Source organism: Methanomicrobium sp. (genome assembly GCF_055145805.1).
In genome coordinates this window covers 1-53549 of record NZ_JBSREC010000037.1, presented here as the reverse complement: position 1 = coordinate 53549, position 53549 = coordinate 1, and the positions used below count along the sequence as shown (strand labels likewise).

Sequence of the window (53549 nt, the reverse complement as noted above, 5' to 3'; positions counted from 1 at the left end):
ATAGTCCTGCACAGATATTCTGTGGCAGAGACGGTTTGCTTGTAATTGCTCACAGGTCAGGTCACTTTGATGGCATGGAATCCGGAGTTCGCAAAGAAGATGATGAACTTGTCGGATGGGCAAGAGTATTCCGCAAGGACATGAGCAAACCCTTTTACAGGGAAGTCTATGGATCGGAATATAATACAGGAAAGGCATTGTGGAAATCAAAACCCAGGACAATGATTCAGAAGGTTGCAGAGGCACAGGCCCTGAGACTTGCATTCAGCGTCACCGGGATGTATTCTCAGGAAGAGATTGACGATGTTAAGATGCCGGAATCTCAGACCATCAACGACCCGAACGCATGTTCTGTCTGCGGGAGGCTTGTTGAGGCTAACCTTCAGGAAAAGATTCAGGCTGAAACTGGCGGCAAACCTATGTGTCGGAACTGTTTCGGCAAGTGGTGGGAAGACAAGAAGAAGGCAGAGACCCCAGAGGGATTCACTGCCGAGGTCAAACCTGCTAAGCCTGAAAAACCCAAACCAAAGCAGACCGTTCCTGCTACGCCAACAAAGACCGCAGAGAAAACTAAGGCCCCAGAAGCAGCACCTGTAGCAGAACCGGCCCCTGCTAAATCTCCTAAGGAAGAAAAGACCTCCCCTAAATCAGAGAACCGCCCAGAGATGTCAAATCGCAAATGTGAAGGTTGCGGGGAATTGATCTCAAAAACCGCTCTTGAAACATCAAAGTACATCCTGGGGCCGGGCAGGTATATGTGTAAGGATTGTATGGACAAACGCACTGCAGAGCAAAAAGCAGAAGTGGAACGGGAGAAAGCGAAAAGACGCGGGGATATCGTCCCTGATAAGAAACCTCAGGCCGCTGCTCCCCCTGTAGATACAACTCCTGCTGCTCCTGAAAAACCAGCCGAGCCAGTCACTGCAAACGTAGGCAGCGGCCTGTTCTGTGCAGACTGTGGGGCGGAGGTTCCTGCCAACGTCGCAAGCATGGCAAAGATGTTTGCCGGCAAAGTGCTCTGTCAAAAGTGTCTTGCAGCATTCCATAAAGGGGGATCAACATGAGTTATACTGTTGTTTTTCAGGTACTGGAAGATACTTCCTCCACACCACTCCTTTCAAAAGAGGCAGCTGTCAATGGCGACACTGCTCTGAAACTTTACAGCCAGGTGCTTCATGAGACTGTAGGAGCAGGAATCATCCCAAAGACTCTTTCTGAAATTATATCTGCCCCTTCTGTATATTCAGATCCGGAACATCCTGAAGAACTGCAGCAACAGAGTTCCGGAGTTGAAAATCTCTGCAAACTATTTGGTGAGGAATGTGAAACCGAACAGGAAGATGATGACGATCCAGAAGGCTATGCAGAGCTTGCAGAAGCTGTTCAGCAGGTCAGACAGGAAGAGTGTCAGGCTGCAACTCCTAAGGAGTCAGCCCTCGTGGCAGGTTTTGTCTGTGATTCCTGTGGGTCTGCAATCACTGAAAAGCAGGCAGAGGAGTCGTATGTAATCTCAGGTAAAGAGTTGTGCTCGTCATGCTTTCACCAGCACTGTGTGGCAGCAGGGTTGCGGGAACCAGAACTAAAACCTGCTCCTGATACTGAGCCGCCCGCCCCTGTAGTTGAGCAAAAAGAATGGACGGACTCTACAGGTAAGACGCTGCGTAAGTGGACTGATACTGAGAAAGCACTGCTGACTAAGTATCCGGACGTTAAATCTGCCCTTGCAGGATATCGGGAAGCATACCTTGATTCTGACCGTTCAGACCAGTCTGTCAACGGGGCCTGGTATGGCCTGAAAAAAGAAGGCCGGATTCACTGCTTTAAACACAATCAGTATGTCCAGATAATTGATTCCAATTCCCCGCTCTATAAAGAGGCCGGGAAAATTCTGGAAATCAAAGCAACCGAAGCCCTTGTGAGTTTTAAAACAAGCACCTGTTGGTGTGCGTTTAATCATCTGAAATTGCAGGAGTCGCCCTCAAAAAACTGAGTGTGGCGCTGCTTGAAGAAATAGTTCCAGCTTGTAAAGAGTTGCCAGATGCAACAAAATCCAAGCTGGATGAACTAATACAACAGCGCCGGACTGCGATTGATATTGGTCAGCATGTCGAAGCCTCGGCTCTGACAGCAAGGATTCGTATGATTTTATATTTAGACCTGAGTGACAGCGATATCGTTTTGCTCAAGTCCCAAGGGGTGATTTAAATGGCAATAGAAATCCCGGAACAATTACGGGACTGTATTTTTATTAAGGTAAAAGCAGGAGACAAAGCCGCTATTGAGCCAGGCTGGCAGAAGGATCATAACTATCCTGCCAACGCTCTTGAACTGATTGAACACCTGAAAGCCGGTGGTAATTATGGTGTAATGCCAACCGGAGGGGTATGTATCCTGGACGCTGACAAGGCCATGGTATTGTCAGAAATCGGGGCACTGGATATCCTGATGGATACTTTATTTGTCAGAACCGGTGGAGAAGGATTCAGAGGGCACTTTTATTTCCGCTGCAGCGGGTTTCCGGATTCAAAAAAGATAATCCTGTACCACCCAGAGACTGGAGAAGAGCTGGGAGATATCCGGCCCAGTGGCTGCAAGGCTTACTGTGTAGGTCCGTCATCCATTCACCCGTCCGGGAAACCTTACATGATTGCGAATGAGTTCGGACTAAAAACCCTCACATATGCTGAAGTCCGTGAAGGTATTTTTTCAAAGGTCAAGACCTCAACTGACAAAAAAGAAGAGGCCCGGGAACAGCTCTCTCAAAGGATCCCTGATCATATCAGAGGAACTGGCGGCAGCCTTGTTGACAGGCTCGGTCTTACAGTAACTCATTTCCTGATGCCTATTAATCCGAAACCCAGAGATAACCAGATTGAAGGAGAGCATCCGATACACGGCAGCGAGACCGGGTCCAATTACATTGTTGACCCAATGGGCAACAAATGGTATTGCCGTCGTCATCAGACGGGAGGAGGTCCTCTTGAGGCTCTTGCTGTTGCTGAAGGCATCATTGATTGCAGCGAGGCCGGAAAAGGCTGTCTGCATGGGCACTGGCCTGCCATCTTTGACGCCCTAAAAAAGTATGGTTACGGCCCGCAGCTGGCCGACATTGAAGCTGAGAAACAACAGGCTCTGCAGAACAAGACTGCTCAGAAAACACAGGTTCAGCCAGACATTCCAGTTGACGAAATGTCTAATCAGAAGCCCTCTGCTGATGATAATGACGAGTCTGATCCAACAAAAGGCACATGTACTATATGCACTTCTGATGCTCCTGACCTTGTCTCCTCTGTCTCAGTAGAAGATATAGAGTCATGGCAGACATCTACAGAAACGCTGCCTCTTAAATCCTGTGTGGGGGAGGGCTTTGCCTTAACGGACGCCGGAAACTCCGACAGACTTGTTCACCAGTATGGGGATGTGCTTCGTTTTTGTGTCACTTTTAAGTCCTGGTATATCTGGGACGGTCTCAGGTGGAGGCGGGACGAGCTCAATGAGATTTTGAGCATTGCGACCATGACAGCCCGGTCGATTATGGTCGAGGCATCGGCTGTAAGTGATGAGCAATTCCGCAGGACAACGGCATGGGGGCTGACAACTCAGTCTCTGTCAAAGCGTGAAGCAATGATTAAAGGTGCAACGCCATATGTCGCTTTAGTGCCGAGCGAATTCGACAGTCACCCGTTTTTAATTAACCTGAAAAACTGCACTCTGGACTTATCTACGCTACAGGCAAGAGCTCCTGATAAGACTGATCTCATGACAAAGTGCATGGATGTTGACTACGTTCCGGGTGCAAAATGCCCTCTGTGGGAGAAGCATCTGGAGACTATTTTCGACGGCGACCGGGAACTCATAGATGGGTTTCAGGAGATCTGCGGGTACTCTCTCTTAGGTGACAATCCCGAGCAACAGATCTTCTTTTTGTATGGAACCGGCAAGAACGGAAAAAGTGAGACAATGAAGGTTTTGTCCCGCATTTTTGGAGAGTATGCAATCAACATTGCAGCGGAGTCCCTCATGGTGAAGAGAGGCGAGGCTCCCCGTTCTGATATCGCCAGAATGGTCGGAGCAAGACTGGTCACAGCCTCGGAACCTTATGAGGGTGCCCGGCTGGCAGAGTCTGTGATTAAGCAGCTGACAGGCGACGATGAGGTCACAGTCAGAAGGCTCTACGAGAATGAGTTTTCCTTCAAACCTGAAGCTAAAATCTTCATGGCAACGAACCACAAACCCCGCATTACAGGTGTGGATGACGGTATCTGGAGAAGAATACAGCTCTGGCCGTTTACTATCATAATCCCTGCAGAGCACAGGGTTGCCAATTATGGGGACGTGCTGCTGCAGGAGGATTCAGGCATCCTGAACTGGTGTCTGGAAGGGTTCTGCCGGTATCGTGCCCGGGGCTCTTTGGATATCCCTGATGCAGTGCAGGTTGCAACGGCGAGCTACAGGACTGAAAGCGACACAGTCCGGTCTTTTCTGGACGATGAAACTAAGGAGTGTCCGGAGCTTTCTCTCTCAAGAAAGGAGCTCTATGAGGCATATGAAAAATGGTGTGAGGGGCTGGGGGAAACTCCGGCAACGACCCGCAAATTTGCACAGATTATCAGGACCGCACAATACATCCAGGAGACCAAATACGGAGGTATCAGAATGTGGCGTGGGGTGAGGTGGAAGACCTCTGATGAGAAGGAGCAGGAGCTTCAGGAACAGCTAAAAAATGTAAGTGAAAGGATGGGGATTCCAGATGAAGCATGAAACAAAAAATGTTGAAACTGACAACCTCAAAAATAATCTTGAGGCACATAGGGCACAGGAAATTAAAAACCATATCAAAAAGATAGAAGTTAGTAAACATACGGTTTTATATGTCCCTATGTGCCCCAACCTATGTTTTGGGGCAGTTAATGGGTCATGGGTCGCACGTTTGCATAACTTTCTATTGTACTTCTTTCATGTACATACTTTTACAATAAGATGCCCCAAGTGTCCCAAAGGGACACTTAGTAAAAACAGCTCTATTTTCTCAGGAAAATCATCCCTTAAATTTCACTTTACAGGGGGTCTGTAAATGAAGATGATGAAGTTTGAAGATCCTAATTTTACAGGGCCAGTAGTAACAACTTTTCGTCTTGGAACTAAGCTGACTGAGACCCTTCAACCAGGCGATAAAATCCAGCTGATGAAACCTGACGGATCCTCCTGGGAAGATTATCCAGTTTATGTCGTAACCGGTGTTATTGCAAGGCCGTTCAACGAGTTCCCCCGTTCTGTTTTTGCAACTCATCATCAATACGGGAAGATGAGATCTGCCCCGGCTCTGGTAGCTGTGTTGATGCAGCGATTCTATCCGGGAGAGTTCAATCTCAAGTCTATTGTGACTTGTGTCTGGCTCAAAAAGGATCTTCACACCCCCACGCTGACAGGGACGGAGATGGACGAGTGGGATGTTTTGGACAAATCTTCATTTTTTGCAGAGGGGGCCGGTGCCTGATGATGTCAGTCGTAACTAACATCGAAACCATCCAGCGCCGCCGTAGAGCAAAAGGGCTGCGTGAACTGACCTCTGAAGAAATCACAGAGATTTTTGAGACAGGGGTTTACATCCCTCCGGAATATCACAGCGATAAAAGTAAACAGACTCAACTCTGGGGGTTCGCTGCATGATCAACAGCAAGCGAAAGGGCAAGACTGGCGAGCTCGAATGGGCAAAGTTCTGCCGGGAGCATGGTTTTGACGGGTGCAGAAGAGGGCAGCAGTATAACGGCCTCGAAGGTGAAGACGTCGTTGGTTTACCCGGAGTGCACTGCGAAGTCAAGAGGGTCGAAGCTCTCAATGTCATCGCTGCCATGCAGCAGAGTATTCGCGACGCCGAGATGGATCGGATTCCAATAGTAGCACACCGCCGAAACAGAACCCCCTGGCTGGTGACTCTGCCGGCAGAACAGTTTTTAGGAATGCTGAAGGTCTGGGAAAATGTCAATGCAGCGCCAGAGGGGGAAACTGAATGAAAGACGGCGTCCTCGTTGCCGGTAGCAATCCGAATGAGCTTATCTTTCATATCAACGGAGACGAGCACTTCAGCGACTTGATGCACACTCACCAGCTGCTGGGGGGGCAGGGGTGCATCCACCTTTACCCTCATCACCGTTACTCGCCTGAAGACGAGAAGAAAGCCCTTGCAGCGGGGTTTCTCGTCAATGATGAGGACTGTTCTGTCCCGACTGCAAACGCTGCAGTATCAGCATCCCAGCTATCTGTTTACGTTTTTGACTACCTGACTCAGTCCAACTGGATGACACCTTATGCCTGGGCCTGTCAGGTCGCTGCAGGGCAGAGAAGCAAAGCGCCTCTCAAGCCCTGCAAAAAGGAGGAAATTCCATGAAACTACTACACAAACCCGCCGAATTTGATTTTATTAATAAATTCTACAAATACAATCAGCGCTGGCATACCACTTGTCTGGTGTGTCAGAAAGCTCTTGACAGAGACTCAGAGTATGTCTTCTGTGATAAGTGCCGCCCGCTGCTGGAAGAGGTTGCACCGGCACTGAACGCAATTAATCCTGACGATTATCCCGGCCTGAATATTCATCTAGATACCGGCTTGTTGCTTATAGCTGTTGAAAAAGTCTTACCGGAACTTGAAACCACGTTCTGGATATCTTACACTGGCTTGATTGATAAATTAAAAGATATCCCTGAATATCAGACTGTCTGTAAGGTCAGAACTCCCTGGAAGAACGGGGTTGCACTCGGCAGAGTTATGGCTGCCAAAGGCTGGCACCGGCCGAGAGGAGGGCATACATACTACAATCAGCCTAATGAGCAGCGGCAGGAACTTGCCAGAATGGAAGAGGGGGCTGAGGCATGAAACACCTACTTATAAACGCTGATGTCCTCGAAGGTCTTCGAAAGCTGCCGGACAATTCAGTTCATACCGTTGTAACATCTCCTCCTTATTGGGCAGTCAGAGATTATGGAATAGACGGACAGTTAGGACTTGAATCAAATGTAAATGAATACCTTCAGAAAATGGTAGAAGTATTCCAAGAAGTTAAAAGAGTTCTCAGAGATGATGGCACGCTCTGGCTTAATTTAGGGGATAAATACTCTACTTCAAACCCTGTAGGAAGGGGAGATACTGATTTAATGTATTCTCAAAATGGCGGCGCCGCAGTAAATTTGCCAAGACTTAGAAAGGGATCTTTCAGAAGAGATAAAGAGGACGTTATACCAAACAGATTTTTTAGATATGGCCTTCCTGGAAAAAATCTTATGCTTATTCCTGCCAGAGTCGCTATTGCTCTGCAGCAGGATGGATGGATTTTAAGATCAGAAATCATCTGGCACAAACCAAATGCAATGCCTGAATCTGTCACAGACCGGCCAACAAAAGCACATGAACAGGTATTTTTGTTTTCAAAAAATCCTCAATATTTTTATGACGCAGAGGTAGTCAGGCAAGAACAGACTGGAAATGCACATTCAAAAGGATCAGGAACACCCCCAAAAACAGCAGATCCTAAATCTAAGATTCGTGCAAATTCATCTTTTTGTAAAGCAATTTCAAAGACAGTTGATTTACCAACGGGAAAAAATTTACGGACTGTCTGGACTATTGCAACACAATCCCGATCAGATGCTCATTTTGCAACATTCTCAGATGAACTTGCAAGACGGTGTATCCTTGCAGGCACTTCTGAATATGGATGCTGCCCGCACTGCGGCGCCGCTTGGGAAAGAATTGTGAAAGCTGAAGGCGGCACAATCGGTCATGGATGGCATGATCACTCTGCAGACCTGCAGAAAGGACAGAAAGCTCCTCCAGGATCATCATTCAAAGATTACAAAAGGACAACATTAGGATGGAAACCCAGCTGTAGTCATGAAGGAAATATACCAATTCCATGCACAGTGCTTGACCCGTTCGGAGGTTCCGGCACTGTTGCGGATATCGCCCGGGAGCAAAACCGATCCAGTATTTTGATTGAAATAAATCCGGATTACATAGACCTTCAAAAGCATAGACTAAGGACAAATGAGCAGTTAGATACAGGTGTTTGCTCAATTGAGGTGATCAAAGCATGAAACCTCAGATTGCCAAAAAAATTATCGAATATCTGCAATCGGCTGAATCTACAGTTTCAGCCAGAGATATTGCCAAAGCAACAAACCAAACCTCTCGACAGGTCGGGCAGTACATTCAGCATCTGGAAGACAACGGCCAGATAATCACGCTGCATCGAGCAAACAAAGAGTTTCACTGTGATTTGTATAAATGGGCTGATCCAGTCGTCCTGGAGGCAACTTCATGACCTCCTCACTCAGGGGGTTCTATCCCACCCCTTCAGCTCTTATCGACAAGATGCTGGCCGGAATCGACTTCATGTATGTCGATTCTATTCTGGAGCCGTCTGCCGGAAAGGGAGATCTGACTGACGAACTCAGCAGGCGGATGAAAATCTCTCACACCCGGAGCCTCTATGCTCAGGAATCGTATCTGGCCGACATCGACTGCATCGAGATTAATCCGGACTTACAGCATGTGTTGAAAGGCAAAGGGTATAGAGTAGTTCACGATGATTTCCTGACGTTCTCGACTTTCAAACGATATTCACTGATTGTCATGAACCCACCGTTTGCCGACGGCGACAAGCATCTCCTGAAAGCTCTGGACCTTATGCAGCGAGGCGGGGCAATCGTGTGCCTTCTCAACGCTGTTACACTTAAAAAGGGATCAAGAACATACGGCCAGAGTTATTTGAAAACATTGCTGTCTGATTACAATGCTGAAATCACCTACCTGCCAGATGAGTTTCGAACCGCTGAAAGAAAGACTAATGTTGAAATCGCCTTAGTCAAAGTGATAATACCTCAGGCTGATGAGGAAAGCGTAATCCTTGACGCCCTCGACAAGGCAATGCCTGAGAAGGAATACAATCCTGAGGCAACGGCCCTATCAGAGAACGATTACATCAGCTCTGCTGTGGATCAGTTCAACTATGAAACCTCAGCCGGCATCCAGCTCATCCGGGATTACAAGGCAATGAAACCTTACATCTCAAGAGAGCCCGGCAGCGATGCTATTCTAAAACTGTCTTTCAACGATTACCGCTGCACCGATGATGCAAACGAGAACGAGTTCCTCAGGAGAATGAGAAAAAAATACTGGCACCGGCTTTTCCTGAACCCTCATTTCACAGAGAAGTTCACCTCCAATCTGTTAGACAAATGCAGGGCTGACGTTGACCGGCTGGCGGACTACGACTTTTCAGATTTCAATATCAACGCTATACGGTTGGAACTATCCAACGGCCTGATTGCAGCGACAGAGGCAACCATAATCAGTCTTTTCGATGAACTCACGGACAAACATTCCTGGTATGACGAGACCTCGAGGAACCGGCACTATTTCGATGGCTGGTATAGCAACAAGTGCTGGATAATCAACAAGAAGGTAATCTTGCCGATGCAGCTGTATGGATACCTTGTGAAGGACATGACGTTCTATGACTACAAAGCCCGTGAGAAGATTGCCGACATTGACAAGACTCTGCGATATCTCGCATGGGAGAAAGTTGAACACAGAGACGTTATGCAGGTCCTTGACGAGGCACGAGAACAGGGACGGACCAAAGATATCCGGTTTGAATACTTCACGCTGACGGCTTACAAAAAAGGCACTGTGCACATCACGTTCACCGATGCCGAACTGCTGAAGAAGTTTAACCTGTTTGGATGCCAGCGCAAGAAATGGCTGCCGCCAACATACGGCCGGAAGAGGTATGCAGAAATGAATGAGGAGGAGAAGAAGGTGATTGACAGTTACGAAGGTGAAGAGTCCTATGCAGCGACTCTTCAGAATGGTGAATACATGTTAGGTGGCGTCCAGCTGCAGCTGACAGGAGGTATGGAAGCATGAAAGAAAAAACTTACAAAGACCCGATAAATGACCTGATATCAGAAGAATATCCAGAGATAAGGACTATAGTGAAGAATGCTGCTGATTCATATTCTGAAGAAGTCTGTAAAACTCTTCCTGACAAAGAAGAGCAAGAACGTGCAAAAATAGCATTCACTTCTGGCCTGTGTGCCGGGCTGATTCTGGCTCAGAAAGCAGTAAAAGAGGGGAAACTATGAACACTGAGATAGAGCATTGCAGACATTATGATGCTGAGAAACACAAACGAAAACTCACCTGCCCTTGTCCCCAAGGGTTTTTCAACAAGGGTAAACCTCGGAACCGCTGCACAGATCGCTATGCTATGGAAGAAAACTACAAAGACACTTGTGACTATTACGAGGACTGAAGCATGACAGAACAAAAATTCAAACTCGCCTTTTTCAGAGGCACCGAGGAAGAGATGAGCAACATTGTGATTATGGGGGACGGGCCTGAACCGGATCTGGTTGTGGATCTGCCGGAAAAATACTATGATCATATATACAATTCGCTGCTTGAGATGGCAGCGAAGGAGAAACGGGAGGCTGCTGCGAAATGAAGAAATACAAGTATATCGGACCGCCGGAGCTCATCACCCCGTGTGAGTTCTATGAAAGGAGCCCTCTCCCTGAAACCCCCTGCCATAATGGGTGTAAGGGGTGCATTGAAGGAGAATGCCCCTTTGCCAGGATCTACCCAGTAGGCCCTAAGAGCATATATGCAAAATACTTTGAGGTGTCTGAAGAATGAGCTATGATTCTGGCGAGTTCACATGGGAGTGCACAACTTGTAAAGACAAAGGGGTGACGTGTCAGGTTAAAATGAAGATGCCTTCTGGTTGTGTTCAATCCCCTAATTGTCCTTTTGGTGAGAACAACGCTAATTTTCAGAGAGTAGGATTCAGATGTATTGATGATTCACAACAGGGATTATCAGAAAAATCTGAGGTGGCTTCAGATGAGTTAATAAAAGAGCTGGAGAAGCTCCAGAACCCTCAGACAAAAGGCAAAAACAAAGACCATGCTGAGAGATACGTCCCGAGAATGTGCCGCTGCCACAGTCAGAAATGGAAATAACATCTGGAGATTGAAGAATGACAAAAGGAAAACAATGGATAACAACCGCCGGCCGTCGTATCGGAGTGCAGGAGGGTTTCAATGGAGTCTGGATCACTGCCTATCAGGACCGCGAAGAATACAAAAACTCCGGAGGCTGTACTGGCAGGCCACGTGCCAGGTTCCTGACAGTCGAACCCGCTGCAACCCAGGAAGAAGAGCAGCGGCTGCTTGACGAACACGCGATCAGGTTAGGATATACCGAGGTTGTTGAATGAGAAAACAGATTCGAATTAAGGATGATGTGATTTTAGTTACGTCCTGCGAGTCGTGCCCCTGTCATAATTGTAGATATGGCACATGCCAGATTTTGCAAGATGGGAAAGTATTTTGGAGCAAACTAAATCCTGATTGCCTTCTGGAGGACGCAGAAGAATGACCTCTCATGAAGAGCTGGCCGCTGCCACACGCGGGGACAGATACCCAAAAGACATCGACACTGCGTTCATTCCGTATCTCGACCGTATCAATGCAGTCCCCGGCCTGCAAACCATATATTGCTGCACAGGTCACGGCTTTGACATGGCATATGTCTCAATTAAAATCAATCGGGATTTTGAAGAGGTATTCGCAGCGGTCGCCCCCGTCTGTCTGGAATATGAAGGCAGGGCATTCTATTCAACAATATCTGGCTGGGAAAATATCACAACGCCGGTCTGGACCTTCCATTATTCGTGTTCATTTTTTGATGAGTTCACAGAGAAACTGACAGCAGCACTTGAAACATTGAACCACAAATGAAAAACATACCCGTATCAGAAGAAGAACACAGCCGCGTATGGCTTGCAAAGTTTAGACTGAAGACCAAGGATCTCAACGCCGTTATCAACAGGGCTCTGACTGCTCTTGCTGAGAAAGAAGGGTGGGAAGATCTGCAGAACAAAGAAGAAGATGAGGTGCATCGCTGATGGGTAATGAAAACAAGTGCATTGTGTGCTCTCACCCGGACAGGCTTGAGATAGACAAAGCCCTGCTTGCCGGCAGTAAAACATACCGGGAACTTGAAGCTGAATATAAAATTTCCAGATCCGCGATATCCCGGCACGTTCAGAAAGGGCACATCTCAGCACAGGTCGCAAAAGCTCATGAAGCGAAACAGGTCTCAGAAGCCTGCTCGCTGCTGGAACAGGTGCAGGAACTGCAGGGGACTGCGAACCGTATTCTGAAAGACGCTGAGTCAAAGAAAGATCTCAGAGGGGCATGTGTTGCTATCCGTGAAGTTCGGAGCATTCTGGAACTGCTGGCGAAGATGACAGGGGAACTGCAGGGTGAAGGTGTGACTGTTAACATTGTAGAGAACCCGCAATTTATTGAGTTTAAATCAGTGGTTATGGGGGTGATGTGTCCTGAATGCAGAGAACAGCTCAAGCAGCGACTCGCTGAAATTACAAGCGAGTAGTTTCTTGTGTGATCTTGATCAGGATTTTGCCCAGCAAAACCTCTGGGACAACCTTGATCTCAGACCTCAATCTGGGCCACAGGAAGCGTTCCTGAACTCTGATGCAGACATAACCATTTACGGGGGGGCAGCCGGAGGAGGGAAGACCTTTGGTGAGCTTCTCGACCCGCTGCAGTGGATTCATGTATCTGGTTTTGGAGCAGTAATCTTCCGAAGAACCACAACTCAAATCCGAGCAGAAGGGGGCCTGTGGGATGAAAGTGAGACCATTTATTCCCGAATTGGTGCAACACACCGAGAGCAGCGGTTAGACTGGAAGTTCCCGTCAGGAGCAAAGATCTCTTTTGCTCATATGGAATATGAAAAGAATCGCCTCGACTGGCAGGGGTCTCAGATATGTTTGATAGCATTTGATGAACTGACCCATTTCACCAAGAAGCAGTTCTTCTACATGCTCAGCCGTAACCGTTCGACCTGCGGTGTTAAACCACGTATCAGGGCAACCTGCAACCCCGATGCTGATTCATGGGTGGCGGAGTTCATCGGCTGGTGGATTGATCAGGATACAGGATTTGCAATCCCGGCTCGTGCAGGCGCTCAGAGATGGTTTGTGCAACTGGGTGACGATCTCATCTGGGGGGACTCTGCAGAGGAACTCCTGCAATTGTATCCGGAACTCATTCCTAAGTCTGTGACGTTCATCCCTGCAAAACTTGATGATAATCCTGCACTGACCTCGAAAGATCCCGGATACAAGGGCCGTCTGATGGCTCTTGACAGAGTGGAACGTGAAAGGCTGCTGCAGGGAAACTGGAAAATCAAACCGGAACCGGGCAATTACTTCCGCCGCGAATGGTTCAATATCGTTGAGGAAGCTCCTGCTTGTGATCTAATTGTGAGATATTGGGATTTTGCCGGCACAAAAAAACGCCCTGGAAAAGATCCTGACTGGACTGTCGGGTTTTTATTAGGATTCCACGGTAGCAGGGTGTGTATCCTCGACATCGTCAGAATGCAGGAAAGCCCCGGAACTGTGAAGGCCGCTGTCAAAGCCACTGCTGGAATGGATGGAGTATATGTGCCGATCTTGATTGAACAGGAACCGGGCAGCGCCTCGCTCTACATGATCGATGAGTATCGGGACGAGTTGCAGGGATATATTGTTGAAGGCATTCCATCAACAGGAAATAAAATCCTAAGAGCAAAGCCTGCCTCCTCTGCAACTGAGCATGGCCGTGTTGACATGGTGCGGGCAGCGTGGAATAAAGCCTTCATTACAGAAGCAGAATATTTTCCGGATGGAGCACACGACGATCAGGTTGACGGATTTTCCGGAGCCTTCAACAATGGATATGAACTTTTGAAAGCCCTGATGGCAGATAGTGGTTACGTCACTTATGACGACTCGGTGAGCATAAGTCCGGTCTAAATTCTCAAATCTTCGAAAAAGCGTTCATCTTATTTAAACCCCTACTTTTTTATAAATTTGCAAAATCTCTATTATTAATCATCTATGCGCGCGCCACCCTCTGCAACAGGAGCCTGATGATAAATGGGACTTGAATCTATTCTAACCTCAATTGACGTGTCTGCCATCGCTGCAGCCCTTGGTATCGGAGGAACGAGCATCGCCGCATTGCTGGGATATGCGATTATCGGAATTAAGAAATTCCTCAATGTTGATGACGAATCAACTAAAATCGCTCCAAAAATCCTGCAGAAACTCGGCGGCTGCACGTATCAGATGAAAGAGGAAGACATTGCATGGATCTGCAATCAGCTTCCGAGCTTTAACGAGCAGAAGATTATCAGAAACGAAATCGCTGCCAACATGGAAAAGAATCTTGCTTTCTTCTTACTCGACACTTCTATCGCACAGATTCCAATCTCGCAGGGTTACATCGACGTTGCAAACATCGTTTACAAAACCGCTGCAACAACAGTGGAAGCTGACACAAGAAGCAGAGACAGCGACGGGAAGCAGATAGGTCTTCTTTCTCTGAAATCTCTTTCAATCGGTAGCGTTGCAGTAGTTGACAAAATGAAATCTACTGTCAGTCAGCTTGTTGGGAAGGAATGTGTGGCAATTCTTACAGGCAAGGATTACGGCAGCGTTATTGTCGGAATGTTCTTTGACGGCAAGCAGTTCGGAGAGCAGGTGTGCTATACCACCCTTGTTTCCTCAGAGATCTTCTCGGCAAAGATGCCGGACCACAACACAGATTATCCTGAAGGCGAGCACGTCCTTGAAATCAAGCAGGGATATAGGGATGGCTGGAGTTCATATAATGGCACATCTGGCAGCAGCGGAGACCAGACAACCTGGAAAGAAGAACTCACAGTCAAATTCGTGATTGACGTAATATGAGTCTGACAGAGCAGGAACTTATCCAGGCCACAGAGGCAATACAGGTCTCGGTTGAACAGACAGAGATGCTCATTGAGCGCCTCGCTGTTCTTGAAGACTCGATGTCAGATAAGGGGTGGAATCGCATTGGCGGTCTGACTGAGAGAGACTTCTCCCGACAGGGCCTGCGTGACATCTCAAAGATGGTCCGGATTTACTGGCTTAAAAATCCGCTCATTAAACGGGCAGTCTCAGTCCAGAATCTCTATGTCTGGGGGCAGGGTTGCACACTCAGAGCAGTTCACCCGGACGTTGACGCCGCTGTTCAGCAGGTCTTGAAAGATCCCTCAAATCGCAGAGTGTTTGGCGATACTGAAGCGTGGATGAGACTTGAGGCTGAACTTCAGCTCTTTGCGAATCTCTTTTTTGTTTTTTTTATCAACCCGAGCACCGGCCGTGTAAAAGTCCGCACAATTGCGTTTGATGAAATCCAGTCAGTGATCTCCGACCCTGATGATTCACAAACACCCAGGTATTATCTTCGGGCATGGACGAGCACATCCACTAATCCGACGACAGGATACGGCACAGCAACCCAGCACAAAGCCTACTATCCTGACTGGAGATACAGTCCATCAGAAGGACATCCAGAACACATAATGGGCATCCCTGTGCAACAGAGCCCGATATATCACGTTGCAGTCAACCGGCTCAATGACATGCAGTTTGGGGTCTCTGAACTGTATGCAGCGTGTGACTGGGCTCAGGCATACAAATCCTACCTTGAGAAGTGGGTCACTATCATGGATATGCTGTCTAAGTTTGCCATGCAGCTGACCGGCGCCAACAAAAAGGCAGTCTCCGGTGCAGTCAGCAAACTTCAGGGGATGCTGCCTGCGTTGCAGCAGAGCCTTACAGAGTCCAGAGAGTCCACTGGCCCTCAGACTGGCGGCATTTTTGCAACAACTCAGGGTAACAAACTTGAACCTATCAAAACCTCCGGTATCACAGCCAGTATGGACGATGCAAGGCGCCTCATGCTGATGGTCTGCAGCTCAGTAGGAATCAATGAACCCTATCTTACAGGCGACCCAAGCACCGGGAACCTTGCCACTGCAAAGAGCATGGAAAGACCAATGGAGCTGCAGTTCACCGCCCGTCAGGCTTTATGGCAGTCGGTATTCAGCAACATCCTGAGTTTTGTCATTGATATGGCGGCGGCGGCTCCAAATGGCAGACTCAACACAGGTGCAACAGTTGAGATCGATGATGACGGCGACCGCATCGTGACGCTCGGAAATGATTCTGAGACTAAAGAGCCGATGAACCGCAATGTCGAGATCATCTTCCCGCCGATTCTGCAGCACGATCTGCTTGAACAGGTGGACGCAATAGTCCATGCAGCGACCCTGAATGGGGCAATGTCTGCCGGAACAATGCCGGTAAAATACATCTCAACACTGCTGCTTGATGCTCTTGGAGAAAAGGACTCGGCTGCACTTGTAGAAGAGTGGTTCCCTGAAGGAGAGAAGCCGACAGACTCGGAAGCAGAGCTTGCAAGAGTCCTTGGCAAACTGGAATCTTATCTTCAGGAGGCTGCGGCATGATCAATAAAGAAATTGTGATTGAGGCTGTCAGAAAAATCATAAATCTGGCTAAGATTGCGCAGCGTGACAGGGCTCTGAAACCTATTGAAAAGACCTTGTCAAAAGAGATGTCAGCTGCATTCCTGGCACATGAGAAAGTATTCATGGCCGAGTTTGAGAAATCAGGCCCTGCTCTTTTTGAGTCTTATCCGAAAGGCCCTGTTCCGGTTGAAGGTGCTCTTGAGGGAGCATATCAGGCAACTCTGGAACTGTTTATCGGCCCGATTGAGGAAGCAGCTGGTGCTGCAATTGAAGCCGCTGCAAAACACCGGACGGCTGAGTTCAATATCAATTTTGCATTTGGCCGCAAAAACCCGCGAGCTATTGAAGTTATTCAGAAAAGAGCAGCATCGGCCGTCAGCCAGATTGACGAGACCACCCGTTCAGAGATCTCAAAGATTGTCACCCGCGGGATGGAAGACGGTTATGATTACCAGAAAGTCGCCCGACAGATTACGGCCAAGTATGAAGAGTTTGGCGTCAAGGTCCCGGCTGCCAGTCATATTCGCAACAGAGCGCAGCTGATAGCTATCAACGAGGCAGGAGATGCCTACGAGACCGGGAACCGGCTTGTCATTGAAGAGATGGCCTGTGCCGGCCTTGAGATGGAAATGTTCTGGAGCAATGTTGGAGACGGTAAGGTCAGTGACGGCTGCAAGGAAAACACAGCAGCTGGGTGGATACCAATCACCAGCTCGTTTCCATCCGGGCACCAGCATTCCCCTCGTTTCCCCGGGTGCCGTTGTGCTACATTGTATCGTAGAAAGCCAACCCCCAAGGGGGTGAATTGAGGTGATAGAGAGTGTGACTGAAGGATTGAGTGAGTTCAGCGGAGTAATCGTCCCGCTTATTGAAGTGAAGGCGGATGCAAACGGCACGATTCCTGTAAAGATTATTGACGCAGGATGGGGGTCTTCCGGGTATTATTCCCGTGAGGCACTTCAGCAGGCAGTCAATAACCGTGTGTATTGTGCCGGTCTGCAGATGTACTGGAATCATCCGAGCGTGTCGGAAGTCAAAGAGCGGCCTGAGCGGGATCTTAGGGATCTTGCAGCGGTGCTGACTGAAGACGCACGTTGGGATGAATCTGGATCAAAAGGTCCGGGGGTGTATTCCCGTGCAAGAGTATTCTCTGCATATCATGAAGCTGTGGCTGAGATGGGCCCGTATATAGGGCTCTCTCACTACGTGTGGGGCGAACACAAACAGGGCGAAGCAGAAGGCAAAAAAGGAGATATCATCACCAAGATTGTCGCTGCCCGTTCAGTTGATTTCGTTACCTTAGCGGGCCGCGGCGGAGCGATTGCAGAAGCATTCCGAAACGCCCGGCCATCCGTACCGACAGACGAACAGAAAACAGCAGGTAAAAACATGATAGGAGAAGCAAATCCAAAACCCTCCCTCTCTCTGGAATCGCTCCACAAAGAGCATCCTGAGATTGTAGAGTCACTCCGCAAGGAGTTTGAAAACAGTGCGTCCATGAAGGAAGCACAGGAACAGCAGAAGGCTGCACTTACAGAGGCACAGAAAGCCCTGAAAGAAGCACAGGACGAGAACGCCCGCCTGAAAGAAGCACAGCTGATGGTAGAGGCAAAGACCTTTGTCGAAGGCAAAGTCAAGGAAGCCCAGCTTCCGGAGCTCACAAAGACCCGTATCGCTGAATCTCTCAGCAAAGAGCCTGTGGTCAAAGACGGCAAACTCGACGAAGCTGCATACGCAGCAGCGGTTGACAAGGCCGTCAAAGCCGAGGCAGAATACCTCGCAAAACTCGGTGTCGGGAAAGTGTCCGGCGTCGGGGGCAGTGTCTCCGGCGGCGACATAGCAGAAGCTCAGAAAGAGCTTGTTGAGGCTTACATTGCAGGTGGAATGACAAAAGAACGTGCTGAGGCACTTGTCAAGGAGATGATCTAAAATGGCAAAAAACTTTGTTCATATTCCAGGATACCGGGTCGCAGTTGCATGTGATTATCCGGCAGTTCCTGAAAGTGGAGATCCGGTTCGCTACGGATACCGGACAGGCATTGCACTCACAGATGAAGACTCAGACGGATTAGCCTCAGTCGAGTTTGGTCCCTGTGATGTAAACATCTCTGTCACCGCTGACGGCAGCGGGATTGCAGCAAAAGACATCCTCTGGTTCCACGATGCTGAAGAAACAATCAACAACACCAGTGAAGGTGGATACTTCTTCGGACACGCAAACGAAGCAGTCACAGCCGGGGCAACCGCAACAATCAGCGTTCACCATGAACCCAGCCCCGGAGCAGGCACAATTGCCGCCGGTGCAGTAGGAACCTCTGCTCTTGCAGACGGAGGAGTTAAACCCGCAAAACTCAGCGACGTGGCAAACAGTCGCCCGGTGATTGTCCCAATCGGAGCAGTCGCGGCAACAACCTCACAGGTGGTATTCGTGGCTCCGACAGCAGGAGTTCTCTCCGCTGCAAAGATTGTCAACAAAACTGCAATCACGGCAGACGATACCGACTTCTGGACTTTCACACTTGTTGACAAGGGTGCAGCAGGGGCTGGCACTGACAAGATTGTCGAGAAGACCACCGAAGCAACCGGGGGATCTGCTCTTGAAGCATACATTGCTCTCAGTCTCGGCACACTCAGTGCGACTCACAAAGTCCTCGCAGCCGGCGATGTTGTGCTTCTCACAATCACAAAAGCAGCGTCAGCCACGGCACTCGCAGAGACCGCTCTTGTGCTTGAATTCCTACCAACGGAGGCCTAATAATGTCAGAGAAAATTTCAGACTTTACCTCAAGGCTTGATGCATCTGCATTCAATCCCTCGGATTTCGGCGGACACCGTCTTCCGGAAGCAAGAAATGACACAGAGTTTGTTCATGGTCTTGCAAAAGCACAGCAGCTCGTAAACCGCATCAAAGAGGGCAGAGCAACACTCAGAAACTTCAAAGAAGCCATGAGCACCAGCGACTTCCCTCTGCTCTTTGCAACCAACCTGCAGAGACAGCTTCTCGGAATGTATCAGGAAACCCCTGTATCATGGGATCTGTGGGCAAAGAAATTCACAGTCAATGACTTCAGAGAAGTAGAACTCCTCGGACTCACTGGTGCAGACGACCGCCTGACAAAGAGAAAAGAACTCACAGAAGCCAAACAGAGCGGTCTTGATGAGAAGAAATATTCTCTCGCTGTTGAGATCTATGAAAGAGCTCTTGGTCTTGGAGAAGAGGCAATCCGTAATGATGACCTCAATGCCTTTGCATCTATCCCTGCCCGCCTTGGCAGAGGTGCAAGAAGAACAGAGGAGTATCTTGCAACCTCAATGATTGCAGGGGTCAACGGACCAGATGCAACCTTCTTCTCAAGCGACAACGGCAACCTAATCACAAGGGCGCTCTCCATTCAGGGCCTCAAAGAAGGCTTCACTGCGATGGCAACTCAGACTGATTCAGGCGATGAACCTATCTACAACGAGCCTGCAGTCCTTGCAGTTGTTCCTGCACTAAAAGTGGAAGCACAGCAGCTTCTCGCCACACTGCAGGTAGAAGTGGTTCGCGGCAAAGAAACGATTATCACAAAGAGCACATTCGGAAACCTAAAACTTGCAGTGCTCCCTTACGCTCCGACAATCATGTCATCTTCAAATGACACAACCTCCTGGTTCCTCTTTGCAGATCCAAATCTTGTTGAAGGTGCAGCTGTTGGTATGGCACACCTCAGAGGTATGGAGCAGCCAGGTCTTTATACCAAAGCTCAGAACGCAGTCGGCGTCACAGGTAGCGGTTACGACATTGTTGACTTTGATTCCAATGAGATGGAATGGAAGGTCAAACACGTTGTTGGCGCAACTCAGCTTGACCCAAAGTTTGCAGTCGGCAGCACCGGAGCAGTAGCAGCAGGGGTATAATTCCCCTCTTTTTCTGTGAGGTGATCTGATTATGGCTATACCTAAAACTCCAAGCACCAACACAGAAGATCTGCTGCTCGATATCATCGACGGCCAGAAAGAAATCGTCAACGAACTCAGAGGTATCCGGTCAAAAATGCCTGCCTCTCAAAAGCCAGAGTGCAAGGATAACTCTTCTCTCCGCTGCCTGAAAGAACCAGGAGGTCAGCGGCCATGACATTCACTTACGACCCGACAACTTCACTGGGAAAGGTCAGACTTCTCTCAACTGACAGAGATTCAGAGCATGAAATCTTTTCTGATGAAGAGGTGGGTGTGTTTCTGTCTCTCAATGACGAGGACGTTAAACTCGCAGCGGCACAGGCTCTTGACCAGATTGCATCTTCTCAGGTACTGATTCTCAAGTATATTGAGGTCAACGGCCTCAAGACTAACGGTCAGGCGGTCGCAAATGCACTGCACACTCAGGCCGAAAGTCTCAGAGCACAGGCCGAAGGCGACGGGGATTTTGAGATTATTCCCGGACCATGGACACCTTTTTCTTCAGAACTAAGGAGGGGGATCTGAGTGTCAGCTCTTATTGACGACAGGCTCATGGCAACGCTTGATTCTCATTTCCCTGAGATCTGCAAAATCCAGTCATTAGCTGAGACTGTCGATGACGACGGGCAGGTTGTCGAGGAATGGACTGACAGATACGCATCAGTTCCGTGTCTGTCAACGCCTCTCAAAGGCAAAGAAATCAAAAAATCTAACCAGACTTACGTTGTGGCAACGACTTCAATTGCTCTGCAGGGGCTCTATTCTGATATAGTAGAATCTGACCGGGTGATTGTCGGCGGAACGACTTACAACATTCTGCTGGTTGAGCAGATCCTCGGCACCATGACACGGTTATCCTGTGAGGTGGTGCGGGTATGAATGAAGAGGACGGTGGTATCACAAACAGAGGATTAATTCTTGAAACCCGCCGCGATGTGGCGTGGATTCGTGAAACCCTTACTGAGCTTAAAGAAACTAACAAAAAGCAGGATATACGGATCTCCCGACTTGAAAATTCAAGTTCTAAAATGAAAGGCCGCGACGGAGTACTCATTGCAATCATTGCAGGAGGAATCTCCTTTTTTGTATCCCTGTTGTCTGTCTTTTCCGGGGGTAAACTCTAATGATTGGTGTTAAAGTCAGTGGGGGAGAGGAACTTGCCAAAGCATTCCAGCAGCTATCTGACAACGTAAAAGGCGTTAAGCTTGAAGCAGCCACCCGTGCAGCGGCTTTACCAATCCAGAACAAATTAAAGCTCACTAAAAACACGGGCGGGAGGACTCCTTACAAGTCCGGGACTTACATCAAATCGTTTGGAAACGAACCAACGACCACTGAAAAAAGCCCGACCCGCTGCGTTGTGCAGGTAGGGACTGACAGCCCGTATGGCAGACGCCTTGAATTAGGGTTTGTCGGCCGTGATACTCTCGGAAGATTCTACAATCAGGCAGCACAGCCGCACATCCGGCCTGCGTATGATGAGCATACCGATATCTGTCAGAATGAGTTTGCAGCTGCCATGAGAGATCTTCTCACAGCGGGGGTGACTTATGCTGATTGAATCAGTTCTCAGAGGCATTCTCATTGCTGATGCAGATGTGTCAGCAGTGATTGTAAACAGAGCGTATCTCATGCACCTGCCGAGAGATCCTACGTTTCCGGCAATTGTGTACCAGGGGATCAGCGGAGTTCAGGACAGCCTTACAGGGTTTGCTCATCCGAGGATTCAGTTCACCTGCATTGCGGAAACCCCTGTTGCTGCGAAAGAACTTGCAAACAAAGTCAAAGACGCTCTTCACGGTCACAAGGGCGTCCACAGTAATATCCAAATCGAGTATATCGAGTATCTGGGTATGAATGATGACTATGACGAAGAGGCCGGAACCTACTGGGTTCCTGTTGACTTCTTTGTGACCTATAAGGAGACTTGAAAAAAATGTTTCAGACATCAGTGCAGAACTCCGATGCAATCCGTCTGGGTTCCTGCAAAATGGAAGTCGAAGACTGGCCCGGCTTGTTTACCGATATGACAAATCTCGGTATTCTAAAAGGGGCTAAGCTTGTTGCGAAGAGGGTAATCAACACGATTCAGCCCGATAACGCACCGGAAGTAACAGTAGAATCCAAATTCACAGGCGTGACAATCACTGCCACCCTGTATGAATGGAGCCTTGATTCTCTTGAAAAACTGGGTCTCGGCAGCGTTGTGTCTGTTGCAGGCACCCCAGTATCCGGACAATCCCTGACAGTGCTTTCGGGAGCATGGTCGTTCCAGAACTTCATCCCGGTAACCGCTGAACCAAGCGGAGCTGTCAGTGCAGTATCGGCTGCAACCAACGGAGATCTGGTAGAAGATACCGATTATATCGTTGTCACCGACGATGCAGGCGTTACAGGTATCATTATCCTTGATACCGAAACTGTCACAACTGAAAGCCAGAACCTGACAATCACATACGGATACACTCCTGTTGCATCAAAGAACATCACTATTGATGGTAACGGGGCGTCCCCGAATTACCGCACAGTTAAACTGACAAACACCAACGCTGCTGAAAAAACCTACATGTACAAGGTCTATAAAGCCAAACTGACGGGCGACTTTGAGCATGCGTTTGTGCCAGATGCCGGCACCGATGCCGCAGGTATTGCAATCACCCTGGAAGGGGAGATGGATACCACACAGTCCAACAAGATCTTTGAGATCAACGACCAGCAGGCGGTGTGAGATGGCTGTCCTGAAAGACTTTTCAGTTCTGGCTCCTGAGCCGGTGACTGTCAAAATCGGTTCAGGGGAAGACGTGCAGGAGATTGACCTTACAATCTTCCCTGCTTTTGTGTCCCTGAAAATGTCCGAGTTTGTAACTGGCCGGAAGATTACTGATATCCGAATGGGTGAAACCTCTGCTTTCCTTGCCGATACCTTAGGCCGTTTGAATCCGGCAATCACAAAGGATTTCCTTGAAACCAAATGCACCGAACAGCAGGTCGGAGAACTGTTTATGTATCTGCTGACCCGTCACACCGAGGAAAGAAACAGGGGTTTCAAGAAAGTTACGGGAAAAAAGGCTGATAAAAAAAACCCGTAAAGCCCCTTGATGTTGGCAGGATAGTTGCAGAAGTTTGTCTCTTGTATGGGTGGACTCAGGAATATGTTTTATTCCGTCTTTCTTGGGAGCAGGTCCTGCTATACCATGACAGGGGTATGGAATACGATCTCGGCAGACGAGGGATTGCAGTAAAACGGGATGAAGATCCGGAAGATGATTATGAGGATGTCCCGGACGTTGACAAAATAGAATCACTGCTTGGAGAGTTCAGAGGATAATATGACAGATACAACACTTGGCAAACTGGTAGTTGAGATTGTAGGGGATGCTTCTGACCTCATAAATGCATACAAAGAAGCAGAAAAGCAGACTGCAACTTTTGAAAGTCAGCTGAAGACCCTGGGAGATTCCATGACCAGTGCCGGGAAGAAGATGACTCTCGGCGTTACTGCTCCTCTAATGCTCATGGGAGGTCTGGCAGTTAATACCGCTAAAAACTTTGACGATTCAATGCGTCAGGTTCAGGCAGTTACTGGCGCCACAGGGGATCAGTTTGACAAACTCAGACAGCAGGCGATTGATCTCGGGGCATCAACAGCCTGGTCTGCATCTGAGGTTGCAGAGGCACAGAAGTATCTGGCCAAAGCAGGGCTTGATGTCAATCAGGTCATGGAAGCAACGCCTCAGATGCTGGCTCTTGCTTCTGCGGGATATTTAGATCTTGGTTCTTCAGCAGATATTGCTACTAACATTCTTTCAGGGTTCGATCTTGAAGTCTCAAATCTGGGACATGTTTCAGATCTGCTTGCAAAAGCTGCATCTACAGCAAATACTAATGTGCAGCAGATGGGGGACGCGATGGCCTATGTCGGCCCGGTTGCCTCTGAAGCGAACCAAAGCATCGAGATGACAACCGCTGCAATTCAGATAATGAGTAATTCGGGTATTCAGGGTTCGATGGCAGGAACTGCTCTGCGTAGTTCTTTGTCTGCGTTGTTATCCCCTACTGCAGAAGCACAGAAGATTCTTGCATCCTACGGTCTGACAGCTGAAGACGTTAATCCTGAAGTTCACAGTCTTGCAGAGATTGTTGAGTCTCTTGGAGATGCAGGTATATCTGCAGGTGATTCCCTGCAGCTCTTCGGCGAACGCGGAGGTCCGGGTATGATGAAGGTTGTCTCTGCAGGCCGCGAGGAACTCGAAGATTATACGGACGCTCTTGAGGACTGTGATGGTGCAGCGCTTAAAATGGCTGAGACAATGGAAGGCGGAGCCGGGGGAAGTTTCCGCGAATTTGAAGGCCAGATCGAAACCCTCTCAATCACTTTTGGAGACCTTCTTGCAGATGCACTTATCCCGACAATGGAAACCGTCGGAGAACTGGCAAACTGGTTGTCTGGTCTGGACGAAGAGACTCAAAGAACAATTGTAACTATAGGTCTCTTTGCAGCAGCAGTTGGCCCGGCAACGTGGGCTTTGGGGTCAATGGCAGGAGGAGTCTCATCAATGATTACCCTGTATCGCACATATCAGGCCTCTACAATTGCCTCAACAATTGCAACCAAAGGTTTTACTGCCGCAATTGCAGCAAACCCTGTAGGGCTTGCTATCATCGGCGTGACAACCCTTGCAGCTGTCCTGATACCATTAGCGGCAGCTACAAGTGACGCCAACGACGAGCAGAAAGGATATAATGAGTCTTTATCTGAAATGAATGATCTTTCGGAGGTATCCACTGAAATACTCATTGAGAATCTGGCAGCCCTTCGTGAAAAGATCAAAGCGGAAGAAGAAGAGATCAAAGTCTTAAAAGAAAAACTGAATCCGGAAACTGCTGACCAGAATAAGGAATTATTAGAGCAGGCAAAATTACTGGCAGGAAATTACAAGGCCGAAAAGAATCTCACTTACGCACAACAGCAGCGTGCGAAAGCGATAGCATGGCAGACGAACCAGTGGACTGATCTCTTCAAAGCGACGGATGAGTATTATGAGCTTGTCGAAAAAGAAGGGCAGAAAGTTGCAGATCAATTGATGGCAGATGCAACTGAGTATGAGCTTGAATTAAGAGATATAAAAGAAGGTGCTGAGGCTGCATTTGATATAGCAACTCAAAAAGTAAAAGATCATCAAAAAGAAGTCTCAAACCTTGGTGATGAATATACAACTCTAAAAGAGCTTATCGACAAGGCTCTTGGAATTGATGAAGAGATAGACGATTCCGGACGTGATGTTGAACGTGCAGATATCCGGCTGATTCAGGCAAAATCAGATCTTCAGGATATACAAGACGAGATAAAAGAACTTCAAAAAAATAAAAGTGCAGACTCTTCAGAAGATCTCGCCGACTTGTATCTTGATGAGCGATCTGCAAAACTTGACCTCGCTGATGCAGAAGACAGATATTCAGAGGCATTGGAAGACCAGCAAGAGTTAATAGAAGAGAAGTCCGCAATCGAAGAGGAACTTAATGGGGAATCAGTTGAATCTGCACAGACCCGGCTGGATGAAATTAGCACGCTCCTGGAGGAGGAAACAGTAGCGTTGGAGAGTGCACTAAAAGAGCAGGAAGATGCAAAAATCTCCGCTGAAAATATCCAGAACATGATTGATCTCGAAGCATATAAGACTAAATCTGAAAACTATGCAAAATGGGTTCAATTCGTTGCTGAAAACCCTGTAATCAAAAAGGAATTTACTATTACGTATGATGAGAACGGAACTCCTTCATACACAATTCCTACTGTTGAGAATGGCCAGATAAATATGCCTGAATATTCTACTGCTGATTTCTCAGGTATTGCCGCCAGCGGGGTGGCAGCGAATACAACTGCGACAGATGCACAAAACGTCTCAAACTCTACTGTGATCAACAACACTTTTGAAACCACTATAATTGCAAACGAAACTGATACAACCACAGACCTTGCAAACAAAACCTCTAAAAAGATTATACAGAATGCTCTCGGGGGGCTTGGTATGGGATGACGGTCTTTACCTATGAGCTCATCGGCTCAAATGGAGATCATCTCTATTTTGACAATGCCTCGTTCGCAGTTCAGAAAGACGGCCTTCAGGGTTTTTCAGGATACCCTGGAGAAGCGGATCTCATAACATCCCCCGGGCAGATAGGAGCGCTGCTGAACTCTGTTACTATCAACAAACGGTATGTCAGCATCCCGATCACAATCCTTGGAACCGGCAGGGCAAACCTTGAACTCAAACGTGATCGTCTAATCAGAGCCATAAATCCAATCAACGGCCTATGCACATGGGTCTGGAATAAAGAGGACGGATCGAAAAAATACCTGAGAGTTCTTGCCGATGCCGATAGCCCGGTTTTCTCATCCGGCACAACGGCGGATGCAACACAATGGCCCTGCGTTGTTGATTTTGTTGCACCGGACCCCTGCTGGTATTCCGACACTGAGATCACAAATCTTCTGAGGGGTTTTGTCGGGGGATTTTCCCTGCCGTTTACTCTCCCACTTACTCTTGGAGGTGTCGGCACAACACTGGAGTTCACAAATCCGGGCGACACCCCGTCTCCCTGTCAGATTGAACTCAGAGGGATGCTGCAAAATCCTGTGATTACGAATCTAATCACCGGCGAAGTGATCACTGTCAGGAAAACGATTCAGGACGGAGAAATCCTGACGATTGATACCACTTTCGGCAGCAGGTCTGTGAAGCTGACTGACACTGACGGCAATGAAACTGATGCCCTGCACTACTGCACTATCGGCTCGACGTTTTTCCAGATACCTTCGGGTGAAGTCAGTGTAAATTACACTGCAACTTCTGAAGGCGCCGGTGCTCTTGGGTACCTGACTTATACTCCGAGGTGGCTGTCGCAATGAGCACATTGATTACAGCGACTGAAATCCGCATCTGTGACGATGATTATAACGAGCTGGCTGTCCTCGACACATATGAATCTCTGACATACACAGAACGATTTGCCGGTCGGGATTCATGGTCGCTGACAATCAAACGCGGCGCTAAGAATGCAGAATACCTGACAAAAGGTCGCATTCTGCACATGCTGGAGAACACTCCTCAGAAGAAAACCCGCTGCCTGATTGTCAAACAGATCAGCGTTAAAGAGGGCATGATCACTGTCACAGGAAATGATTATGCAAGTGTCCTCCTCGGAGGCAGATCAATTCTTGACGGGACTGATGCCAGTACCGGATATGATGAACAGACCGGCGATGCCGAGACTGTGATGCGGCATTACATCTCCACGAACCTGACAGAAGCCACAGATACAGTCCGGCAGGATTCGGTATTTCAGTTAGAGTCTGTCAACCAGAATCGTGGCAGCGATGTGACTTACAACGGCCGGTTCCAGACACTTCTTGAAATGCTTGAATCCTGCTGCTCTTCCGGAGGGAATCTGGGATGGGAGGCTGTTGTTATTGAAGAGGATACTGTTGACTGGGGCTGGATGCTGGAATGGAGAATCAGAGAAGGCGTTGATCGCAGCGAGACTCAGGACGTAAACTCTCCCCTTATTCTTTCAGAAGGGCACGGCACTGCAAAGATTACTGATTTCTGCGACACTCTGCCGGAGACAAACCTTGTAATCGTCGGCGGTGCCGGTGAGGCTGCTGCCCGCACACAGCTTACGGTAGGAGATGATACTCTGACAGGAATCTGGCGCCGCGAAAGTTTCATTGACGGCAGCGATTCCGACGACACTGACGCACTCACAGAACGAGGTCAGGAAGCAATCGACGATGCAATCAGCACCTCTTTTGGAATGCAATTTCTTGAATCTGAATCGTGCGTGTATGGTGAGAGTTTTGATATTGGCGATATCGTGTCAGCCGATGCAGGGGTGTACGGAGCGTATGACCTGCAGGTCGTGACGGTTGAAACAGCATATACAGTCGCAAAGAAAAGCATCGGCCTGACGCTTGGTTCTGAGATCAAAGATGTGTACAGAATTGTCCGGGACGTAACTAGAAGCATTCCGGATATCCGGAAGTGAAAAAATGGATGAAAACATGAGCGAATTAAAAAACCAAATCTTAGAGGCTGCGGTGAAATACGCAAGCGACGGTAGAGACTTTAAGGCATCCAATATCGGTATCCAGTTACCGGAGGTGCCGCTTGATGTCATCAAATCTACGTTGCCGACACTGGTCCCGCCTGGATTCATTCGGATCGTATCGCCAAAAGTTCCCGGCAAATACTAGTTGAACCTGAAGAACACAGTCGTTGCGGGACTTATCCGCGAACTGAATTAAGGAGGTATAAATGACAATTGAACATGGATTCTTTGCATCTCCCCCAGGAACTCCTGAAGAAGAGCTCACAAAATATACACAAAATGCATATGCAAAAGACCGGGCTTTAATTCGCCCAGACGGTATCGTGGACGGGAAATACGACAACTTTGAAGTAGGCCCTGCTGATCCTGACGCGATGTCTGTCGTTGTCGGTGGCGGGCACATTGCCATACAGGGATACTGGATGGAATCTGACGCAGATGAAACCCTGACAATCGCCGACGCTGACGCAGACAATCCCAGAATTGACCGGATCGTTGCAAGACTTGATGTCATCACAAATCTGGAAGTCAGTCTTGAAGTTTTAACAGGAACCCCATCATCGTCTCCGGAAGTTCCGGCACTGACACAGACCGCATCTATATATGAGATTGCTCTTGCTCGGGTTGCAGTTGCCGCTGCTGCTACAAGTATTGTTGCCGACAATATCACTGATGAACGGGACGGCCAGTATAGAGATCTCACAAACTTGTTCCATCAGCCCGTTGAATTACGACAGATGTCCTCGGGACTTGAAGGCAGAATACAGTTTGATGTCGATGGCAATATCTGGATGGCGAACAATGCCTCTTATGATTCTGATACCGATACATGGTCTCAACCAGATACTGCAAAGGCGTCAACAGCGGTGAAGTTAGGGACAGATGGAAGTGTCTCTTTGTTGACCTGTGCCGCAGGCACTTCAACAATCACGTGGTCGGGGGCTTTTGCATGGGAGAACATTGTTCTCCCTTTGGGAGGAGTAGATTTTGACGGGAAAGAGCTTTTGAATGTGACCGGCGTATGCGGAGGGGTGCTGCGGACAGCAGCAGATAATGTCGCAGAGACGTTCTCAGGTGTTTCGGCAACTTTGGTATATTCGGCGTTTGACACGTTCCACCCCGTATTTACATATACTGTTGCCTCGAATGTAAAATCAGGATCTTCCTTCAAACTTAAAACCACAATCAAGGGAGAACAAAATAAAACGAAATTTTACTACCAAATAAATGACGACACTCCTGTATTTCTATTCACAAAGACAACTGACAACTCTGTATATGACATAATTAACATCACCATCTCGAATATAAAAGCGGGTGATCTTGTAAAATTCGGATCAATGATGCCGTCTGACCTTGGATGGAATCTCGGGTGGAGCGCTGCATCAGCATATACTTCCGTCACTATCTGCTACACTGAGGGCACACTAGTTTCCTCAATCTGAGAGGTGACGCATAAATCTCTTTTTTTATGCGCCCTCATACTCATCATTTTGCAGGCTGTTCCTCGGCACAATCCCCCCGGTGAAGTTCATCAGTTCCTGTGTTTTCCGCATTTGCCGGAGTTCGTCCAGGAGGCGATTGATAAGGGCCTGTTGATCAGCTGCTGATATCTGGAGTTGTGTTATCTCAGAGGCTTGCTCAATTTTGACTTTGTAATAATCGTCCGGGACGTTGATCATCAGCCTTGGCATTGCCTTCAGATACTCAGCCTGCATTTCAGCTTCGGGGATCCTGCGGTATGCGTTGTCAAGATATCCTTCATGGCCGGCGAGGGCTTCTGCAACTGAGGGATTGGCAGCGAGTTTAAACTGACTGATAAAGAATTTCCGGAAGGAATGATAGGTGATCGTGCACCGGCCGGACAAAGGATCTTTAGAAAATAGGCCTGCTTTTTTCAGGACGTTGGCCAGCCGGTATCTTTCATTGTTCGCCGAATATGGAAACACAGCGTTGGTGATTTGAAAAAGGGGCTGCCGGGCTGTGGAATTGCCGACCTCATAGTCCCTTACTGACATCCACGCCAGATAGGCTTCTTTTGCCTCATCGGAGATATAGACCAGCCGGGCAATGCTGTTCTTTGAGATCCGGGCAGGGATATATATTTCAGCAGGGTTTTTAGTCAGATCGATGTATTCCGGCAAGATACTCAGAGCTTCAGTGATTCTCATTCCGCTGCTGCATAACATCAGAATAAGGGCTCTCATTTTAGTGTCGGACTGCATTATGATTTGTTTAATTGTCGGGGCGTCCAGAGCTATGTCGCGGGTAACGGCCCGGGCTTTTGGCAGTCCGTTCTTTCTCATCCGGATCTGTTTTGGTGTCAGGGTGATTTCACAGCAGTCCCGGAGATATCGTTCAACAGTTGACAAATAATGTATTATCGGCAGAGGGCAGTATTTGTCCTCGCAGCGGGAGTGAAAAGTCATCAGGTCCGAAGTGATTTGAGATACTGGCTGTGACAAATATATTTTCCACGCCTGATCAAGATCTTCAACAGGGGCACCTGTCGAGATCTCTATGAATTGCTTGAGAATGATCAGGGTTAGTTTGCGCGTTTTTTCATTTCTGTAAGTATTTGCATATTCAGACGGCAGCATTTCAGGAAGTGTCATGTTAAACTCCTTTGCAGTAAACAATAATAGCAGATATTCCGTGCATTCTGAAAGTGAAAAAAATGACGAATTACCGCAAGCTGGCGAACGCTAATAATAAAATAACTCCAATGTATCATCATTGCAAATGGTGAAAATATTAAAAGAAGATAATCCTGCTGTTGGTGGAGTCGGCATTAAAAATCACCTGATACTTGCAGCAGGCGTTTTAGGAACAACCGGTGCATCATTAAACAGAATGCTCAATCTGGGCGCAGGCGCTGTTGTAACTAAATCCATAGGACCTGTGCCCAAATATGGTCATGCGGGTCCCTGTGTTTCTGTGATGAATGGTGCGGTTATAAACGCAATGGGACTTCCAAATCCTTCACGTAATTTTACAGAGGAGCTTGAAATTTTGCAGGACAAACCTGTGGTTGCAAGTATATTTGGAGGAAACCCTGAGGAGTTTTCACTTGTTGCATCCTGGTTTAAGGACAAAGTAAAGGGTTTTGAGTTAAATGTATCCTGTCCTCATGCAGAAGGCTATGGAGCGCAGATAGGATGCAACCCCGATATTGTACAGGAGTGTACCCATGCGGTTGCAAAAACCGGTCTTCCTGTCTGGGTTAAGTTAACACCCAATGTGACAGACATAACAGAGTCGGGGATTGCCGCACAAAAGGGCGGTGCATCCGCGGTAGTTGCAATAAACACCGTAAAGGCGATGAGAATTTCAACAGATTTCAGACGTCCGGTTCTTGGCAACGGGTCCGGAGGCCTGTCCGGTCCGGCAATATTTCCAATAGCAGTCCGCTGTGTATGGGAGTTATATGAAGCACTTGACATACCGGTTATCGGGTGTGGAGGGGTGTCTTCTGCCGACAATGTGATTGAGATGATGATGGCAGGTGCATCGGCAGTTGAGATTGGAAGTGCTGTTCTGGATGGATCAGATATTTTCAAAAGAATTTCAGATGATCTATATTCCGACGATGGAGAAAAAGCGGATGACATAATCGGGTGTGCACATGATTGAGATACCTTCGGTTGCAGTAAAAATTACAGGAATTGTGGATGAGACCCCCTCTATAAAGACATTTGAGTTTGACAGGGACTTTGAGTATCGTTCCGGTCAGTTTTGTATGGTCTGGATTCCCGGTGTCGATGAGATTCCAATGGGTCTTTCCTCAAAAAACTCAATAACAGTTCAGAATGTTGGAGAGGCCACATCAGCGCTTTTTTCTCTTGATGTCGGTGACAGTATTGGCATTAAGGCACCTCTGGGTAACGGTTTTTCACCCGGAAAAAAGGTTCTTGCAGTGGCAGGCGGTGTTGGTGCAGCGCCACTCCGCCCTCTTGCATTGAAAGGTCAGTGCGACACTTTTCTTTCAGGCTCCAGAAATGTTGGAGAAATTCTCTATGAAAAAGAGTTATCATCACTAACAGATCTTCATATTGCAACAGATGACGGTTCAAAGGGCCATCATGGTTTTGTAACCGAACTTATGCAGGAGATTGATCTCCTTTCGTATGACACTGTCTGTGTCTGCGGTCCGGAGATTATGATGGCCGGTGTGCTAAAAGTGCTCGAGTCAAACAATATGGCAGAAAGGGGGCAGTTTTCCCTTGTCAGATATATGAAATGCGGAGTGGGAATCTGTGGTTCCTGCTGTCTTGATCCCGATGGTCTGAGAGTTTGCAGGGATGGTCCTGTTTTTACAGGAGATCTTCTTTTAAAAAGTAAAGAGTTTGCAAAATATTCCCGTGATGCTTCCGGAAGAAGGATTTCATCATGTGGTGGTCATTAAAAAAAATTATTTTTTTACCTGTGATATTTTCCGCCGGAATTGATACTATATGCCCTGTATAACTGCTCTGTAAGAATGAGCCTTGCCATCTGATGTGTGAATGTAAGACGGGATAAGCATAATCTAAAATCTGCTCTTTTAATGAGATCTTCAGATATCCCGAGGCTTCCGCCGATAACAAATACTATTCTGCTGGTTCCGGATATCTCAAGGGATTTTATCTTTTTTGCAAGTGTTTCCGAATCCGGCATTTCACCTTTTAAATCAAGAAGAATGACGTAATCACTTTGTTTAACTGATGATAGTATTTTTTTGCCTTCTTTGTCAAGAATTTTTTTTACTGCCGCTGATGAAGGATTATCCTGAATACTTTCATCAGGTATTTCCATAAATTCAAGATTGATAAAAGAGCTTAATCTTTTTGTATACTCTGCAATCCCGTCCTGTATGAATTTCTCCTTTATTTTTCCAACAGATAGAATTCTTATAGAAGTTGTCATTTGAAAAGTTCACCGTTTTTTAATTTTTCAAGCTCTTCAAGATGATTGATATTTGTAAATGTCTTTAGTTCAGGATCAATATCCTTTAAATTTTCAACATTTATATAGCAGGACTGGATATTTTTTACCATCTCACGCATAGAAAGTGATTTGTGGTATTTCAAATAATCTTCAAGTGCCTTTTTTTTATAAACTGCGTGAAGCGGTTCAAGCATCTCATCATTCCAGCATGGAATTACGGCTTCATAATCATCTGCAATTTCAAAGAGTCTTTTTATTACTTCTTTATTTACAAATGGCATATCACAGGCTACAACGAACAAAGTATCCCCGTTTGATGCATTAATTCCTGCATGAAGACCACCTATGGGGCCTGTGCATTTTCTGATATCAGTTACAACTATAATATCGGGAATATTCCCAAATCTGCTGCACTGGCTTTCATCTCTAGTGACAATTATTATCTCATCCACAGATTCCCTGAGAGTTGAGATGAGTCTCTGAATGAACGTTTTTCCCCCGTAAGAAAAAAGATATTTTTCTCTGCCGCCTGCACGTCTTGCCTCCCCGCCTGCAAGAATAATCCCTGTCTTCAAATGTATGCTCCCATGTCAAGTTGCAAGAATTAATTTTTCTTTGAATTTTATTAGATTTACTAATATATTGTTTACAGGTGTTGATACACCGTATTTTTCACCTTTTTTTACAATTGCGCCGTTTATGAAATCGATCTCTGTCTTTTTGCATATAGAAAGATCCTGGTACATTGACGAGTGGTGTTCTGCTGTGGATGGAATCTGTGTATTTTTCAAAAAATCCAGATATTTTTCGGCTGTATCCCATTCAAGAATAATATCTTCTGCTTTGCAGACTTCAAAGACTTCATTTACAATTTCTGTTATTATTGCCCACGAATGTTCTTCAAGAAGCTTCCCATATGGTACTTTCATTATTGCCCCGAGAGGATTTAATGCAGCATTATAGAGGGTTTTACCCCAGATTGCACCCCTGATATTTTTTTCCTCTCTGACCTCAACACCTGCGTTTTTGAAGAGATCTGTCAAAATCTCTACATTTTTATTGGTTCCTGTCGGGAATATTCCAAGTCTTAAAGGGGCAGCCTGTACTGAGACATGAACACACGCATCCTGCCGCCATTCAAAGCCGGTAATGATCATTCCTCCGATAATTTCATCTGTAAATTCCGAGATGATCTCTTCATTTCCTATTCCGTTCTGAAGGCTTATCACCGGAGTGTCTGCCAGATATTCCTTAAACTGTTCACAGATGCTTCCTGTGGCATTTGATTTGGAAGTGATTATTATAAAATCGTATTTTTCCCCTTTGGGAAGTGTCTCTGAGCATGAAAAAGAGAATTGGCCTTCTCCCCAGAGTCCTGTCATAACAAATCCGTGATTTTTGACAGCTTCAGAGTGACGGGTTCTGCTGACGGCATGCACTTCACATACCTGTGAAAGTTTTGCAGCCACACAAAGTCCTACTGCCCCTGCACCTAAAATAGCTATTTTCATATTTTCATCTCTATAATCTGATTCAATCTGCAATAAATCCGGGAGATTCTGCATTCTTTTTTTCCATTTTCAGAAGTGATTTTTTAATCTCAGGATCAGGTGTGAATCCGCCAATACCGGATTTTGATACAACCCTGTGACATGGAATGATTAAAGGTGTCGGATTTCTCTTCATTGCCATTCCCACTGTTCTGTGATGTGTATCTGCTATTTTTGCAATATCTGAGTATGTTTTTGTAAATCCGTACGGAATATCTGATACAGCCTTATATATTTCACAATAGGGATATCCGTCGGATATTGCAATTGATTTTAAGGGAAAAAAATCTCCGGCTTTTCCGCTTAAATATTGTTTGATCTGTGGGGGAACATGGGACTCCTCTCCTGAGCGTAAAAACGATATCTTATGTATGGTATTTTCCGACCAGAACACACTGACTTTCCACAGTCCGAAGCGGCATATACCTGTTTTTATTTCCATCCTGAAATACCTGATTTAAAATCGTTTATTCCGCATTCAATGATCTCTTCCTGCATCCATTTAGGGAGTCCAATTCTTACTGATTCCTCGAGAAATCGTGCTTCTCCAAGTAGTAAAACTCCCCTGTCTTCAGGCGTCCTTAATACTCTTCCCAGTGCCTGGAGAGCCTTGTTTATTGCAGGGAGTGTGTATGATAAAAATTCGCCTTCTTTTCCAAATTTATTTTTGAAGTAATCATTTACCATCCTTCTTACATCATTGTAGGGAGCAAGCGGGAGTCCGATTACAATGGCCCCGTTTAATAGTTCACCCCTGTAATCGAGACCTTCACTCCATTTGCCGCCGCATACACCAAATAATATACCTGATCTGTTTACTTCCGGAAGTGACATAAAAATTCTCAGGTCGTTTGTTGCCTGTGATGAATCCTGTGATTCAATAAAAACATCCTTTCCTTTTAATCTTTGAGGCATTTTTTCTGTGAATGTTTTTAGCATATCGTATGACGGAAAATAAACTGCAAGGTTTCCATTAAGGCCGGCAAATGAGTTGATATAATCCAGAATATTATTCTGGTTGTCAGGATCCCTTCTCCTGCTGAATGCGGATGTGACATCTTTTGCACAGAATATCAGACGGTTTTTCCTGGGAAATGCATTTGGTAGGGAGAGTGTTTTGACTTCCATTTCTCCGAAATATAATTTTTTATAACTTTCTACAGGTGAAAGAGTCCCGCTTATCATTATACATGCAGCATGCGTATCTGCAATTTCAGCGAGTGTTTTTGATGGATCAATGTTTCTGACTTCAAGTGAAATTTCAGTATCATTCTTTTTGTAGATTGTAAGGTATGAATCATCACCTGATGACCGCATTATTCTTATGAAAAAATTTGTTAATTTTTCAACAGGACTTTCCTTAAAGTCTCCTTTTTCAAGTTTAGCTTCATGTATTGCCTCATTTATTCTTAAAAGATCATCTGCTATCTCTTCTGTTTTCTGGTAGAGAGTACCGTTTAGAATGAACCTGGTAAAAATTGCGGGATCAAACCAGTCCTCATTTTTAATAGATCTTTTCAGGCTTACCATGTAATTCTGAATCTGTGGAATTAAATTCAGGACGGCCTCAACCCCCCCGATCCGTCCTCTCATATGCGCAAGTTCATTCTGTGCAAGTTCAAGACTTGCTTCACTAAGTGCAACTGTCTGGATGCTCTGTACAGTATCCCCACAGTTGTGAGCCTCGTCAATGAGAAGTATAGTATTTTCAGGTTCGATTCCTATGGACTGATACATCTGTTCACGGATTGTTTCATCAAATATATGGTGAAAATTCAGGAGCACGACATCAGCATCGCGTGCAGCCTGAAGCATAACCTCATAAGGGCAGACATCGCCGCAAATTTCGTGAAGTTTTTCAGGGGGTACAATTCTTCTTGATGTCTGTTCCGCTTTAGTCCGGAGTGTATTTGAAGGAGACATCTTGAGCCCCTCGCCGCCTTCCACATAAATCCTGGATTTTATGAAGTAAGAGCAGAGGAGGGGATGTTCGGAGTCCTGACGTTTAAGCTGGGTTTTTAGTACCGGATCATTTGCCGGAATAAGCGATCCCCTGTGGGCGCGGTCACGCATAAGGGATGTGGAGAAGGCTTTTAGGCCTTCACACATTCTGTATATGTCGCCTTCGCCTCCCATCATGCACATTCTGCGTTTTCCAACGAGATAGGATACTTTAATGTGGCCTTTTTTCTTTTTAATGAGTTCCAGTTCCCGGATAAAGGTATTTAGCTGGCTCACAGTTCTGACAGCAACCAGAATTTTTTTACCCCTGGCTTCGGCAAGAAGGGCTGAGAGGACACTTGACTTTCCGCTGCCTGTCGGTGCATCTATCATGCAGGTCATTTTGTTTTTTACGCATTCAGCAGCTAAATTTAGCATCTCCTGCTGATGCGGCCTGTATGTTTCATATGGAAACCAGTCATCAGGACAATCCATTACATACATATTTGTTGCAAACACACTTTGTAATATCGTGCCGGGCGGTGTGAAAGTTAAAAAATCTGGTTGATATCATGAAGAAATTATGTAGATCCAAAGATGACCGCGTAATTGCGGGTGTTTGTGGCGGAGTAGGCAGGTCACTGGATATTGATGCAAATATTATCCGGATTCTCTGGGTACTCCTAGGTTTCTTTTACGCAACCGGAGTAATTGTATATATTCTTGCATGGGTATTTCTCCCTGATGAATCTGAAAAGGAGATAATCGACGCGGAATATAAAATAAAGGACTAATAGCTGTTACTGTGTGATATCCAGATCACAGTAATACTATATCATACCTGTTTTTTTGTTAAATATTTTAATTCTCTGCTAAGGGAGATTCGGGATATCTTTTATTTTTAAATTCTCTTTTTGACCAGTACGGTTTTTACAGGTAAAAAAACAAATAAATAATCACCATGGCAATCCACCCCATTGACTTCCGGTACGGAACTGTTGAGATGCGAAATATCTGGGATGAAAATAACAGATTTGCATCTATTGTAAAAGTAGAAACAGCTCTTGCGAGGGCAGAGGGCGATCACGGCCTCATTCCTGAAGAAGCGGCTGCAGAAATTGTAGAAAAAGCAAACAATGCGTCTCTGGTTAGGGCAAATGAGATTGAGGCAGAGATCAACCACGATATGATGGCGGTTGTAAAGGCAATAACAGAAGTAACAGGGGAGTCCGGACGCTGGATACACTTCGGCGCTACTTCAAATGACATTCTTGATACAGCAACAGGACTTCAGGTAAAAGACAGTCTGTTTTTAATTGAGGCAAAGCTGAAAAAATTGCTTGGAGTATTGTTAAAAAGGACGAAAGAGACACAAAAGCTTGTATGCGCCGGAAGAACACACGGACAGATTGGTGTTCCCACAACATACGGTCTCAGGTTTGCAATATGGGCCTCAGAGGTTGCAAGGCACATTGAAAGACTTGAGGAGATGCGTCCGCGTATTGCTGTAGGTCAGATGACCGGAGCTGTCGGAACACAGGCTTCTCTGGGTCTTAAGGGTCATGAGGTTATGGTCACAATGATGAAGTACCTTGAACTTCACCCTGTCGATGTATCAAATCAGCTCATCCAGCGTGACAGATATGCAGAATATTTCATGTTCCTGGCAAATGTGGCAACAACCCTTGACAAAATCGGTGTTGAAATACGCATGATGCAGAGATCAGAGATTGGAGAGATGGAGGAGGCATTTGGTAAAAACCAGGTGGGCTCTTCAACAATGCCACATAAGAGAAATCCGATAAAATCTGAGCAGGTCTGCGGACTGGCACGTGTTGTCCGCTCCTTTGTTGAGCCTGCCTTGATGAACAACACTCTCTGGGACGAACGTGACCTGACAAATTCCTCATGTGAACGTGTAATATTTCCTGAAGCATCCATTCTTGCAGATCATATCCTGAATGTCATGATTAATGTCCTTGAAGGCGTAAGGTTAAATCCTGAGAATATCAGGCGTAATCTTGAGATGCTTCATGGCGTTAATATGGCGGAATCTGTAATGATTGAACTTACAAAGAAGGGTATGGACAGACAGGATGCTCATGAAATTGTCAGGGTTTCCAGCATGACGGCATTTGAAACAAAGACACCTGTTTCAAAAATTCTCTCTGAAAACAAGGATGTATCTGTGTACCTTAAAAAAGATGAGATAGAATCACTTCTTTTACCGGATAATTATATCGGTACTGCTGAATGGCAGGTGGATAATCTTATTAAAAAACTGCTTCCACTGGCAGTTTAATTCATTTTTTGCAGGAACATTTTTTTAATTTTATCGGCCCATTCCCCGATATCGCGCCAGTCTATGAAATTTCCTGTTTTTTCTTTGTTGAACATTGCATTGATTCGTCCCTTTATCGGGAGATTTTCAGGCAGTAACTTTCCTGCAAACATTCCAATATCTATTGGACTGATATATTTTCCTGCTTCATCCGCGATTTTTAAGGTTTTGAGGATTGTTTCATCATCCTGATTCTTTAATGAAATGCCAACAACAAAAAGTGCAGTCATTCTTTTTAAAAGCCAGTCTTTATGGAGCCTTGCAAATTCAATGACTTCAGGAAGTATTTTATTGTCATATATAGGGGTGCCGATTATTACCATACTATATTTTCTGACATCATCAACATCCTGGATACCCTTTACTTCAGAAATAATGCCATCATCCTGAAAGCAATTTTTGATAGACCATGCAATTTCGGCTGTTGAGCCATGTCTCGTTGAATAGGCTATAAGCACAGGTCCCATAAGACTGTTTTTGGAAGTGGTATCTCTGGGTTTTTCCAAAGCAACTTTGTTATCAGAGGACGTTTCACTGATAATTTTTTTAATATCCCATTCTAACTTTCGGTCCGGTTTTTTCTTTTCATGCTTCTCTTTTATGGCTATTGCGGCGAATTTCTCTTTGGTATTGGTTTTACCCCACCCATATGCTGCAACACCAGAGAGAACAATAAGATCTGCAATATATGGAATTTCATTTTTATTTAGAATTACATCTTCTGTTCCTGACTGCCATATTGCAAGATGTTCTTCCAGCGATACAGGGGAATCGGATATTTTTTCAGGAGTGATTGAGACGATATTTTTATCCTCCAAAAGGAGTACTGCCTCTTTTAACAGGCTGTATTTTATTTTGATACCCTGTTCGCAGTCTTTTTTAAGTGTAATCTCTTCTGTTTCATTGTTTACACTGACGATTGTGAATAATTCCTCCTCACCTCTTCCAAAAAGTGCCCTTGGAGAGGAGAATACTTCACTCTGTTTTTGAGAGAAATAATCTAAAAGTTTTTTAAAATTTTCATTCATTAGTTCTGATCGTCCCCATTCTATACTTTACATATAAGTTTTCCGAACTGATTAGTTTTTCATATACAAAGATAAGATTAAAATCTTAAATAAGCTGATATAACTATTTTGATTTTGTTCTCAGGGAACTTTTATTTTTAACATAATTTGACAGCTGACTTTCTTTATACAAATGAAGACGGAAAAAAGATGAATTTTATTATCTGACTATAGCGTCAGCATTTTCATCAAAAGGATTTGTCCTGAGTGCCAGGGAGAAGAGATAAGGGTAACTTTCCTTTAAATATTTCATATATTCTAACCATTCGCCGGCAAGCAGACTGTAAACTCTGTTAATATCTCCTGCAAGATGATTTTTATCTGTTTCCGGACAGATTGAGAGATCCTTTCTGTTATGAAGCTCTTCGGTGAGATGAAATGCCGCCCTTAAAAGTTCGGTAAACTCCTCGTGTTCGAGGAGTACCGGGTTTTCAAGAAGTCTGATAAAAAAATCTTCTTTTTCAAGCAGGAATTTCTTCAGGCTTTCAATATTAATTGAGCAGATATCAATCTCAAATTTATAATTTTTAATCTCATTATCAATTAAGTCAAATTTTTCCGGTGACCAGTCCGAAGTTATTGCAAGTTCCTTTCTTATTGCTTTTATATGCGGGTTATGATTTGAAAAACATCTTAATAGATCTATTCCTGCGACACTGAAAAACGTCCCGATTACCATGTTCATCTTTTCAAGGCGTCTTTTTTTCTCACGTGTATCAAGCATTCTGTGTATCACAAGAGTAACAAGCAAAACTTCAATTGGAAGAAATGCAAGTTCATGAAGTCCGAATACTCCGATATGGTGCAGATCATGAAACAGGATATAATGAGCCAGATATAGTAGTGCTGAAGCCAGTATCAAAACAGATGCGAAAGATATCAGCCATTTCTTGTCGTTCATCAAAAAAATCTCCTAATAATTAATTAGAATTAAGTATTATATTAAAAAATTTTATTGAATGCCTGAAATTATTTATCTGATCTTTTTATAATTTGGCTAAAAATTCTGATTCTATATTATGGGTCCATTCTGTAATCTTTTTAAAATCCCTGAAATCCCCACACAGGGGTTTTGCAAGAATAATCAGATCCCTGTCTGAATTGCTCAGTGAATCTTTGTCAAGTTTTCCTGCAAAAAGTCCTATTTTTTTGGGGTTTACATATTGTTTTATTTCATCTGTGGCAAAGAGTGCTTTTCTGATGACATTCTCATCAGGATTGTTGAGGGTAATTCCGCATGAAAATACAAAAAGAGGCACTTTATACAGGCAATCTCTATGAATCTGCATAAAATCCCCGGCTTCCGGAAGCCATTTACCCATATGAATTGCGCTGCCTGCAATAACAGCTCTATATTCTTTAACAGATGTAATATCCAGAATATTTTTGCATTCGGCATCATAACCGTCTTTTTTTAATGTTGCTGCAATTTCTTTTGCAATCTCCTCTGTCGAACCGTATCTTGTGGCATAAGCAACCAGTATTTTTCCATCCATTTTTTTATTTTCCTCTCAAATTATCTTTGTAGTTATTGTTTTTTACCTTAACTTAAATTGCCTAAAAATAAAAAAAATGATTAAAGATTTTTGTCATTCTTAAAAACCTGATTTATAGGGATAATCTGGTAAATAAAAGAATGATGGGAAAAATAATTCAAAGAATTTTTTTTGGAAATGTTCAGTTAAAATCCTATAAATTCCTTTTGAACTCATCTGGTTAATATTTGGATTATATATATATAATTTAAAATCTGAAGATAAGCATATGGGAAAGACAAAATTTAAAATAATGTCATTTTGTTTATTTTTAGCCGCAGCATTCCTTTTTGTACAGGGAGTGTCTGCGGTAACTGTTTATTCGGGTGATACTGTTGAACTTTCAGGCGGCGCTTCCGGTACTGATTATGTGTATCTTTTTTTAACAGGCCCGAATCTGCCTTCAGAAGGTGTCTCTCTGGATGATATCGCATCCGGTGTAGAGACAGGTGCAGCTTCTACTTTTACGCGGGCATCTGTGAAAAATAACAATATATGGAATTATAAATGGGATACAAAAACCGCCGGAGGCACTCCAGATGCAGGAAATTATCTTGTTTATGCTGTAAATACTCCTTCAGGAAGAAACGATCTTTCAGGAAAGGAGTATTCATATGTCCAAATCATAATAAAAGAACCCTCAGTCAGTGCACAGACCAGTACAAAAGCTTTTGAGACAGAAGCAGCTGTAATTCCAACTGTGGAAATGACTCCTGTTTTAAATACCCTGTCTTCGGATTCATCATTAGTGACCGAATCTCCTGTTTCATCTTCTGAGTCTCCTCAGTCAACACAGGCATCCGGATTTATTGGAATAGTTTTAATTGCGGTTTTAATATCATCAGTTCTTCTGTTCAGAACTGAAAAAAGATAATATATTTTTCTGTTGTTTTAATAACAGGAAAAATAAAATGCCACGCGAATTATCCAATAAAGACCTGGAAATTTTTAAAAAAATTGCACCTGAATATACAATTGAGATTTGCCCCGGTTCAGGGAATCCTTTTCAGTCCATACTTCCTCCGCTTTCAAATCATATATCAGCAGATATTAATGACTTTAAGGAGAGATTATCCAAATTATCTGAAAACGACTGGGAATATCTGACAGAACTGATTTTTACCGGAGATGAAAGCATAGGTTGTCTCGGACGCGATGAAATGGACTCAGTTATTTTTTTCATCAATAAGTTTTCACCCGAAAATGCCAAAAGGATCACTACAATTTATGAATTATCATCCTGCGGGATGATCTAAAAAAAAAATTTTTTTTTGTTTTTAGGCGCTGTCGTAGATAAGACAGACGTACCTTGATGAAAATATTGCAATTACAGGTAAGAGGATAAAGTAGATGATCTGACCGATAACTGGTATCATATTCAGAATTGCAATAAGAATTGTTAAAACGATTCCCAGAACAAGGATCTGAATAAAATAGTTAACCCATCCAATACTCTTAATCTTTGCAAGAATTTCACCAAAGTTGAATGCTTCTCCGAATTTACCTGTACGTGCAAATCTGACAATTGCAATTGTTGAAATAAGTGAGATAATTATTGCTACAATGAATGTAATTAATGCACCCACCAGGAAAAGACCCATTGCACCTGCAGCTGCGTATGGATTTGCCATTATTGCAAATAATCCCGTCCCCATTGTTAACATTGCCACAATAAAGATTGGAATTGCATATATAATACCTATGATTAAGTACAATATACCGTCAATAAACAGTTTACCCCAGTTTCCAAGTTCAGGTGCCGGTTTTTCGCCACGCATAATCATCAGTTCATATCCCATTATTAACGGGAAAATAATGGTTGAAACAAGTAACAGAATCCATTTCATCCATTTTCCAACAACTGCCTCTTTTGAGTAGTTGAAGGAATCACTAAAAAGCATACCAATATCCATAAACCATATCACTCCGTCAGGAAATTAACATAACTTCCCTTAGATCTCTAAATTATATTCAATTATTTAAAAGGATATTGTTTTAAAAAAAGTTCAGTGCGTTCTGTGCCGGATTTTAATTTTTATTACATTTAAATCCGTTTAAATCACAGGATGAATCGCATTTTTCCTCATTTGTATCTATTACCCTGTATGCGTCTGCGAGCACAGATGCCTGTGCAAGTGAACCTGCAAGGAGTACGACCTCAAGAATCTCGTCTTTTGTTGCTCCCCGTTTTAAGGCACCCTGCATGTGATATTCAGTACAGTGACGGCAGTTCAATGCCGCACCAATTGCCAGGCTGATTAATTCAACATATTTTGGATCAAGGGTACTTGTCTCCGTAACCGAAGTTTTGTAAAGAAGATGTGAAAGCAGAACTTCAGGTCTTTTTGCCATTCTTTTATAGATCAACGGGATGGAACCGTCCTGTTTCTGGACTTTTTCAAGCCATTCCTCAGTGCTTTTTTCCTTGCCTTTGTCAGCAATTTCGCTCAACATCTCTTCATAGTTCATTGAAACACCTGAAATTTATCTGATAAATAAAATAAAAAATATTGTCGCGGCAGAATCATACCATGATATTTGTCTCTGAGAAAGGTTTTATTTTAAGCAATATGTAATTGCGCATTCTTGACGGCAAAACCTGTGCAACATCTCCTACTGTAATATCTTCCTCAATCTTTATCGCGCGAACATCTTCTGCATAACTATCATAGGGAATTTTAAGTCTGAGGCCGGCAATCTGGACTGTCACAGGAGTCGGGTGGGTAGAACCTTTTGTAATACCAAGTTCGTCGTCGATTATCGACATAAGTCTGGCAGGAGATATGGAAAGAGAATCTTTTCCAATCTCCTCACGTTTTTCATCAAGAACCCTTGAGATCTCACTTATAAGTGCATCCAAAAATTCTATTTCGCCTTCCTGTTTTTTCATGCGGTGGCCGATTCTTCCAATTCCCCCGACATATCCGTGTACAGGGGGATCTGCGGTTCGTCTTAAGGCCTCTGTGTCCGGGCCGCCTGTAAGAATTATCGGGACGTGAATTCCTCTTCTTAGTGCCGGAAGTTTATGTTTTATACATTCCTCAAAGTTTCCGAGCAGGAACACTGCACAGTCATGCTCATTTATGACATCCCTCTCTTCAATGTTTAAGTTCGCAATACGCTTTCCAAAACCTCTTGAAAGACCAATCATATTTGTTTTTGCTCCGGAGCGTCTCATGTATTCGGCGGCATCACACGATGTATGCGGGAGGTGGTGAATGTCGAGACTGGGTGATACAACTGCAATCTCTGTTCCGACAAGCGGTGATTCAAAAACCTCTCCTCCAAGAGGTCTTCCTGTTCTTCTTATAAGCTCAATATCATCTTTTGGAACAAGGGACTGAAGAACAACATCCTGTGCAATCATATGTTTCTGGACAATGTATCCGCCGAGATCTTCAATCAGGTCAACTATTATATCGTTCTTGTAGACGCCTCCCTTGTAGGTTATTGGAACAAGAGTCATTTTTCAGACCTCCGATATGATTTTTTGTTTATCTGCAACTATTGTATCAAGAATTCCGGGCGGAAGCGTGTTTTCGCTTGCAATATAGAAGAATTTTCCTTTGTCTATCCATTCTCTTCTGACCCGAAATCCCTCAGGTGCAATCCACTGAAGGGCGTATATCAGATCCTTATACATTGAAATACTGGGATCATAGACGATTGTATCTTCTATCTCTTTTACTCCCGCAAGTTCGGCACTGATTGTTACAGTAAACCTGTCAGGCTGCTCGATAAAATCGCGTCCGTATTTATCCCAGAGGATTATAAGCATCTGTGAAAGATAAGTTTCATCTGCAATATCAAGAACAATTTTTCCTTCTGATTCCATAACATTTGAAAAATCCCTTATTTTTACAGCAGGAGGAAGTTTTCGTGTTTCTCCCACTGCCAGGAAGAAAGGAAAATCAAGGTCAATGTAGATATGAATTTTACTGACGATTTTTATAAGGTCCAGATCCTGCAAAACATCTGCTGCAATATCCATGTATGCTTTTCTGCCTGCCTCTTCACGGCATTCAACCTCAAAATAATCAATCGCCATATTTACTTTTCCCCGATAAATCCTGATGACAGAAGTGCCGAGCCAACTGATCCTATATATTGTGAATATGGCGGAACGACAATCTCTGTCTGCAAAAGCTGACCCATCTCTCTTACAAGGCCTTCAATTAGAGATGTGCCGCCTACCATTATTACAGGCTCTTTTATATCCACTTCCTGAAGCTGCTGCTCAAATACCTGTTCTGCAACACTTCTGCATGCCGCTGCTGCAACATCCTCTTTTGAATGCCCTTCGGCAAGAGCATTTACAAGACTTTGTGTTCCAAAGACAATGCAGTAACTGTTCATTGGTACTGTTTTAGAAATTCCTTTAACTGCAAGCGGGCCAAGTTCGGTTATATCAACACCAAGACGTTTTGCTGTCATCTCAAGGAAACGCCCGGATGCACCTGCACATATGCCCCCCATTGTGAATGTTCCCGGAATTCCGTCCTGGACTGATATCGCCTTGTTGTCCATTCCTCCGATATCTATGACAGTTGCCACTCCGTGCTGTCTGTCTGCAAGATACACTGCACCCTTGGAGTTGACAGTCAGTTCTTCCTGAATGAGGTCTGCTTTGAACTTATCGCCTATGAGATATCTTCCGTATCCTGTTGTTCCAATGGCTTCAATATCAGAAATTTTAAGGCCTGCCTCTTTTAATGCAGATTCTATGACAATCTCTGCACTGTCAATAACGCCTGTTGTTGGTGTCCACCCTGTTCCGATTATTTCATTATCTTTCATGACAACGGCTTTTGTTGTTGATGAACCCGAATCAACACCGAGAGTAATTCCTACCTGTTTTTCACGTGCCAGAAGAGCTCTTCTTCTTGCAATTGTGGTAAGTGCCTCCATCCTTGTAAGAAGTGTACCTGAAGTTGTTCTCTCGGTAAATGAATAGCTTACAACAGGAAGTGTGGAATTGTTGAGAATATATCTCCTGAGCTCGTTTCTTACGATTGCGGCTTCAGAACACCTGAAACAAGTTGCTATAAATACCGCATCAGCATCAACTGCACCTTCGACAAGGGCTTTTGCCCTTGCAATTGCCAGCTTGAGATCTGCTGACTTTGCTTCCAGACCGAATTCCAGATATGCCTTTTTAATATCGGCAAGAGCGACGTCAGGGAAAAACATCTCTGCGTTCACCATTGCAGCGGCATCATATATTTCCTTCTGAACTCCGCTGTGTTCAGGTCCGCAGGATAACTGGGCAACTCTTACAGGTTGTTCTTCGCTCATTTTTCACTTCCTTTATCCTTGGATTCATCTTTAAGACCATCTAAAAATTCATTGATTGTCTGGACAAATGCAAGTCCTTCTTCTTCATTTGAAGGATATCTGAGGTCAAGAACAGGGATATCCGTTCGCTGCCTGATTAAAAATTTGATAAGTTCATTTGTCCTTGAACAACCCATACATCCAAAAGCCAGATCAGAATCGTTGATGATTATTGCAGCCTCTGCCTCTTCTATCAGAGGGCCAAAAAGTGCCATTCTTCCTCTGACTCCGGAAGGAACTTCAACAGCCGCATATTTGAGACCTTTTTTTGGATCTTCGGGTGTCATCTGAAGTGGGGGGGAGTCAAATCCCGGTGTCTGTATTCTCTCACGTATAGCAATTGCCACACCGAGTGGTTCATGTCCGAAGCGCTCAACCATATCTGAGAGAATCAGGCTTGTCGATGGATAAATAAAAACCTTTGACATTTTTTCAGGTCTCCGCTGAATTTATAATTTTTGAAAGTTCTTCTGCAGGGAGTTGTCTTTTCTCCCGGTTTGTTATTATTTCAAGTTTTGATGGCTTTGCTCTGGCACCGGCATCCATTTTTAAAAGGCCCTTTGAGACATATTTTATAAGACCCATCTCAAATTCATGTCCGTAATATCCCGGACGTGCTCCTCCGAGATTTGCGCGACACCGTCTTGGATCTCCGGGGGGAAATCCCCTGTCCTTTACAAATATGTTTGTGGGGTCTGTTTTTCTAAGCTCCTTAATTAAATTTGCAACTTCCAGGGGTTCCCCGGTAATCTGAAGCCCAAAGCAGGTCTCTTTAATCATAATTCCCTGGGAGATCTCATAAGCCCTGATTGCGAGAACCCTGGGGGTAGTATCCGGTGATTCTACAAATACATATTTTGTAACTGTCCCGACTAAATCAGGTTTATATTCTTTTTTTGCCATAATCAGACCTCCCTTATATAGACAATATCTCCTTCTTTTAAGGAGGAGAGTTTTTCCGCCTCAATTATCTCACCTATGATATTTGTTGCAGAAAACGGCTCGGATGTCGGGCCGAATTCGCTGTTGGGAGATGTTCTTACACCAATAAGTCCTGTGCTTTTTCTGGAATCGTTTGTCATTGCAAGTGTATTTGCCGGAATTTCACCTTTGGGTGTATTTTCTATATGTATTGTAATTTTTGTGGACACTTTGGGCTGGAAGAGAGTAACATCCTCAAATTTAAAGATGAGGGGCATCTTTCCAATTTTGTACCATCTAAGACCTGTAACTTCACGAAAAAGACTGCATGTTATAGGTGCTTTTATGTCATCAAGTTTTATTCCAATTACATTTGATAAAGGAACTGTTTTTAGAGATACTGCCCCTTTCTTTAGGACTTCAATTGTGTTTGGAGGAATTTGTTCTGTTACGATGCGTTCACCAGTGTCATCATCGTATTCTGCTTTTATCCCGTTCAAATCTGAAATTTCAAGGGCTTCTTTTAATGAAAGACCCCTCAAATCAATCTGGACTGGATCTGTTTTTATAGATATCAGGTCTCCTTTGGACATTAATTTTACAAGTTCGATTCCGTGAACAATCCGGCCGACAACAGTGTGATTAGGGCTTCCCGGAATATCCTTTGTATAAATGTAGAGACTTCCTGTAAGTTTTCCTTTTGTTCTCACAGTAACAGTACCTTCAAGACGTGATCCTTTCATCTCCTGGGGAACAATTGACTTTTTCATACTTTCGTCCCGTATAAATCCTGAAGACTTGAGATCTGCCTTAAATTCACCTGCTTTAAATGCGATCAGCATGTGCTCAACACTGTTTGAAGTATCTGTTCTGATCTTTTCAGGAATATATCCCTGGGCTGATACCTGCACTCCGGTGATTATTTCCATCCCGTTTTCAAGGATAAGTTCTCTGTCGGTGGTTGTGAAGGAATTGCTTGTGTCCTCGCGGCTTATTATTCTTTCAAATGAAATTATGCTGTCCCCGGTCCTCCATTTTTCAAGGGTGCTTCTGCCGCTTACAATCGAACCTATTATGCCGCCTGACTCATCTCCCCCGTGATCAGCGAGGTGAGGCATCTTTGAAAAAATAAGAAAAGAGTTTTTAGGGTCATATCCGGCACATCCCAATATTAAATCATTTTTCCCATATCTGTGATGTTTTTTGTCAGGTAAAAATGATGCATTTAATGTGCCAAAGGAAACGGTTTGTCTGTCTGTCCATTTTAATAAAAGGTGGTTTTTTGGATTTTTCTCTCCAAAATAATTTTTGAAAATGTCTCCGGAGAATATCTCCATACCTGTGGAATTAAGTTCAATTACAACTTCTCCGGCAGAGGTCAGCAGGCGTATATTTTTTGTTGCAGACTCCTTTGATTTTGATGGTCTGATTATTGCAACAGAATATTTTTCAGGAAGATCCGGTATCAGATCCTTAAGTTTTGTTCCTTTACTTATCTCTGCTTTTTGTCCATCAAGGTGGACTGTAATCAATTTTCATTCACCTCAGGTTTCGGGTCCTGACATAATTTCTTTCTCTTCCTGTGTCAGGAATTCAAGAACTTCCAGTGTCGGCCCGATTTTCACTATTTTTCCGTTGCGCATCAGTGCAGCTCTGTCACATATATCACGCACAAATTCCATGTCATGTGACACTACAATAAATGTTTCATCCATTTCTTCTCTTGCATGCATAATAGAGTGCTTAATATCAATTTTAGTAATAGGATCCATTGTTCCTGTGGGCTCATCAAGAAGGATCATTCTTGGCTCTTTGATCAACACCTGTGCAAGAGCCACACGATGTTTTTCTCCTTCACTTAACTGATCAGGAAGTCTGTCTAATATTTCCCTGCTTTTATCTTCGGTAAATCCTGCCATTTTAAGGGTTATTATGGCTTTTCTCATTGCAAGTTCCTTTGGGAATTCAAGACCTATGGAATCGGTCAGGTTGTCAAGAATTGACCTGTGAGGATAAAGATCATACTCCTGATGCAGGAGACCGATATAGCACTTTGCCCGGCCCCTGTTCTCGATACCGGGTTTTGTCATATCAATCCATTCATCACCGATACGGACATTCATCTCACCCCCTGTGGGTTCGATAATTCCGGATATTATCCTCGATAATGTTGTCTTTCCGGCACCGCTTGTTCCGATAATTCCAAAGATTTCTCTCTCCGAAACATCGAATGAGACTCCGTCAACCGCTTTAATCATGCCCCTGTCCACGGTTATATAGCGCTTTGTAATATCTTTTGCTGAGAGGATGTCCTTTCCCACATCACATCTGTCAAACACCTCATCGTCAAATGCGTCTTTCATGAAGGATTCAATGATATCATGCGGATCTCCCAGTTTTTTAATCATGCCATCTTCTAAAAGAATTGCACGGTTGCATATTTCTTCAATAATCTGGGAGAAGTGAGAAGAAACAAGCATTGCCATTTCATTACCTGCAGATGCTTCTTTTAACATTTCATGAACAATATTTGCTGTGCGCGGGTCAAGTGTTCCTGTAGGTTCATCAGCACAGAGCATAAAAGGCTCTTTTGCAAGCTGTCTGGCAAGAACAACACGCTGTTTTTCACCACCTGAAAGATCACGAGCTATATGCATCATACGGTGAGAAAGTCTGACTTCGTCAAGTAGATCAGCAGCTCTGGAAACCTGTTTTTCTGAAGGATAGTTTATATCACTTAGCGCATGCATAACATTTTCAATAACACGATCATCCCCATAAAGAGCAAATGATCTCTGGAACATTATTGCCGTACGTGTCATTATTCTGCGTTTTAGTTTTGCATTTTCTTCGTTCCACAGGTCAACATCTTTTGAAATCAGTTCTCCTCCACAGACAGGACATTTGTTTCCTGCTCTGCTCTGGAGTTCAATGCGGCTGCATTTGTTGCATGCAGAAATATGATATATTATTTTACCTGATGTCGGCGCTTCATCGACACCTCTTATCAGATGCATTAAAACTGTTTTTCCTGCGCCGCTTCTTCCAATTATGCCCAGAATTTCTCCTTCTTCCAGAACAAAACTGATATTTTTAAGGACAGGGGTACCGTTAAATTCCTTGTTTAAATTTTCAACCGTGATTAATGGGGCCATAAGACATATCCTCGATAACTAGATGTAGTGTTTTTTTAATATATAATTCGGTTTTGTAATAATAAGTAAAATTAAATCTGGATGTAAATTATTTTTTTGTTCTGAAAAATTTGTAACACAGGTTTTATTAGTCTTTATATTGTGACAACATATTTTTCAGTCTGATTTGGGAGTTCATAATTAATTATTACAACTATTGTCCTTTTTTGTGTCCTTCATCTGCTGCTACTATTCCCACAACTTCCGAGACATCTTTTATAATGTAGTCGGCTGCTTTTATAAGAACTGCAGGTTTCTTACCTTTTTGCTGTTCAGTAAGTATTGCAATGTCGGCTTCTTTCATAGCAGAGATATCGTTTACTCCGTCACCTACCATGATAACCCTGTTATAGTGTGATTTTAAATCACAGACTATCTGAGCTTTTATGGAAGGTGTTGCGACACCGTGAACATTCCCGTGAGGTATACCGAGATAGTCAGCCATTTTCATTAGTTTGTCAGTTCTGTCGCCTGAGGCGACATAAGTTGCAATATCCATCTCCTGAAGGGTTTGTATCGTTTTTTTTGCTCCTGAAAAAGGCCTGCCGCCTGATGTTATTGCGTATTCTATTCTGTTGATATTTTTATTTACAATAACTCCGCTGTTCATTGCAACAACAGGGAGTTTTCTGCAGCAACTCCATACTGATTTTATGCATGTCTGAAGATCAGCTAATTTTGCATTATTATCAGAATAAAGTATATCTGATACTTCAGACATTGTAACAACTCCGCAGGAGCAGGCAACTCCAAATTTAATGTTTTTATTTTTCAGGTATGATGAGAGAAGCTCTTCGCCGGATGCATTAACAATATTTTGAGAATGGGCATAAAGAAGAATAAGTGCTCTTCCTCTGGCAGAACATGTGAGGGTTGTCGTTTCAACTCCTTCCACAATTTTGTTATTGATTATGTCTTTTGCAACGCGATATGTGTGAAGAAGAGTTCCTGCACTGTCAAAGACCACTGCGGTTGTCATGATTATATTATCCTTTATTTATGTACTGTATATTATTCCGGCTTTTATCTTTTGCAAGAAACAATAAATAAATTATACTTGAGAAGTTTATTAAGAAACTGATAATTATGTCTGACGTAACTGCAGTTTATTATTTTGAACCCAGGAGTGATACCACACCTGAATTTGCCGCACAGGCAATTGCCGATGAGGAAACGACAGGTACCTGGACAGACCTGACAACAAGGGCAGATTATGTCCAGAGACTTGACGGTACTGTTGAATGCATCGAATCCTCCGGTGACGGGTATATTACAAAGATACTGTACCCCGCGGAGATTTTTGAAAAGGGTAACATTGCCCAGTACCTGTCTGTTGTTGCAGGGAATCTCTTCGGACTTGGAAGACTTGATTCAGTTAGGCTTTTGGACATATATCTTCCCAAAGAGCTTGCAGACTTTAAGGGTCCCAAATTTGGTATAAGTGGTGTCAGGAAACTGATCGGCACTGAAAGGACACTTCGCCCGCATATTGGTACAATAATAAAACCGAAAGTTGGTCTGAATCCCAAAGACACGGCAGAGGTTGCTTATCTTGCAGCGTCAGGAGGTGTTGATTTCATAAAGGATGACGAGACCCTGACAAACCAGACATTCTGCCCGCTTAAAGAGAGAACTGAAGCAGTTATGGCGCGTCTGGATGATGCAATGTCAGAAACCGGTCGTAAAATTCTGTATGCTGCAAATGTATCGGAAAGAGCAGACAAAATTGTTGAGCGTGCAGAAGAGGCAATTGACTGTGGTGCAAATGCTGTTATGGTCGATGTCATAACCTGTGGTTTTTCGGCTGTGCAGGCACTGTCTGAAGAACCGGGAATCAAAGTACCGGTTCATGTTCACAGAACAATGCATGCTGCCATGACAAGAAGCAAAAAGCATGGGATAGCAATGCGCCCTCTTGCGCGTCTTGTAAGAATGACAGGTGGCGATCAGCTACATACAGGTACAGTAAGCGGTAAGATGGGGCATGATCCCCTTGAATTAAAAAAAGATAACAGGGTTTTAACAGACGAATATTTTAGCATGAATCCTGTATTCCCTGTTGCAAGCGGGGGTCTTCATCCTGGTAAGGTTCATGCAGAATTGTCGGGTCTTGGAACAAATATAATCCTTCAGGCCGGAGGTGGCATACATGGTCATCCAAAAGGAACAAAGGCTGGCGCTGCTGCAATGAGACAGGCGGCTGATGCTTTCATGGAAGGAGTATCTGCTGAGGAGTATGCTAAAACGCACACAGA

68 protein-coding genes (1 of these 68 running past the window's edge) are annotated in these 53549 nt (G+C 44.7%); 49 read left to right on the top strand and 19 right to left on the bottom strand.

The features are described 5' to 3' along the window. The 42 genes from bet to ACTB1O_RS02790 all read left to right on the top strand — a co-directional run. Positions 1–1064: the 3' portion of a phage recombination protein Bet gene (bet, locus tag ACTB1O_RS02995; protein WP_462993656.1), read on the top strand. 190 nt of this gene lie to the left of the window's left edge; the window shows 1064 of its 1254 coding nt (coding positions 191–1254); its start codon lies beyond the left edge, outside the window; the stop codon is at positions 1062–1064. Then, positions 1061–1990, top strand: coding sequence for a hypothetical protein (locus ACTB1O_RS02990; RefSeq protein WP_462993655.1), 930 nt, complete (start codon positions 1061–1063; stop codon positions 1988–1990). The genes bet and ACTB1O_RS02990 overlap by 4 nt, the downstream gene beginning before the upstream one ends. 2 nt (positions 1991–1992) lie before the next feature. Further along, positions 1993–2205, top strand: coding sequence for a hypothetical protein (locus ACTB1O_RS02985; protein WP_462993654.1), 213 nt, complete (start codon positions 1993–1995; stop codon positions 2203–2205). Next, entirely contained in the window at positions 2206–4761 is a 2556-nt protein-coding gene (locus ACTB1O_RS02980) for a phage/plasmid primase, P4 family (protein ID WP_462993653.1), read from the top strand. It abuts the gene before it with no gap. A 313-nt stretch (positions 4762–5074) separates the two neighbouring features. After that, entirely contained in the window at positions 5075–5497 is a 423-nt protein-coding gene (locus ACTB1O_RS02975; protein WP_462993652.1) for a hypothetical protein, read from the top strand. After that, positions 5497–5670, top strand: a complete 174-nt coding sequence (locus ACTB1O_RS02970) for a hypothetical protein (RefSeq protein ID WP_462993651.1) — start codon at positions 5497–5499, stop codon at positions 5668–5670. The genes ACTB1O_RS02975 and ACTB1O_RS02970 overlap by 1 nt, the downstream gene beginning before the upstream one ends. 134 nt (positions 5671–5804) lie before the next feature. Next, on the top strand, positions 5805–6014 hold the full coding sequence (locus ACTB1O_RS02965) for a hypothetical protein (RefSeq protein ID WP_462993650.1): 210 nt from the start codon (positions 5805–5807) through the stop codon (positions 6012–6014). Positions 6015–6094: 80 nt separating this feature from the next. Then, positions 6095–6388: a hypothetical protein gene (locus ACTB1O_RS02960; protein ID WP_462993649.1), complete on the top strand. Its 294-nt coding sequence runs from the start codon at positions 6095–6097 to the stop codon at positions 6386–6388. Further along, on the top strand, positions 6385–6876 hold the full coding sequence (locus ACTB1O_RS02955) for a hypothetical protein (protein WP_462993648.1): 492 nt from the start codon (positions 6385–6387) through the stop codon (positions 6874–6876). Before ACTB1O_RS02960 ends, ACTB1O_RS02955 begins: the two co-directional genes overlap by 4 nt. Next, on the top strand, positions 6873–8093 hold the full coding sequence (locus ACTB1O_RS02950; RefSeq protein WP_462993647.1) for a DNA-methyltransferase: 1221 nt from the start codon (positions 6873–6875) through the stop codon (positions 8091–8093). Before ACTB1O_RS02955 ends, ACTB1O_RS02950 begins: the two co-directional genes overlap by 4 nt. Then, positions 8090–8320: a winged helix-turn-helix domain-containing protein gene (locus tag ACTB1O_RS02945; RefSeq protein WP_462993646.1), complete on the top strand. Its 231-nt coding sequence runs from the start codon at positions 8090–8092 to the stop codon at positions 8318–8320. Before ACTB1O_RS02950 ends, ACTB1O_RS02945 begins: the two co-directional genes overlap by 4 nt. Beyond that, positions 8317–9927 carry a DUF4942 domain-containing protein gene (locus ACTB1O_RS02940; protein ID WP_462993645.1) on the top strand — a complete coding sequence of 537 codons (1611 nt, stop codon included), beginning with the start codon at positions 8317–8319 and terminating at the stop codon, positions 9925–9927. Before ACTB1O_RS02945 ends, ACTB1O_RS02940 begins: the two co-directional genes overlap by 4 nt. Further along, on the top strand, positions 9924–10145 hold the full coding sequence (locus ACTB1O_RS02935; RefSeq protein WP_462993644.1) for a hypothetical protein: 222 nt from the start codon (positions 9924–9926) through the stop codon (positions 10143–10145). The genes ACTB1O_RS02940 and ACTB1O_RS02935 overlap by 4 nt, the downstream gene beginning before the upstream one ends. Before the next feature lie 27 nt (positions 10146–10172). After that, a complete protein-coding gene (locus ACTB1O_RS02930) occupies positions 10173–10322 on the top strand; it encodes a hypothetical protein (protein ID WP_462993643.1) in 150 nt (49 codons plus the stop codon). Then, complete coding sequence (locus tag ACTB1O_RS02925; RefSeq protein WP_462993642.1) at positions 10319–10507, top strand: hypothetical protein; 189 nt, start codon at positions 10319–10321, stop codon at positions 10505–10507. Before ACTB1O_RS02930 ends, ACTB1O_RS02925 begins: the two co-directional genes overlap by 4 nt. Further along, the gene (locus ACTB1O_RS02920) at positions 10504–10698 is read left to right on the top strand and encodes a hypothetical protein (RefSeq protein WP_462993641.1); all 195 of its coding nucleotides are present in this window, start codon (positions 10504–10506) and stop codon (positions 10696–10698) included. The genes ACTB1O_RS02925 and ACTB1O_RS02920 overlap by 4 nt, the downstream gene beginning before the upstream one ends. Beyond that, the gene (locus tag ACTB1O_RS02915; RefSeq protein WP_462993640.1) at positions 10695–11024 is read left to right on the top strand and encodes a hypothetical protein; all 330 of its coding nucleotides are present in this window, start codon (positions 10695–10697) and stop codon (positions 11022–11024) included. Before ACTB1O_RS02920 ends, ACTB1O_RS02915 begins: the two co-directional genes overlap by 4 nt. 17 nt (positions 11025–11041) lie before the next feature. After that, positions 11042–11281, top strand: a complete 240-nt coding sequence (locus tag ACTB1O_RS02910; protein WP_462993639.1) for a hypothetical protein — start codon at positions 11042–11044, stop codon at positions 11279–11281. Positions 11282–11438: 157 nt separating this feature from the next. After that, positions 11439–11804: a hypothetical protein gene (locus ACTB1O_RS02905; protein WP_462993638.1), complete on the top strand. Its 366-nt coding sequence runs from the start codon at positions 11439–11441 to the stop codon at positions 11802–11804. Continuing rightward, positions 11801–11971: a hypothetical protein gene (locus tag ACTB1O_RS02900; RefSeq protein ID WP_462993637.1), complete on the top strand. Its 171-nt coding sequence runs from the start codon at positions 11801–11803 to the stop codon at positions 11969–11971. The genes ACTB1O_RS02905 and ACTB1O_RS02900 overlap by 4 nt, the downstream gene beginning before the upstream one ends. Continuing rightward, a complete protein-coding gene (locus ACTB1O_RS02895) occupies positions 11971–12462 on the top strand; it encodes an ArsR family transcriptional regulator (protein ID WP_462993636.1) in 492 nt (163 codons plus the stop codon). The genes ACTB1O_RS02900 and ACTB1O_RS02895 overlap by 1 nt, the downstream gene beginning before the upstream one ends. A 4-nt stretch (positions 12463–12466) precedes the next feature. Continuing rightward, a complete protein-coding gene (terL, locus tag ACTB1O_RS02890) occupies positions 12467–13891 on the top strand; it encodes a phage terminase large subunit (RefSeq protein ID WP_462993635.1) in 1425 nt (474 codons plus the stop codon). 123 nt (positions 13892–14014) lie between these two features. Further along, positions 14015–14830 (top strand): hypothetical protein, encoded by an 816-nt coding sequence (locus ACTB1O_RS02885; protein ID WP_462993634.1) that lies wholly within the window; start codon positions 14015–14017, stop codon positions 14828–14830. Then, a complete protein-coding gene (locus tag ACTB1O_RS02880; RefSeq protein ID WP_462993633.1) occupies positions 14827–16416 on the top strand; it encodes a hypothetical protein in 1590 nt (529 codons plus the stop codon). Before ACTB1O_RS02885 ends, ACTB1O_RS02880 begins: the two co-directional genes overlap by 4 nt. Beyond that, positions 16413–17246, top strand: a complete 834-nt coding sequence (locus tag ACTB1O_RS02875) for a phage minor head protein (protein WP_462993632.1) — start codon at positions 16413–16415, stop codon at positions 17244–17246. Before ACTB1O_RS02880 ends, ACTB1O_RS02875 begins: the two co-directional genes overlap by 4 nt. Before the next feature lie 13 nt (positions 17247–17259). Then, on the top strand, positions 17260–18366 hold the full coding sequence (locus tag ACTB1O_RS02870; protein WP_462993631.1) for a hypothetical protein: 1107 nt from the start codon (positions 17260–17262) through the stop codon (positions 18364–18366). A gap of 1 nt (position 18367) precedes the next feature. Continuing rightward, on the top strand, positions 18368–19192 hold the full coding sequence (locus ACTB1O_RS02865) for a hypothetical protein (RefSeq protein WP_462993630.1): 825 nt from the start codon (positions 18368–18370) through the stop codon (positions 19190–19192). Between the two features lie 2 nt (positions 19193–19194). Further along, complete coding sequence (locus tag ACTB1O_RS02860; RefSeq protein ID WP_462993629.1) at positions 19195–20334, top strand: phage major capsid protein; 1140 nt, start codon at positions 19195–19197, stop codon at positions 20332–20334. A 31-nt stretch (positions 20335–20365) separates the two neighbouring features. Beyond that, the gene (locus tag ACTB1O_RS02855) at positions 20366–20551 is read left to right on the top strand and encodes a hypothetical protein (RefSeq protein WP_462993628.1); all 186 of its coding nucleotides are present in this window, start codon (positions 20366–20368) and stop codon (positions 20549–20551) included. Then, a complete protein-coding gene (locus ACTB1O_RS02850) occupies positions 20548–20901 on the top strand; it encodes a hypothetical protein (protein WP_462993627.1) in 354 nt (117 codons plus the stop codon). The genes ACTB1O_RS02855 and ACTB1O_RS02850 overlap by 4 nt, the downstream gene beginning before the upstream one ends. After that, entirely contained in the window at positions 20902–21255 is a 354-nt protein-coding gene (locus ACTB1O_RS02845; protein WP_462993626.1) for a phage head completion protein, read from the top strand. Beyond that, complete coding sequence (locus ACTB1O_RS02840; protein ID WP_462993625.1) at positions 21252–21500, top strand: hypothetical protein; 249 nt, start codon at positions 21252–21254, stop codon at positions 21498–21500. The genes ACTB1O_RS02845 and ACTB1O_RS02840 overlap by 4 nt, the downstream gene beginning before the upstream one ends. Further along, complete coding sequence (locus ACTB1O_RS02835; RefSeq protein WP_462993624.1) at positions 21500–21937, top strand: HK97-gp10 family putative phage morphogenesis protein; 438 nt, start codon at positions 21500–21502, stop codon at positions 21935–21937. Before ACTB1O_RS02840 ends, ACTB1O_RS02835 begins: the two co-directional genes overlap by 1 nt. Further along, positions 21927–22307: a DUF3168 domain-containing protein gene (locus tag ACTB1O_RS02830; RefSeq protein ID WP_462993623.1), complete on the top strand. Its 381-nt coding sequence runs from the start codon at positions 21927–21929 to the stop codon at positions 22305–22307. The genes ACTB1O_RS02835 and ACTB1O_RS02830 overlap by 11 nt, the downstream gene beginning before the upstream one ends. Positions 22308–22312: 5 nt before the next feature. Next, positions 22313–23104 carry a hypothetical protein gene (locus ACTB1O_RS02825; protein WP_462993622.1) on the top strand — a complete coding sequence of 264 codons (792 nt, stop codon included), beginning with the start codon at positions 22313–22315 and terminating at the stop codon, positions 23102–23104. A 1-nt stretch (position 23105) separates the two neighbouring features. Further along, positions 23106–23465 (top strand): hypothetical protein, encoded by a 360-nt coding sequence (locus tag ACTB1O_RS02820; protein WP_462993621.1) that lies wholly within the window; start codon positions 23106–23108, stop codon positions 23463–23465. A 116-nt stretch (positions 23466–23581) separates the two neighbouring features. Beyond that, positions 23582–23704 (top strand): hypothetical protein, encoded by a 123-nt coding sequence (locus ACTB1O_RS02815; protein ID WP_462993620.1) that lies wholly within the window; start codon positions 23582–23584, stop codon positions 23702–23704. A 1-nt stretch (position 23705) separates the two neighbouring features. Beyond that, positions 23706–26414 (top strand): phage tail tape measure protein, encoded by a 2709-nt coding sequence (locus tag ACTB1O_RS02810; protein ID WP_462993619.1) that lies wholly within the window; start codon positions 23706–23708, stop codon positions 26412–26414. Further along, positions 26411–27286 (top strand): phage distal tail protein, encoded by an 876-nt coding sequence (locus tag ACTB1O_RS02805; RefSeq protein WP_462993618.1) that lies wholly within the window; start codon positions 26411–26413, stop codon positions 27284–27286. The genes ACTB1O_RS02810 and ACTB1O_RS02805 overlap by 4 nt, the downstream gene beginning before the upstream one ends. Then, positions 27283–28422 carry a Gp37-like protein gene (locus ACTB1O_RS02800; RefSeq protein WP_462993617.1) on the top strand — a complete coding sequence of 380 codons (1140 nt, stop codon included), beginning with the start codon at positions 27283–27285 and terminating at the stop codon, positions 28420–28422. Before ACTB1O_RS02805 ends, ACTB1O_RS02800 begins: the two co-directional genes overlap by 4 nt. Before the next feature lie 4 nt (positions 28423–28426). After that, positions 28427–28630 (top strand): hypothetical protein, encoded by a 204-nt coding sequence (locus ACTB1O_RS02795; RefSeq protein WP_462993616.1) that lies wholly within the window; start codon positions 28427–28429, stop codon positions 28628–28630. Between the two features lie 61 nt (positions 28631–28691). After that, positions 28692–29930: a hypothetical protein gene (locus tag ACTB1O_RS02790; protein ID WP_462993615.1), complete on the top strand. Its 1239-nt coding sequence runs from the start codon at positions 28692–28694 to the stop codon at positions 29928–29930. Positions 29931–29954: 24 nt separating this feature from the next. Here the strand turns inward: ACTB1O_RS02790 and ACTB1O_RS02785 are convergent, their stop codons facing one another. After that, positions 29955–31100 carry a tyrosine-type recombinase/integrase gene (locus ACTB1O_RS02785; protein WP_462993614.1) on the bottom strand — a complete coding sequence of 382 codons (1146 nt, stop codon included), beginning with the start codon at positions 31098–31100 and terminating at the stop codon, positions 29955–29957. 127 nt (positions 31101–31227) lie between these two features. Between ACTB1O_RS02785 and ACTB1O_RS02780 the strand changes: the two genes are divergently transcribed. Then, positions 31228–32118 carry a dihydroorotate dehydrogenase gene (locus ACTB1O_RS02780; protein WP_462993613.1) on the top strand — a complete coding sequence of 297 codons (891 nt, stop codon included), beginning with the start codon at positions 31228–31230 and terminating at the stop codon, positions 32116–32118. Beyond that, positions 32111–32890, top strand: a complete 780-nt coding sequence (locus ACTB1O_RS02775; RefSeq protein WP_462993612.1) for a dihydroorotate dehydrogenase electron transfer subunit — start codon at positions 32111–32113, stop codon at positions 32888–32890. Before ACTB1O_RS02780 ends, ACTB1O_RS02775 begins: the two co-directional genes overlap by 8 nt. A gap of 14 nt (positions 32891–32904) precedes the next feature. Here the strand turns inward: ACTB1O_RS02775 and rlmH are convergent, their stop codons facing one another. From rlmH to ACTB1O_RS02750, 5 genes are read right to left on the bottom strand one after another with little or no spacing between them, the layout of a single operon-like run. Next, positions 32905–33390 carry a 23S rRNA (pseudouridine(1915)-N(3))-methyltransferase RlmH gene (gene rlmH, locus ACTB1O_RS02770; RefSeq protein ID WP_462993611.1) on the bottom strand — a complete coding sequence of 162 codons (486 nt, stop codon included), beginning with the start codon at positions 33388–33390 and terminating at the stop codon, positions 32905–32907. Next, on the bottom strand, positions 33387–33986 hold the full coding sequence (gene mobA / locus ACTB1O_RS02765; RefSeq protein WP_462993610.1) for a molybdenum cofactor guanylyltransferase: 600 nt from the start codon (positions 33984–33986) through the stop codon (positions 33387–33389). Before mobA ends, rlmH begins: the two co-directional genes overlap by 4 nt. A gap of 15 nt (positions 33987–34001) precedes the next feature. Beyond that, positions 34002–34922: a ketopantoate reductase family protein gene (locus ACTB1O_RS02760; RefSeq protein ID WP_462993609.1), complete on the bottom strand. Its 921-nt coding sequence runs from the start codon at positions 34920–34922 to the stop codon at positions 34002–34004. Positions 34923–34944: 22 nt separating this feature from the next. Continuing rightward, complete coding sequence (locus ACTB1O_RS02755; RefSeq protein ID WP_462993608.1) at positions 34945–35403, bottom strand: methylated-DNA--[protein]-cysteine S-methyltransferase; 459 nt, start codon at positions 35401–35403, stop codon at positions 34945–34947. After that, positions 35394–37397, bottom strand: coding sequence for an ATP-dependent DNA helicase (locus ACTB1O_RS02750; protein WP_462993607.1), 2004 nt, complete (start codon positions 37395–37397; stop codon positions 35394–35396). The genes ACTB1O_RS02755 and ACTB1O_RS02750 overlap by 10 nt, the downstream gene beginning before the upstream one ends. 77 nt (positions 37398–37474) lie before the next feature. Between ACTB1O_RS02750 and ACTB1O_RS02745 the strand changes: the two genes are divergently transcribed. Together ACTB1O_RS02745 and purB are read left to right on the top strand one after the other, a co-directional pair. Next, on the top strand, positions 37475–37696 hold the full coding sequence (locus ACTB1O_RS02745; protein ID WP_462993606.1) for a PspC domain-containing protein: 222 nt from the start codon (positions 37475–37477) through the stop codon (positions 37694–37696). Between the two features lie 167 nt (positions 37697–37863). Beyond that, positions 37864–39204, top strand: a complete 1341-nt coding sequence (gene purB, locus ACTB1O_RS02740; protein WP_462993605.1) for an adenylosuccinate lyase — start codon at positions 37864–37866, stop codon at positions 39202–39204. On the opposite strand, the gene ACTB1O_RS02735 is transcribed toward purB, so the two are convergent. The 3 genes from ACTB1O_RS02735 to ACTB1O_RS02725 form a co-directional block, all read right to left on the bottom strand. Then, positions 39201–40271, bottom strand: a complete 1071-nt coding sequence (locus ACTB1O_RS02735; RefSeq protein WP_462993604.1) for a flavodoxin domain-containing protein — start codon at positions 40269–40271, stop codon at positions 39201–39203. The two genes, purB and ACTB1O_RS02735, sit on opposite strands and share 4 nt — an antisense overlap. A 199-nt stretch (positions 40272–40470) precedes the next feature. Then, entirely contained in the window at positions 40471–41211 is a 741-nt protein-coding gene (locus ACTB1O_RS02730; protein WP_462993603.1) for a hypothetical protein, read from the bottom strand. Between the two features lie 85 nt (positions 41212–41296). Then, positions 41297–41806, bottom strand: a complete 510-nt coding sequence (locus tag ACTB1O_RS02725) for a flavodoxin domain-containing protein (RefSeq protein ID WP_462993602.1) — start codon at positions 41804–41806, stop codon at positions 41297–41299. 268 nt (positions 41807–42074) lie between these two features. Between ACTB1O_RS02725 and ACTB1O_RS02720 the strand changes: the two genes are divergently transcribed. Both ACTB1O_RS02720 and ACTB1O_RS02715 read left to right on the top strand, forming a co-directional pair. Continuing rightward, complete coding sequence (locus ACTB1O_RS02720; RefSeq protein ID WP_462993601.1) at positions 42075–42719, top strand: hypothetical protein; 645 nt, start codon at positions 42075–42077, stop codon at positions 42717–42719. A gap of 37 nt (positions 42720–42756) precedes the next feature. Then, positions 42757–43101 (top strand): hypothetical protein, encoded by a 345-nt coding sequence (locus tag ACTB1O_RS02715; protein WP_462993600.1) that lies wholly within the window; start codon positions 42757–42759, stop codon positions 43099–43101. Positions 43102–43122: 21 nt separating this feature from the next. Here the strand turns inward: ACTB1O_RS02715 and ACTB1O_RS02710 are convergent, their stop codons facing one another. The 10 genes from ACTB1O_RS02710 to ACTB1O_RS02665 form a co-directional block, all read right to left on the bottom strand. Continuing rightward, positions 43123–43758 (bottom strand): DUF4013 domain-containing protein, encoded by a 636-nt coding sequence (locus ACTB1O_RS02710; protein WP_462993599.1) that lies wholly within the window; start codon positions 43756–43758, stop codon positions 43123–43125. Between the two features lie 115 nt (positions 43759–43873). After that, a complete protein-coding gene (locus ACTB1O_RS02705; protein WP_462993598.1) occupies positions 43874–44314 on the bottom strand; it encodes a carboxymuconolactone decarboxylase family protein in 441 nt (146 codons plus the stop codon). A gap of 55 nt (positions 44315–44369) precedes the next feature. Further along, positions 44370–45311, bottom strand: coding sequence for a methanogenesis marker 7 protein (locus ACTB1O_RS02700; RefSeq protein ID WP_462993597.1), 942 nt, complete (start codon positions 45309–45311; stop codon positions 44370–44372). Positions 45312–45314: 3 nt separating this feature from the next. Further along, complete coding sequence (locus tag ACTB1O_RS02695; RefSeq protein ID WP_462993596.1) at positions 45315–45893, bottom strand: methanogenesis marker 17 protein; 579 nt, start codon at positions 45891–45893, stop codon at positions 45315–45317. A gap of 2 nt (positions 45894–45895) precedes the next feature. After that, a complete protein-coding gene (locus ACTB1O_RS02690; protein WP_462993595.1) occupies positions 45896–47140 on the bottom strand; it encodes a methanogenesis marker 15 protein in 1245 nt (414 codons plus the stop codon). Next, positions 47137–47607 carry a methanogenesis marker 5 protein gene (locus ACTB1O_RS02685; protein WP_462993594.1) on the bottom strand — a complete coding sequence of 157 codons (471 nt, stop codon included), beginning with the start codon at positions 47605–47607 and terminating at the stop codon, positions 47137–47139. Before ACTB1O_RS02685 ends, ACTB1O_RS02690 begins: the two co-directional genes overlap by 4 nt. A 4-nt stretch (positions 47608–47611) precedes the next feature. Next, positions 47612–48082, bottom strand: coding sequence for a methanogenesis marker 6 protein (locus ACTB1O_RS02680; RefSeq protein ID WP_462993593.1), 471 nt, complete (start codon positions 48080–48082; stop codon positions 47612–47614). A gap of 2 nt (positions 48083–48084) precedes the next feature. Next, entirely contained in the window at positions 48085–49632 is a 1548-nt protein-coding gene (gene mmp3, locus ACTB1O_RS02675; RefSeq protein WP_462993592.1) for a methyl-coenzyme M reductase-associated protein Mmp3, read from the bottom strand. Between the two features lie 12 nt (positions 49633–49644). Then, on the bottom strand, positions 49645–51255 hold the full coding sequence (atwA, locus tag ACTB1O_RS02670; RefSeq protein WP_462993591.1) for a methyl coenzyme M reductase system, component A2: 1611 nt from the start codon (positions 51253–51255) through the stop codon (positions 49645–49647). Positions 51256–51448: 193 nt separating this feature from the next. Continuing rightward, complete coding sequence (locus ACTB1O_RS02665) at positions 51449–52273, bottom strand: HAD family hydrolase (RefSeq protein WP_462993590.1); 825 nt, start codon at positions 52271–52273, stop codon at positions 51449–51451. Positions 52274–52380: 107 nt separating this feature from the next. Between ACTB1O_RS02665 and ACTB1O_RS02660 the strand changes: the two genes are divergently transcribed. Beyond that, positions 52381–53549 (top strand): RuBisCO large subunit C-terminal-like domain-containing protein (locus tag ACTB1O_RS02660; protein ID WP_462993589.1); only part of this gene is annotated, 1169 nt, incomplete at its 3' end.

Bases quoted from the DNA above. Each gene is read 5' to 3' on its own strand.
- ACTB1O_RS02990 (WP_462993655.1), top strand. From the start codon at position 1,061: ATGAGTTATACTGTTGTTTTTCAGGTACTGGAAGATACTTCCTCCACA.
- ACTB1O_RS02980 (WP_462993653.1), top strand. From the start codon at position 2,206: ATGGCAATAGAAATCCCGGAACAATTACGGGACTGTATTTTTATTAAG.
- ACTB1O_RS02975 (WP_462993652.1), top strand. From the start codon at position 5,075: ATGAAGATGATGAAGTTTGAAGATCCTAATTTTACAGGGCCAGTAGTA.
- ACTB1O_RS02970 (WP_462993651.1), top strand. From the start codon at position 5,497: ATGATGTCAGTCGTAACTAACATCGAAACCATCCAGCGCCGCCGTAGA.
- ACTB1O_RS02960 (WP_462993649.1), top strand. From the start codon at position 6,095: ATGCACACTCACCAGCTGCTGGGGGGGCAGGGGTGCATCCACCTTTAC.
- ACTB1O_RS02955 (WP_462993648.1), top strand. From the start codon at position 6,385: ATGAAACTACTACACAAACCCGCCGAATTTGATTTTATTAATAAATTC.
- ACTB1O_RS02950 (WP_462993647.1), top strand. From the start codon at position 6,873: ATGAAACACCTACTTATAAACGCTGATGTCCTCGAAGGTCTTCGAAAG.
- ACTB1O_RS02945 (WP_462993646.1), top strand. From the start codon at position 8,090: ATGAAACCTCAGATTGCCAAAAAAATTATCGAATATCTGCAATCGGCT.
- ACTB1O_RS02940 (WP_462993645.1), top strand. From the start codon at position 8,317: ATGACCTCCTCACTCAGGGGGTTCTATCCCACCCCTTCAGCTCTTATC.
- ACTB1O_RS02935 (WP_462993644.1), top strand. From the start codon at position 9,924: ATGAAAGAAAAAACTTACAAAGACCCGATAAATGACCTGATATCAGAA.
- ACTB1O_RS02930 (WP_462993643.1), top strand. From the start codon at position 10,173: ATGATGCTGAGAAACACAAACGAAAACTCACCTGCCCTTGTCCCCAAG.
- ACTB1O_RS02925 (WP_462993642.1), top strand. From the start codon at position 10,319: ATGACAGAACAAAAATTCAAACTCGCCTTTTTCAGAGGCACCGAGGAA.
- ACTB1O_RS02920 (WP_462993641.1), top strand. From the start codon at position 10,504: ATGAAGAAATACAAGTATATCGGACCGCCGGAGCTCATCACCCCGTGT.
- ACTB1O_RS02915 (WP_462993640.1), top strand. From the start codon at position 10,695: ATGAGCTATGATTCTGGCGAGTTCACATGGGAGTGCACAACTTGTAAA.
- ACTB1O_RS02910 (WP_462993639.1), top strand. From the start codon at position 11,042: ATGACAAAAGGAAAACAATGGATAACAACCGCCGGCCGTCGTATCGGA.
- ACTB1O_RS02905 (WP_462993638.1), top strand. From the start codon at position 11,439: ATGACCTCTCATGAAGAGCTGGCCGCTGCCACACGCGGGGACAGATAC.
- ACTB1O_RS02900 (WP_462993637.1), top strand. From the start codon at position 11,801: ATGAAAAACATACCCGTATCAGAAGAAGAACACAGCCGCGTATGGCTT.
- ACTB1O_RS02895 (WP_462993636.1), top strand. From the start codon at position 11,971: ATGGGTAATGAAAACAAGTGCATTGTGTGCTCTCACCCGGACAGGCTT.
- ACTB1O_RS02885 (WP_462993634.1), top strand. From the start codon at position 14,015: ATGGGACTTGAATCTATTCTAACCTCAATTGACGTGTCTGCCATCGCT.
- ACTB1O_RS02880 (WP_462993633.1), top strand. From the start codon at position 14,827: ATGAGTCTGACAGAGCAGGAACTTATCCAGGCCACAGAGGCAATACAG.
- ACTB1O_RS02875 (WP_462993632.1), top strand. From the start codon at position 16,413: ATGATCAATAAAGAAATTGTGATTGAGGCTGTCAGAAAAATCATAAAT.
- ACTB1O_RS02865 (WP_462993630.1), top strand. From the start codon at position 18,368: ATGGCAAAAAACTTTGTTCATATTCCAGGATACCGGGTCGCAGTTGCA.
- ACTB1O_RS02860 (WP_462993629.1), top strand. From the start codon at position 19,195: ATGTCAGAGAAAATTTCAGACTTTACCTCAAGGCTTGATGCATCTGCA.
- ACTB1O_RS02855 (WP_462993628.1), top strand. From the start codon at position 20,366: ATGGCTATACCTAAAACTCCAAGCACCAACACAGAAGATCTGCTGCTC.
- ACTB1O_RS02850 (WP_462993627.1), top strand. From the start codon at position 20,548: ATGACATTCACTTACGACCCGACAACTTCACTGGGAAAGGTCAGACTT.
- ACTB1O_RS02840 (WP_462993625.1), top strand. From the start codon at position 21,252: ATGAATGAAGAGGACGGTGGTATCACAAACAGAGGATTAATTCTTGAA.
- ACTB1O_RS02835 (WP_462993624.1), top strand. From the start codon at position 21,500: ATGATTGGTGTTAAAGTCAGTGGGGGAGAGGAACTTGCCAAAGCATTC.
- ACTB1O_RS02830 (WP_462993623.1), top strand. From the start codon at position 21,927: ATGCTGATTGAATCAGTTCTCAGAGGCATTCTCATTGCTGATGCAGAT.
- ACTB1O_RS02825 (WP_462993622.1), top strand. From the start codon at position 22,313: ATGTTTCAGACATCAGTGCAGAACTCCGATGCAATCCGTCTGGGTTCC.
- ACTB1O_RS02820 (WP_462993621.1), top strand. From the start codon at position 23,106: ATGGCTGTCCTGAAAGACTTTTCAGTTCTGGCTCCTGAGCCGGTGACT.
- ACTB1O_RS02815 (WP_462993620.1), top strand. From the start codon at position 23,582: ATGGAATACGATCTCGGCAGACGAGGGATTGCAGTAAAACGGGATGAA.
- ACTB1O_RS02810 (WP_462993619.1), top strand. From the start codon at position 23,706: ATGACAGATACAACACTTGGCAAACTGGTAGTTGAGATTGTAGGGGAT.
- ACTB1O_RS02805 (WP_462993618.1), top strand. From the start codon at position 26,411: ATGACGGTCTTTACCTATGAGCTCATCGGCTCAAATGGAGATCATCTC.
- ACTB1O_RS02800 (WP_462993617.1), top strand. From the start codon at position 27,283: ATGAGCACATTGATTACAGCGACTGAAATCCGCATCTGTGACGATGAT.
- ACTB1O_RS02795 (WP_462993616.1), top strand. From the start codon at position 28,427: ATGGATGAAAACATGAGCGAATTAAAAAACCAAATCTTAGAGGCTGCG.
- ACTB1O_RS02790 (WP_462993615.1), top strand. From the start codon at position 28,692: ATGACAATTGAACATGGATTCTTTGCATCTCCCCCAGGAACTCCTGAA.
- ACTB1O_RS02785 (WP_462993614.1), bottom strand. From the start codon at position 31,100: ATGACACTTCCTGAAATGCTGCCGTCTGAATATGCAAATACTTACAGA.
- ACTB1O_RS02780 (WP_462993613.1), top strand. From the start codon at position 31,228: ATGGTGAAAATATTAAAAGAAGATAATCCTGCTGTTGGTGGAGTCGGC.
- ACTB1O_RS02775 (WP_462993612.1), top strand. From the start codon at position 32,111: ATGATTGAGATACCTTCGGTTGCAGTAAAAATTACAGGAATTGTGGAT.
- rlmH (WP_462993611.1), bottom strand. From the start codon at position 33,390: ATGACAACTTCTATAAGAATTCTATCTGTTGGAAAAATAAAGGAGAAA.
- ACTB1O_RS02760 (WP_462993609.1), bottom strand. From the start codon at position 34,922: ATGAAAATAGCTATTTTAGGTGCAGGGGCAGTAGGACTTTGTGTGGCT.
- ACTB1O_RS02755 (WP_462993608.1), bottom strand. From the start codon at position 35,403: ATGGAAATAAAAACAGGTATATGCCGCTTCGGACTGTGGAAAGTCAGT.
- ACTB1O_RS02750 (WP_462993607.1), bottom strand. From the start codon at position 37,397: ATGGATTGTCCTGATGACTGGTTTCCATATGAAACATACAGGCCGCAT.
- ACTB1O_RS02745 (WP_462993606.1), top strand. From the start codon at position 37,475: ATGAAGAAATTATGTAGATCCAAAGATGACCGCGTAATTGCGGGTGTT.
- purB (WP_462993605.1), top strand. From the start codon at position 37,864: ATGGCAATCCACCCCATTGACTTCCGGTACGGAACTGTTGAGATGCGA.
- ACTB1O_RS02735 (WP_462993604.1), bottom strand. From the start codon at position 40,271: ATGAATGAAAATTTTAAAAAACTTTTAGATTATTTCTCTCAAAAACAG.
- ACTB1O_RS02730 (WP_462993603.1), bottom strand. From the start codon at position 41,211: ATGAACGACAAGAAATGGCTGATATCTTTCGCATCTGTTTTGATACTG.
- ACTB1O_RS02725 (WP_462993602.1), bottom strand. From the start codon at position 41,806: ATGGATGGAAAAATACTGGTTGCTTATGCCACAAGATACGGTTCGACA.
- ACTB1O_RS02720 (WP_462993601.1), top strand. From the start codon at position 42,075: ATGGGAAAGACAAAATTTAAAATAATGTCATTTTGTTTATTTTTAGCC.
- ACTB1O_RS02715 (WP_462993600.1), top strand. From the start codon at position 42,757: ATGCCACGCGAATTATCCAATAAAGACCTGGAAATTTTTAAAAAAATT.
- ACTB1O_RS02710 (WP_462993599.1), bottom strand. From the start codon at position 43,758: ATGGATATTGGTATGCTTTTTAGTGATTCCTTCAACTACTCAAAAGAG.
- ACTB1O_RS02705 (WP_462993598.1), bottom strand. From the start codon at position 44,314: ATGAACTATGAAGAGATGTTGAGCGAAATTGCTGACAAAGGCAAGGAA.
- ACTB1O_RS02700 (WP_462993597.1), bottom strand. From the start codon at position 45,311: ATGACTCTTGTTCCAATAACCTACAAGGGAGGCGTCTACAAGAACGAT.
- ACTB1O_RS02695 (WP_462993596.1), bottom strand. From the start codon at position 45,893: ATGGCGATTGATTATTTTGAGGTTGAATGCCGTGAAGAGGCAGGCAGA.
- ACTB1O_RS02690 (WP_462993595.1), bottom strand. From the start codon at position 47,140: ATGAGCGAAGAACAACCTGTAAGAGTTGCCCAGTTATCCTGCGGACCT.
- ACTB1O_RS02685 (WP_462993594.1), bottom strand. From the start codon at position 47,607: ATGTCAAAGGTTTTTATTTATCCATCGACAAGCCTGATTCTCTCAGAT.
- ACTB1O_RS02680 (WP_462993593.1), bottom strand. From the start codon at position 48,082: ATGGCAAAAAAAGAATATAAACCTGATTTAGTCGGGACAGTTACAAAA.
- atwA (WP_462993591.1), bottom strand. From the start codon at position 51,255: ATGGCCCCATTAATCACGGTTGAAAATTTAAACAAGGAATTTAACGGT.
- ACTB1O_RS02665 (WP_462993590.1), bottom strand. From the start codon at position 52,273: ATGACAACCGCAGTGGTCTTTGACAGTGCAGGAACTCTTCTTCACACA.